The sequence below is a fragment of the Pseudomonas sp. zfem005 genome (assembly GCF_032621735.1).
Classification (GTDB): Bacteria; Pseudomonadota; Gammaproteobacteria; order Pseudomonadales; family Pseudomonadaceae; genus Metapseudomonas; species Metapseudomonas solani.
Window position 1 is genome coordinate 224,591 of the sequence record NZ_JAVYJE010000003.1, and the last position, 57,671, is coordinate 282,261.

46 protein-coding genes (2 of these 46 running past the window's edge) are annotated in these 57,671 nt (G+C 63.6%); 30 read left to right on the forward strand and 16 right to left on the reverse strand.

The window, feature by feature from the left end:
• The 6 genes from RTW82_RS07845 to RTW82_RS07870 form a co-directional block, all read left to right on the forward strand.
• Nucleotides 1-473, forward strand: partial view of an iron-containing alcohol dehydrogenase gene (locus RTW82_RS07845; protein ID WP_316924769.1) — the 3' portion only. 685 nt of this gene lie to the left of the window's left edge; the window shows 473 of its 1,158 coding nt (coding positions 686-1,158); the start codon falls outside the window, past its left edge; its stop codon occupies nucleotides 471-473.
• A 12-nt stretch (nucleotides 474-485) separates the two neighbouring features.
• On the forward strand, nucleotides 486-1,817 hold the full coding sequence (locus tag RTW82_RS07850) for an APC family permease (protein ID WP_316924770.1): 1,332 nt from the start codon (nucleotides 486-488) through the stop codon (nucleotides 1,815-1,817).
• Nucleotides 1,818-1,896: 79 nt separating this feature from the next.
• On the forward strand, nucleotides 1,897-3,321 hold the full coding sequence (locus RTW82_RS07855) for a gamma-aminobutyraldehyde dehydrogenase (protein WP_316924771.1): 1,425 nt from the start codon (nucleotides 1,897-1,899) through the stop codon (nucleotides 3,319-3,321).
• A 44-nt stretch (nucleotides 3,322-3,365) separates the two neighbouring features.
• Nucleotides 3,366-4,619, forward strand: a complete 1,254-nt coding sequence (locus RTW82_RS07860) for an aspartate aminotransferase family protein (protein ID WP_316924772.1) — start codon at nucleotides 3,366-3,368, stop codon at nucleotides 4,617-4,619.
• A 94-nt stretch (nucleotides 4,620-4,713) separates the two neighbouring features.
• Nucleotides 4,714-6,093 (forward strand): aspartate aminotransferase family protein, encoded by a 1,380-nt coding sequence (locus RTW82_RS07865; RefSeq protein WP_316924773.1) that lies wholly within the window; start codon nucleotides 4,714-4,716, stop codon nucleotides 6,091-6,093.
• 29 nt (nucleotides 6,094-6,122) lie between these two features.
• Nucleotides 6,123-7,034, forward strand: coding sequence for an NAD(P)-dependent oxidoreductase (locus tag RTW82_RS07870; protein WP_316924774.1), 912 nt, complete (start codon nucleotides 6,123-6,125; stop codon nucleotides 7,032-7,034).
• A gap of 346 nt (nucleotides 7,035-7,380) precedes the next feature.
• Here RTW82_RS07870 and RTW82_RS07875 read toward each other — a convergent pair whose 3' ends face one another.
• The 7 genes from RTW82_RS07875 to RTW82_RS07905 all read right to left on the reverse strand — a co-directional run bounded on the left by RTW82_RS07875 (nucleotide 7,381) and on the right by RTW82_RS07905 (nucleotide 14,860).
• Nucleotides 7,381-8,430, reverse strand: coding sequence for an AraC family transcriptional regulator (locus tag RTW82_RS07875; protein WP_316924775.1), 1,050 nt, complete (start codon nucleotides 8,428-8,430; stop codon nucleotides 7,381-7,383).
• A 5-nt stretch (nucleotides 8,431-8,435) separates the two neighbouring features.
• A complete protein-coding gene (locus RTW82_RS07880; protein ID WP_316924776.1) occupies nucleotides 8,436-9,491 on the reverse strand; it encodes an AraC family transcriptional regulator in 1,056 nt (351 codons plus the stop codon).
• Nucleotides 9,492-9,674: 183 nt separating this feature from the next.
• Nucleotides 9,675-11,324: an acyl-CoA synthetase gene (locus RTW82_RS07885; protein ID WP_410478781.1), complete on the reverse strand. Its 1,650-nt coding sequence runs from the start codon at nucleotides 11,322-11,324 to the stop codon at nucleotides 9,675-9,677.
• A 131-nt stretch (nucleotides 11,325-11,455) separates the two neighbouring features.
• Complete coding sequence (locus RTW82_RS07890; RefSeq protein WP_316924777.1) at nucleotides 11,456-12,223, reverse strand: SDR family NAD(P)-dependent oxidoreductase; 768 nt, start codon at nucleotides 12,221-12,223, stop codon at nucleotides 11,456-11,458.
• Nucleotides 12,223-13,395, reverse strand: coding sequence for an acyl-CoA dehydrogenase family protein (locus tag RTW82_RS07895; protein WP_316924778.1), 1,173 nt, complete (start codon nucleotides 13,393-13,395; stop codon nucleotides 12,223-12,225). The genes RTW82_RS07890 and RTW82_RS07895 overlap by 1 nt, the downstream gene beginning before the upstream one ends.
• Nucleotides 13,396-13,448: 53 nt before the next feature.
• Nucleotides 13,449-13,805: a DUF6285 domain-containing protein gene (locus RTW82_RS07900; protein WP_316924779.1), complete on the reverse strand. Its 357-nt coding sequence runs from the start codon at nucleotides 13,803-13,805 to the stop codon at nucleotides 13,449-13,451.
• Complete coding sequence (locus RTW82_RS07905; protein WP_316924780.1) at nucleotides 13,802-14,860, reverse strand: phosphotransferase family protein; 1,059 nt, start codon at nucleotides 14,858-14,860, stop codon at nucleotides 13,802-13,804. The genes RTW82_RS07900 and RTW82_RS07905 overlap by 4 nt, the downstream gene beginning before the upstream one ends.
• 199 nt (nucleotides 14,861-15,059) lie before the next feature.
• Between RTW82_RS07905 and prpR the strand changes: the two genes are divergently transcribed.
• Nucleotides 15,060-17,015 (forward strand): propionate catabolism operon regulatory protein PrpR, encoded by a 1,956-nt coding sequence (gene prpR / locus RTW82_RS07910; RefSeq protein WP_316924781.1) that lies wholly within the window; start codon nucleotides 15,060-15,062, stop codon nucleotides 17,013-17,015.
• A 198-nt stretch (nucleotides 17,016-17,213) separates the two neighbouring features.
• On the opposite strand, the gene RTW82_RS07915 is transcribed toward prpR, so the two are convergent.
• Together RTW82_RS07915 and RTW82_RS07920 are read right to left on the reverse strand one after the other, a co-directional pair.
• Nucleotides 17,214-21,272, reverse strand: a complete 4,059-nt coding sequence (locus RTW82_RS07915) for a P-loop NTPase fold protein (RefSeq protein ID WP_316924782.1) — start codon at nucleotides 21,270-21,272, stop codon at nucleotides 17,214-17,216.
• Between the two features lie 407 nt (nucleotides 21,273-21,679).
• Nucleotides 21,680-22,363 carry an alpha/beta fold hydrolase gene (locus RTW82_RS07920; protein ID WP_410478767.1) on the reverse strand — a complete coding sequence of 228 codons (684 nt, stop codon included), beginning with the start codon at nucleotides 22,361-22,363 and terminating at the stop codon, nucleotides 21,680-21,682.
• A gap of 45 nt (nucleotides 22,364-22,408) precedes the next feature.
• Here RTW82_RS07920 and ccoN (RTW82_RS07925) point away from each other — a divergent pair, with 45 nt between their 5' ends.
• From ccoN (RTW82_RS07925) to hemN, 14 genes are all read left to right on the forward strand, one after another.
• Nucleotides 22,409-23,833, forward strand: a complete 1,425-nt coding sequence (gene ccoN, locus RTW82_RS07925) for a cytochrome-c oxidase, cbb3-type subunit I (protein WP_021222188.1) — start codon at nucleotides 22,409-22,411, stop codon at nucleotides 23,831-23,833.
• An 11-nt stretch (nucleotides 23,834-23,844) separates the two neighbouring features.
• Nucleotides 23,845-24,456 (forward strand): cytochrome-c oxidase, cbb3-type subunit II, encoded by a 612-nt coding sequence (gene ccoO, locus RTW82_RS07930; protein ID WP_316924784.1) that lies wholly within the window; start codon nucleotides 23,845-23,847, stop codon nucleotides 24,454-24,456.
• Between the two features lie 6 nt (nucleotides 24,457-24,462).
• Nucleotides 24,463-24,648: a CcoQ/FixQ family Cbb3-type cytochrome c oxidase assembly chaperone gene (locus RTW82_RS07935; RefSeq protein WP_021222190.1), complete on the forward strand. Its 186-nt coding sequence runs from the start codon at nucleotides 24,463-24,465 to the stop codon at nucleotides 24,646-24,648.
• On the forward strand, nucleotides 24,645-25,583 hold the full coding sequence (gene ccoP, locus RTW82_RS07940) for a cytochrome-c oxidase, cbb3-type subunit III (protein ID WP_316924785.1): 939 nt from the start codon (nucleotides 24,645-24,647) through the stop codon (nucleotides 25,581-25,583). Before RTW82_RS07935 ends, ccoP (RTW82_RS07940) begins: the two co-directional genes overlap by 4 nt.
• Before the next feature lie 433 nt (nucleotides 25,584-26,016).
• Nucleotides 26,017-27,456: a cytochrome-c oxidase, cbb3-type subunit I gene (ccoN, locus tag RTW82_RS07945; RefSeq protein ID WP_031288829.1), complete on the forward strand. Its 1,440-nt coding sequence runs from the start codon at nucleotides 26,017-26,019 to the stop codon at nucleotides 27,454-27,456.
• Nucleotides 27,456-28,067, forward strand: coding sequence for a cytochrome-c oxidase, cbb3-type subunit II (ccoO, locus tag RTW82_RS07950; protein ID WP_043243475.1), 612 nt, complete (start codon nucleotides 27,456-27,458; stop codon nucleotides 28,065-28,067). The genes ccoN (RTW82_RS07945) and ccoO (RTW82_RS07950) overlap by 1 nt, the downstream gene beginning before the upstream one ends.
• A 5-nt stretch (nucleotides 28,068-28,072) precedes the next feature.
• Nucleotides 28,073-28,261: a CcoQ/FixQ family Cbb3-type cytochrome c oxidase assembly chaperone gene (locus RTW82_RS07955; RefSeq protein WP_031288830.1), complete on the forward strand. Its 189-nt coding sequence runs from the start codon at nucleotides 28,073-28,075 to the stop codon at nucleotides 28,259-28,261.
• On the forward strand, nucleotides 28,258-29,232 hold the full coding sequence (ccoP, locus tag RTW82_RS07960) for a cytochrome-c oxidase, cbb3-type subunit III (protein ID WP_021222195.1): 975 nt from the start codon (nucleotides 28,258-28,260) through the stop codon (nucleotides 29,230-29,232). The genes RTW82_RS07955 and ccoP (RTW82_RS07960) overlap by 4 nt, the downstream gene beginning before the upstream one ends.
• Before the next feature lie 134 nt (nucleotides 29,233-29,366).
• On the forward strand, nucleotides 29,367-30,782 hold the full coding sequence (gene ccoG, locus RTW82_RS07965; protein ID WP_021222196.1) for a cytochrome c oxidase accessory protein CcoG: 1,416 nt from the start codon (nucleotides 29,367-29,369) through the stop codon (nucleotides 30,780-30,782).
• A 14-nt stretch (nucleotides 30,783-30,796) separates the two neighbouring features.
• Nucleotides 30,797-31,297, forward strand: a complete 501-nt coding sequence (locus tag RTW82_RS07970; protein ID WP_184488846.1) for a FixH family protein — start codon at nucleotides 30,797-30,799, stop codon at nucleotides 31,295-31,297.
• 10 nt (nucleotides 31,298-31,307) lie between these two features.
• Complete coding sequence (locus RTW82_RS07975) at nucleotides 31,308-33,707, forward strand: heavy metal translocating P-type ATPase (RefSeq protein WP_316924786.1); 2,400 nt, start codon at nucleotides 31,308-31,310, stop codon at nucleotides 33,705-33,707.
• Nucleotides 33,708-33,769: 62 nt separating this feature from the next.
• Complete coding sequence (ccoS, locus tag RTW82_RS07980; protein WP_184488848.1) at nucleotides 33,770-34,006, forward strand: cbb3-type cytochrome oxidase assembly protein CcoS; 237 nt, start codon at nucleotides 33,770-33,772, stop codon at nucleotides 34,004-34,006.
• Nucleotides 33,999-34,682: a sulfite exporter TauE/SafE family protein gene (locus RTW82_RS07985; protein WP_021222200.1), complete on the forward strand. Its 684-nt coding sequence runs from the start codon at nucleotides 33,999-34,001 to the stop codon at nucleotides 34,680-34,682. Before ccoS ends, RTW82_RS07985 begins: the two co-directional genes overlap by 8 nt.
• Nucleotides 34,683-34,892: 210 nt before the next feature.
• Nucleotides 34,893-36,275, forward strand: a complete 1,383-nt coding sequence (hemN, locus tag RTW82_RS07990; RefSeq protein ID WP_316924787.1) for an oxygen-independent coproporphyrinogen III oxidase — start codon at nucleotides 34,893-34,895, stop codon at nucleotides 36,273-36,275.
• Between the two features lie 6 nt (nucleotides 36,276-36,281).
• On the opposite strand, the gene RTW82_RS07995 is transcribed toward hemN, so the two are convergent.
• Entirely contained in the window at nucleotides 36,282-36,761 is a 480-nt protein-coding gene (locus RTW82_RS07995) for a hypothetical protein (RefSeq protein ID WP_316924788.1), read from the reverse strand.
• A gap of 150 nt (nucleotides 36,762-36,911) precedes the next feature.
• On the opposite strand from RTW82_RS07995, the gene fnr reads away from it, so the two are divergent.
• The 4 genes from fnr (at nucleotide 36,912) to RTW82_RS08015 (ending at nucleotide 40,357) form a co-directional block, all read left to right on the forward strand.
• Nucleotides 36,912-37,646 carry a fumarate/nitrate reduction transcriptional regulator Fnr gene (fnr, locus tag RTW82_RS08000; protein ID WP_021222203.1) on the forward strand — a complete coding sequence of 245 codons (735 nt, stop codon included), beginning with the start codon at nucleotides 36,912-36,914 and terminating at the stop codon, nucleotides 37,644-37,646.
• Between the two features lie 53 nt (nucleotides 37,647-37,699).
• On the forward strand, nucleotides 37,700-38,248 hold the full coding sequence (locus RTW82_RS08005; RefSeq protein ID WP_021222204.1) for an adenine phosphoribosyltransferase: 549 nt from the start codon (nucleotides 37,700-37,702) through the stop codon (nucleotides 38,246-38,248).
• 162 nt (nucleotides 38,249-38,410) lie between these two features.
• Nucleotides 38,411-39,376 (forward strand): fatty acid desaturase family protein, encoded by a 966-nt coding sequence (locus RTW82_RS08010; protein WP_316924789.1) that lies wholly within the window; start codon nucleotides 38,411-38,413, stop codon nucleotides 39,374-39,376.
• A 144-nt stretch (nucleotides 39,377-39,520) separates the two neighbouring features.
• Nucleotides 39,521-40,357, forward strand: a complete 837-nt coding sequence (locus RTW82_RS08015) for a metal-dependent hydrolase (RefSeq protein WP_021222206.1) — start codon at nucleotides 39,521-39,523, stop codon at nucleotides 40,355-40,357.
• Between the two features lie 51 nt (nucleotides 40,358-40,408).
• Here RTW82_RS08015 and RTW82_RS08020 read toward each other — a convergent pair whose 3' ends face one another.
• The 3 genes from RTW82_RS08020 to RTW82_RS08030 all read right to left on the reverse strand — a co-directional run bounded on the left by RTW82_RS08020 (nucleotide 40,409) and on the right by RTW82_RS08030 (nucleotide 43,415).
• The gene (locus RTW82_RS08020) at nucleotides 40,409-41,179 is read right to left on the reverse strand and encodes a GntR family transcriptional regulator (protein ID WP_031288141.1); all 771 of its coding nucleotides are present in this window, start codon (nucleotides 41,177-41,179) and stop codon (nucleotides 40,409-40,411) included.
• 159 nt (nucleotides 41,180-41,338) lie between these two features.
• Nucleotides 41,339-42,037, reverse strand: coding sequence for a FadR/GntR family transcriptional regulator (locus tag RTW82_RS08025; RefSeq protein ID WP_021220507.1), 699 nt, complete (start codon nucleotides 42,035-42,037; stop codon nucleotides 41,339-41,341).
• Between the two features lie 73 nt (nucleotides 42,038-42,110).
• Entirely contained in the window at nucleotides 42,111-43,415 is a 1,305-nt protein-coding gene (locus tag RTW82_RS08030) for a C4-dicarboxylate transporter DctA (protein WP_021220508.1), read from the reverse strand.
• A gap of 322 nt (nucleotides 43,416-43,737) precedes the next feature.
• On the opposite strand from RTW82_RS08030, the gene RTW82_RS08035 reads away from it, so the two are divergent.
• The 5 genes from RTW82_RS08035 (at nucleotide 43,738) to dctM (ending at nucleotide 49,053) form a co-directional block, all read left to right on the forward strand.
• On the forward strand, nucleotides 43,738-45,087 hold the full coding sequence (locus RTW82_RS08035; RefSeq protein ID WP_043243483.1) for an NCS2 family permease: 1,350 nt from the start codon (nucleotides 43,738-43,740) through the stop codon (nucleotides 45,085-45,087).
• 71 nt (nucleotides 45,088-45,158) lie between these two features.
• A complete protein-coding gene (locus RTW82_RS08040) occupies nucleotides 45,159-45,785 on the forward strand; it encodes a LysE family translocator (protein WP_184488857.1) in 627 nt (208 codons plus the stop codon).
• A gap of 298 nt (nucleotides 45,786-46,083) precedes the next feature.
• Complete coding sequence (gene dctP / locus RTW82_RS08045) at nucleotides 46,084-47,079, forward strand: C4-dicarboxylate TRAP substrate-binding protein DctP (protein ID WP_021220511.1); 996 nt, start codon at nucleotides 46,084-46,086, stop codon at nucleotides 47,077-47,079.
• Between the two features lie 61 nt (nucleotides 47,080-47,140).
• Nucleotides 47,141-47,773, forward strand: a complete 633-nt coding sequence (locus tag RTW82_RS08050) for a TRAP transporter small permease (protein WP_021220512.1) — start codon at nucleotides 47,141-47,143, stop codon at nucleotides 47,771-47,773.
• Nucleotides 47,770-49,053 carry a C4-dicarboxylate TRAP transporter large permease protein DctM gene (dctM, locus tag RTW82_RS08055; RefSeq protein ID WP_184488859.1) on the forward strand — a complete coding sequence of 428 codons (1,284 nt, stop codon included), beginning with the start codon at nucleotides 47,770-47,772 and terminating at the stop codon, nucleotides 49,051-49,053. The genes RTW82_RS08050 and dctM overlap by 4 nt, the downstream gene beginning before the upstream one ends.
• Nucleotides 49,054-49,403: 350 nt before the next feature.
• Here the strand turns inward: dctM and RTW82_RS08060 are convergent, their stop codons facing one another.
• The 3 genes in view from RTW82_RS08060 to RTW82_RS08070 are tightly spaced (at most 27 nt apart) and all read right to left on the reverse strand, a layout consistent with a single transcriptional unit that may run on beyond the window.
• Nucleotides 49,404-49,799, reverse strand: coding sequence for a hypothetical protein (locus RTW82_RS08060; protein ID WP_316924790.1), 396 nt, complete (start codon nucleotides 49,797-49,799; stop codon nucleotides 49,404-49,406).
• 9 nt (nucleotides 49,800-49,808) lie between these two features.
• On the reverse strand, nucleotides 49,809-57,629 hold the full coding sequence (locus RTW82_RS08065; protein WP_316924791.1) for a DUF637 domain-containing protein: 7,821 nt from the start codon (nucleotides 57,627-57,629) through the stop codon (nucleotides 49,809-49,811).
• Nucleotides 57,630-57,656: 27 nt separating this feature from the next.
• Nucleotides 57,657-57,671: the end of a ShlB/FhaC/HecB family hemolysin secretion/activation protein gene (locus tag RTW82_RS08070; RefSeq protein ID WP_316924792.1), read on the reverse strand. It continues 1,689 nt past the right edge of the window; 15 of the gene's 1,704 nt are visible here — the last part of the coding sequence; its start codon lies beyond the right edge, outside the window; its stop codon occupies nucleotides 57,657-57,659.

Sequence of the window (57,671 nt, forward strand, 5' to 3'; positions counted from 1 at the left end):
CCGTGCAAGAGCCGGAGAACCGGGAAGCCCGGGAGCAGATGCTGGTGGCGAGCCTGATCGCCGGCATGGCATTCGGCAACGCCGACGTCGGCAGCGTGCACTGCATTTCCGAAGCGATCGGCGGCATGTACGACACGCCGCACGGCGTGGGCAACGCGATCTTCCTGCCCTTCGTATTCGGCCACAACCGTGACGCCGATATCGTCCGCCATGCCCAGGTGGCCTATGCGCTGGGGATCGACCCCAGGCTTTCGCCGGTAGACGCCGCCGAGGCCGCTGTCAGCCATCTGTTCCAGATGAGCAAGGACCTGGGGATCCCCCGCTTCGCCGACGTCAGAGGCGTGCGCGAAGAGGACTTCCCGACCCTGGCGGAAAACTCCAAGCAGAACTTCTCGGACGCCAGCAACGCCAAGTCGATGTCCGTGCAGGCCTACCACGACATCATCACCACCGCTTACAACTTCGTCGCGTGAGGGGGGCCGGTCATGAATCAGTCAAACCCCGGCGCCTCGTTGAGGCGCACCCTGGGCCCGTTCTCCGTGCTGCTGTTCGGCCTGGCATTCCTGGCGCCCCTGATCGTCTTCGGCACCTACGGCGTGATCTCGCAGGCAAGCGGGAACACCACGGCGATGGCCTATCTGGTCGCGGCAACCGGCGTGGTGTTCACGGCGTTCAGCTATGGCCGATTGGTGAAGGTGTTCCCGGTGGCCGGCTCGGCCTACACCTATACCCGCAAGATGCTGAATGCCAATCTCGGCTTCATGGTGGGTTGGGCGGCCCTGCTCGATTACTTCTTTATCCCGATGCTGATCTGGCTGCTCGGCGCCAGCTACCTCAACATGGCGTTTCCAGAAGTCCCTCAGTGGGTGTGGATCACCGGGTTCATCCTCTCCACCTCGCTGCTCAACGTCCTCGGCATCCAGGTCGCCAACCGTTTCAACCTGCTGCTGATGGCGGTGCAACTCGCCACCATCGCCGTGTTCATCGGCCTGTGCGTGCACTACATCGTGGCGGCCAACGGTCCTGGCGGGCTGCTGTCGGCCAGGCCGTTCTTCGACCCGAACGTGCCCTTCGCCACCACCATGGCCGGCGCCGCCATTGCCGCGTACTCGTTCCTGGGCTTTGACGCGCTGTCCACGCTGAGCGAGGAGACCCGCGACCCGGGCCGGACGCTGCCGCGCGCCATCGTGCTGGTCGCGTTGATCGGCGGCACGATCTACGTCGGCTCCTCGTACTTCATGTACCTGGCGCACCCCTCCCCCACCTTCGAGCAGGTGGATGGGGCAGCCTTCGAGATTGCCCGGATGATCGGCGGCGACCTGTTCTTCGCCGTGGTCCTGGCGGGGATCATCGTCGCCCACTTCGCGGCGGGGATGTCCTTCCAGGCCAGCGTGGGCCGGCTGCTCTACGCCCTCGGCCGGGACAACCAACTGCCCCGCAAGCTGTTCGGCGTCCTGCACCCCCGCTACAAGACTCCGGCCTTCAACATCCTGCTCTGCGGCGTCTTCGGCACCGCCGGTTTTGGCTTGACCATCGCCACCGCGACATCACTGGTCAACTTCGGCGCTTTCCTCGCCTTCACCGCCGTCAACCTGTGCGCGTTGCGACTCACCTTCGATGCACGCACCAGGGATGGAGCCGGCCTGCTGCTCGGTGTGCTCTTCCCCTTCATCGGCCTGATCACGGCCGGGTGGATGCTGGTCAGCCTGGACAAGGACGCGCTGATCATGGGCTGTGGCTGGCTCGCCCTGGGGGCGGTTTATCTCGCCTGCCGGACCCGCCTCTTCCGCCACCCCGTGCCTGACGCGCTGGTGTAGCGGGCGCTTTCCAATCGAACCCCCTGACGACAACCCCACGGCAAGCCCCTGGCCTTGCCGTTCAATGGCGAGAATCGACATGCAAACAAAACTCCTGATCAATGGCGCCCTCGTGGCCGGCGAAGGCGAGAGCCTGGCCGTGTACAACCCTTCCCTGGGCAGCGTCCTGGTGCAGACCACCGAGGCCAGCAGTGCCCAGGTCCAGGCCGCGGTGAAAAGCGCGGATGCGGCCTTCGACGCTTGGTCGCAAACGCCGCCCAAGGACCGTGCGGCACTGCTGCTCACCCTTGCCGACAGCATCGATGCCCAGGCAGCGGTGTTCGCCCGCCTGGAAGCGGACAACTGCGGCAAGCCCTACAGCGCCGTGCTGCAGGACGAACTGCCGGCCGTATCGGACGTGTTCCGCTTCTTTGCCGGTGCCGTCCGCTGCCTGCAGGGCTCGGCGGCGGGCGAGTACCTGCCGGGGCACACCTCGATGATCCGTCGCGACCCGGTGGGCGTCGTCGCGTCCATCGCGCCCTGGAACTACCCCTTGCTGATGGCGGCCTGGAAGCTCGGTCCGGCCCTGGCCGGTGGCAACACCGTGGTCCTGAAGCCCTCCGAGCACACCCCAATGAGCACCCTGAAGCTGGGGGAACTGCTCGCCGAGATCTTCCCTGCCGGCGTGGTCAACATCGTCCATGGCCGTGGCGCCACAGTGGGAGAACCGCTCACCAGCCACGCCCGGGTCCGCATGGTGTCGCTGACCGGCTCCGTGCGCACCGGCAGCCGGATCATCGAAGGCACCGCCGACAGCGTTAAACGCATGCACATGGAGCTGGGTGGCAAGGCGCCCGTGCTGATCTTCGACGATGCCGACATCGACGCCGCCGTCGAAGGCATCCGCGCCTTCGGTTTCTACAACGCCGGCCAGGACTGCACCGCCGCGTGCCGCCTCTATGTGCAGAAGTCGGTCTACCCGGAATTCGTGCGCAAGCTCGGCGAGGCGGTGTCCAGCATCCAGTGCGGGCTCCAGGACGACCCTTCCACCGAGATGGGCCCGCTGATCACCCAGGAGCACCTGGAGCGCGTCGAGGGCTTCGTCAACCGCGCCAGGGAGCTCCCGCATATAGAGGTCGTCACCGGTGGCAAACGGGCGGCGGGGAACGGGTTCTTCTTCGAACCCACCGTCCTGGCCGGCGCCACGCAGGAGGATGAAGTGGTGTGCCGTGAAATCTTCGGCCCGGTGGTCACGGTTACGTCGTTCGAGGACGAAGCCCAGGCCCTGGCGTATGCCAATGACTCCGACTACGGCCTGGCCTCGTCGGTGTGGACGGCCGATGTGGGGCGCGCCCATCGCCTCGCCGCCCGCCTGCAGTACGGCTGCACCTGGGTCAACACCCACTTCATGCTGGTGAGCGAGATGCCCCACGGCGGGGTGAAGCTGTCCGGGTACGGCAAGGACCTCTCCATGTATGCCCTCGAAGACTACACGGTGGTGCGCCACGTGATGTTCAAGCACTGACGCCCCCAAGACGACGCTTCCCCACTACTTCCAAGAGGTTATGCATGAACAATATCGAGACGTTCGAGAGGCTCGAGTCCAACGTGCGGATGTACTGCCGCGACCTGCCGCTGGTGTTCGATACCGCCCAGGGCAGCACGATCCGCGGCGAGGATGGCCGCGAATACCTGGACTTCTTCGCCGGCGCCGGTGCGCTGAACTACGGCCACAACGACCCGCGCATGCGCGATGCCCTGATCGCGTACCTGTCGTCCAACGGCGTGACCCACGCCCTCGACCTGCACACCACCACCAAGCGCCAGTTCCTGGAGTCGATCGAGCGTGAGCTGTTCAAGCCGCGCGGCTGGGACTACAAGGTCCAATTCACCGGCCCCACCGGTGCCGATGCCGTCGAGGCCGCGCTGAAGCTGGCGCGCAAAGCCACGGGGCGCACCAAGGTCGTCTCGTTCTATGGCGCCTACCACGGCATGACGGCCGGCGCGCTGGCCGTCACCGGCAACCGCACTCGCCGAGGCCCCGGGCTCTCCAGCGACGTGGTGTTCGTGCCGTACGAAGACAGCCCCTACGGCGCGTTCGACAGCATCGGCTTCCTCGAACGCCTGGCCAACGACCAAGGCAGCGGCTCGGAAATCCCCGCGGCCGTGATAGTGGAATCCGTGCAGATCCAGGCGGGCGTCTACCCGGCCTCCAACGCCTGGTTGCAGCGACTGCGCAAGTGGACCACCGATCACGGCGTGTTGCTCATCTGCGATGAGATCCAGGCGGGCTGCGGCCGCACCGGCGACTTCTTCGGCTTCGAGCGCTCCGGCGTCGTGCCGGACCTGATCACCTGTGCGAAATCGATCGGCGGCTTCGGGCTGCCGATGGCGATCCTGTTGATTCGCGCCGAACTGGATGTATGGCAACCCGGCGATCACATCGGCACCTTCCGTGGCAACCAGCTGGCGTTCCTCACCGCCCAGATCGCACTTGGCTATTGGCGCGACGAGCAGTTCCTGAAATTGCTCGCCGCCAACTGCACGGCCATGGAACGAGCAGTCGCCGACTACGCCGAGATCCCGGGCGTCGCCTCCGCGCGCTGCCGCGGCATGATCGCCGGCATCGACTTCGGCCGCGGCAACGTGGCCTTCGCCAAGGATGCCCAGCAGCGCGTGCTGCAGGCCGGCGTGCTGGTCGACCGCTGCGGCCCGAACGGCGAAATCATCAAGCTGATGCCGCCGGTGAACACCCCCACCGACCAGCTCGAACAGGGCCTCAAGGCGTTCGGCGAATCGGTCGCGGCAGCGCTTAGCCAGTAACGGCACACGCCTGTGTGCGGCCAGTCTCGATACAGGCCGCACACAGGCTCATCGCAGGCAGCAGACAATCCGTCCGTGGCAGGAAATCACGCCAATGAGCAACGTCAATTCGATCGTGCAGAACGATCTGTCTTCGCTGATCCACCCCTACACCAACCTGGCGCAACACCGTGAGACAGGCCCTTTCGTGATCACCGGCGGGGACGGCGTGCGGGTCTTCGATGACCAGGGCAACGCCTATATCGAAGCCATGTCGGGCTTGTGGAGCGTTGCCCTGGGGTTCAGTGAACAGCGGCTGGTCGACGCCGCCATCGAGCAGTTCAAACAGCTGCCCTACTATCACAGCTTCAGCCACAAGACCAACGCCCCGGCGGCGGCGCTCGCCGCCAAACTGGCCGAGCTGGCGCCCGGCGATCTGAACCATGTGTTCTTCACCAACTCGGGCTCCGAGGCCAACGACTCGATGGTGAAGATGGTCTGGTACGTGAACAACGCGCTGGGCAAACCGCACAAGAAGAAGTTCATCTCCCGTCAGCAGGCGTACCACGGCACTACAGTGGCCTCCGCCAGCCTGACCGGCATCCCGTCGATTCACCGCGACTTCGATCTGCCCGCCATCCCGGTTCATCACCTGACCTGCCCGAACGCCTACCGATTTGTCCGGCCCGGGGAAACGGAAGAGGCCTTTTCAGCACGCCTGGCGGATGAGCTGGAGCGCTACATCCTGGCCGAGGGAGCGGAAACCATCGCTGCTTTCATCGGCGAACCGCTGATCGCGGCGGGCGGCGTGATCCCTCCGCCACAGGGCTATTGGGCGGCGATCCAGGCGGTGTGCAAACGCTACGACATCCTCGTGGTGGTCGACGAAATCGTCACCGGCTTCGGCAGGCTCGGCACGATGTTCGGCTCCCAGCTGTACGGCATCCAGCCCGACATCCTGGTGCTCTCCAAACAGCTCACCTCCTCCTATCAACCCCTGGCGGCCCTGGTGGTTTCCGACGCCATTCACGACGTGCTGGTCAGCCAGAGCCAGCGCCTGGGTGCCTTCGCCCATGGGCTGACCTGTACGGGCCACCCCGTCGCCACCGCCGTGGCGCTGGAAAACATCCGCATCATCGAAGAGCGCGACCTGCTGGGCCATGTCCAGCGCCTGGCCCCTGAATTCCAGCGCCGCCTGCGCGCATTCGCCGACCATCCCCTGGTAGGCGATGTGCGGGCGGTCGGGCTGGTGGGCGCTATCGAGCTGGTGGCGAACAAGGCCACCGGCCAACCGTTCGCCCAGCCCGGCGTGTTGGGAGGCTACCTGTTCAAACAGGCACACAAGCACGGGCTGATCATCCGCGCCATCTACGACACGATCGCCTTCTGCCCGCCATTGATCACCACACAAGACGACCTCGACGCGATCTTCAGCGCATTCGATCGGGCGCTGGCTGACGCGACGGACTGGGCCCGGTCACAGAACCTTCTGTAAACAAAAACAAGAACCTGGAGTGTTGAATCATGCATAACCCCGTTGATACCGGTTCAGGCTTCGACGTATCCGTCGTGGGGCTTGGAGCCATGGGCACGATCATGGCGCACGTGCTGCTCAAGCAAGGCAAACGCGTAGCGGTCTGGAATCGCTCACCCGACAAGGCACAGGCACTCGTGGCTGCCGGCGCCCACCTCTGCGACAGTGCGCACGCCGCGCTGGCGGCGAGCCCGGTCACCCTCCTGGTGCTTCTGGACAACGCGGCGGTACTCGAGGTTCTGGAGTCTGCCGAGGTGAACCCTGCACTGGCCAACCGCACGATCGTCAATTACACCACCGAGTCCCAGGAAGAGAGCATGGCGCTCCAGGCGCTCGTCAACCGTGCGGGCGGTCACTACGTCAAGGGCATGATCGTGGCCTACCCGCGCAACATCGGCCACGCCGAAACCTACTGCATCCATACCGGCGAGCGGGAAGCCTTCGAGCAGCATCGTGCACTGCTGCAGGTGCTGGCGGGCCACACCCTGTTCCTGCCCTGGGAGGAAACGTACGCGTTCGCCGCCCTGCTGCATGCCCATTCGTTTGCCGCGATGGTGGCGTTCTACGAAGCAGTGGGCACGAGCCAGGCATTTGGCATGCCCGCTGCCAAGATGGCCCGGCTGATTCTCGACACGTCGCGCTTCTTCGTCGCCGATGCACTCGAGGAAGCCGTGCGGCGCCTGGAACAGCAGGATTTCGCGGGTGACCAGGCAAGGCTCGACGTGCATGCCAGTGCCTTCGCAGAGATTGGCCAGGCCATGCAGGCAGCCGGTGCCTGGACGCCGGTGTTCGACGCCGTGTGCCAGGTGGCTCAGCGTGCAACGTCGATGGGTTTCGGCGACCAGGACATCGTGGCCACCACCCAGGCGTTCGCGGCAGCGGCCCTTCCCTCGCAACCCTAGCGTTAGCCGGCGCTGACCCGCCCCGTCAGCACGGGGCTTTCCAGGTCCGCGCCAGTCTCACAAAGGCCCATTTAATGGCGCGCTTTATCAAGTCTCCGCAGGCGCCACGGACCAGACTCGACGGCAATTACAACAATAAGTCCGGAGGTTCCTATGCGTGCTTTTGCTTTTCTACTGGCGGGCCTGGCGCTCGCCCTGTTCCTGACGACCCACACCCCGAAGCCTTACGTAGAGAATCGCGCGGCCGTGCGCACAGGGCACCCGGTCGCGAGCATAGGCGATATCTTCCGCCACTATTGATGGGCGAGGCCCGGCGCTGATTGCTCCCGGCGCCGGCCAGTCCCACCTACCGGCGCGTGCGCCCTCGCCCCAGCAGACGCGGCTGGCGCTGGATGCCCTGGCTCTTCTGCCAGTTCAACGGGCTCATGTGGAACCAGCGGTGGAAGGCGCGGCAAAATCCGCTGGCGTCGGAGTAGCCGAGCATCGTGGCCAGCTCGCCGATGTTGACCGAAGGCCTGGAAAGATACGCCTGCGCCATGCACTGCCGGACCTCATCCAGCAACTGCTGGAAAGTCAGACCTTCGTGCTCCATGAGCTGACGCAACTCGTTCGGCGTCACCGCCATGACACTGGCCACCCTCTCCGCCGTAGCCCGCCCGGCGGGCAGCAGCTGATGCAGCAACTGCTTGATCTGGTCGGACAGGTTGTCGCTGGAGAGCGGCTCCAGGCGCTGCATTCGCCTGGCGACCACCTGGTGCAACGCCTCGTCGGAGGCCGCATTGGGCCGGTCCAGGATCGCCGGCTCGAACACCATGGCCAGAGCGTGCGCACCGAAGGTCGGCGCCATGCCCAGGGCCTGGGCATAAAGGGCCGTGTCGGTGCTGGCCGGGTGCCTCAGCAACAGGGCGCTGGGCAACCAGTGCTCCCCCACCAGCGCCCGCATCAATTGAATACCCACCGCACAGGCCAGCTCCTCGGCCTGGCGCACGCCGGGCACGTTCGGCTGACGGACGTGATAGCTGAGGGTGACCCACCCGCCTTGATGGTCCAGCCCCACCTCGGCGGCACCGTTGTAGAGCGCGTAGTGGTTGCGTAACTCCAGCAACGCCTCGCCGACCGTGCGCGTATTGCGCAGCAGGTAGAGCAGATCGCCAAAGACGCCCGGCGCCTGGAACAACCCGTATTGCAGGCCGAACAGCGCATTCCCCGAATGCAGGCTGCAGGCCTCCAGCAAGGCGCAATATTGCTGGTAGGGGAAAAGGCCGTCCTCGTGTTGCACGCTGTGGCTCGGCAAGCCGATGTGCCTGAGCATCTGCACGGGATCGAGTCCCTGCGCCGCAGCGAACGCATGGAACCCGGTAAGGCTGATCGCCCGAACGAAAGGAACGGTGGCCATGGGGGTCACACCTCGGCGGATGGCGGTGGCGACGCGGGGCACGTGGCGTTCGGATCGGGCTCCGGCGCCTGGTGCAGTTGGCGTTTCCATTGTTGCGGGCTGACGCCATGCCAGCGGCTGAACGCCCGGGAGAACGCACCGAGCTGGGTGTACCCCAGCAAGTCCGCCACCTGCGTCAGGCTGATCGAGGCGTCGCGGATCAGGCGTGTGGCCACCGCCTGGCGCGTTTTGTCCAGCAGCGCCTGGAAACTCGTGCCCTGTGTCAGCAGGTAGCGCTGCAGGCTGCGTGGGCTGACAGTCAGGTCCATGGCGATCTGCTCCACCGTGACGCGCCCGTGGGGCATCCGGTTGCGAATCAGCCGTTGAACGTGGAGGGGCAGCGACTGCAAGCTGATGTCCGCCAGTTCCTCCTGAAGCTGCCGCGCCAGTTGCATGAACCGTTCATCCTGCACGGCGAGCGGTGTATCCAGAAGAGAGGGGGCGAAGACCCAGGCGTTCTCCAGGCTGGAGAAGCGCGGCGTCACACCCAGCAGGTACCGGTAGGCAGCCGGCGCCACAGCCGCGCCATGCTGCAGGAGCAGGGCCTGGGGGCGCCACAGGTGCTTGAGCAGGCTCTGCATGAGTTGCGCGCTCATGCCCATGGCCCATTCCACGGTCTGCCGTACGCAGGGAATCTCGGCATCGGTGACCTGGTAGAGCAACCGTGCGCTGCCGGCATGCCGTTCGATACGGAACTGCACCGCAGTACCGAGCACATGGGAATGCCGGCTCAACGCGTGCACCACCTCGCCGACGCTGTGCGCGCCCTGAATGGCATGCAGCAGGCTCCCCATGCCGCGCATGCCATGCTCCAGGCCGAACTGCAGCGCGAACAGGCCATTGCCCGAACGCTGCGCGCACAACGCCAGCAGCTGATTGAACTGCCGGGTTTCGATCGCCGCGTCGAGGTCGCCCGGACCGAGCGAGACCGCTGCCATCTGCACACGTGGCTCAAGACCTTGCGCGATGGCGAAGTCGTCAAAACCCAGTAACGCGCTACCCAGGATGGAGGACGTCATCATTGAAGGTCCGGCTCACGACTTCTGGTCACTGACGGGTACATGGATTGCCTGAATTTTGGCGGATGATGTGAAGCCTTTCCTCGGGATGATCCAGCAGACTCGATCGGCCTGGCGGCTGGCCGGAAGGGTGACCACGCATCACCCTTCCGGTCGGTCGCCGCCTGCCGAGCGACGGCAGCTCGATCAGCCTGCGTGGTCTGCGGTTTCCGCTGCCTGTTGCCGGGCCCACTCGCGCAGGACGAACTTCTGGATCTTGCCGGTAGCGGTCTTGGGCAACTCTGCCAGCGTTACATGCCGTGGCGCCTTGAAATGCGCCAGGCGCTCGCGGCACCAGCGAATCAGATCATCACCCGTGGTCGTTGCCCGGGCATCGGCACGCAGGCTGACGAAGGCCTGGGGGGTCTCGCCCCAGCGCGCATCAGGGCGCGCCACCACAGCGGCCTCGATCACCCCGGGGTGCTGATAGAGCACCTCTTCGATTTCCAGCGAGCTGATGTTCTCGCCCCCGGAAATGATGATGTCCTTGCTCCGGTCCTTGATTTCCACATACCCGTCCGGATGCAGCACGGCCAGGTCACCCGTGTGCAGCCAACCGTCGGCCAGGGCGCTGCGGGTCGCCTCCGGGTTATGCAGGTAGCCTTTCATCACCGTGTTGCCGCGCACCACCAGCTCGCCCAGGGTGGTTCCGTCCGCGGGAACCGGCTGGCCGGTGTCGGCGTCCAGCACAGTGGCTTCCTCCAGCATCGGGTGGGCCACGCCCTGGCGGCTCATGAACCGGGCCCGGTCCTCCAGCGGCAGTTCGTCGACGCCCGGCTGCCACAGGCACAGGGTGCTGGGGCCGTAGCTTTCGGTCATGCCGTAGGCGTGGGTGATGCTGAAGCCAAGCGCCTCCATGGCGGCGATCACTGCGCTGGGTGGCGCGGCGCCGCCGGTGATGACCGACACCGGCCCGCCGGGCGCGCCGGCATGCTTGGCATGGATCAGCATCGACATCACCACCGGCGCGGCACTCAGGTGGGTCACGCCATGCACGGCGATCGCGGCGTGAATCGCTTCCGGCTGCACCTTGCGCAGGCAGACGTGGGTGCCACCCGACAGGGTCACGGCCCAGGTGTGGCTCCAGCCGTTGCAGTGGAACATTGGCAGGGTCCACAGATACACGCTGCGCGGCCCCAGCTGGAAGATCAGGGCGCCGGCGCAAGCATTGAGGTAGGCGCCGCGGTGGTGCAGAACCACGCCCTTGGGGTCGCCGGTGGTCCCGGAGGTGTAGTTGATGGCGATGGACTGCCATTCGTTGCGCGGTGCAGTCAGCGGTCGGTTGACGTCGCCCTGGGCCAGGAAGCCCTCGTAGTCCAGATCAGCTACCGGGTCGCCGCCCTCGGCCTGGGCATCGTCGATGCCCACCAGCAAAGGCGGCGTCTCCAGCATCGCCAGCGCCTGGCGGACCACCGCGCCGAACTCACGGTCGCAGATCAGCACCCTGGCTTCGCAGTGACGCAGGATGAACGCGATGCTGCGTGCCTCCAGGCGGATATTGATGCACACCAGGACCGCCCCGGCGCCGGGTACGCCGTAGTGCGCCTCCAGCATCTCGGGGATGTTCGGCGCCAGGATCGCCACCCGCTCGCCCGGCTGTACGCCGACCCGCTCGAGGGCGCTGGCCAGGGCGCAACTACGCTGGTGCAGCTGTTGGTAGCTGTAGCGGCGGTCGCCATAGACCACCGCGTCGCGCTGCGGGTAGACCTGCGCAGCGCGCTTGAGGAACGACAGCGGCGACAGCGGCACATGGTTGGCCGCGTTGGGGGCCAGGTCGTGTTCGAAGCTCCGCGTCATCATGCCAGGCACCTCGTCCATGGGCAGTCCAGGGGTTGCACGCACCTATCTCTCTCCTGTTTCTTGTTGTCTTGATCGAGCCTTGCAGCGACCGACGAACACCCGCGCTGCGCGACCCGCCAGCACGGCGCCTAGAGGCTGCCGCACAGATGGCCGCCATCGACCACGATCTCGCTACCGCTCATGCCCCGCCCGGCGTCGCTGGCGAGCAGCAGCAAGGCCCCGTCGAGGTCCGCCGGCTGGTTGAAACGCCGGCTGGGAATACGCGCACGCAACTTCTGCCCCGCTTCGCCGGCCAGGAAGGCCTCGTTCAGGTCGGTCATCACATAGCCCGGCGCCAGGGCGTTCACCCGTATGCCGTGGCGCGCCAGCTCCAGGGCCATGGCCCGGGTCAGGTGAGCCAGGCCGGCCTTGGCCGCGAGATAGGGGCCAACGGCGCCGGCCACACGGCTGGCGAGGATCGAGGTGACGTTGATCAGGCTGCCGCCCTTCCCCGCCGCGACCATGCGCCGGGCGCTTTCCTGGGCCACGGCCCAGGCGCCCTTGAGGTTGGTATCGAGCACGCGATCCCAGCTGTCATCGTCGCAGGCCAGCAAGGGTTGGCTGTCGCTCACCCCGGCGTTGTTGACCAGCACATCCAGCGGGCCCGCGGCATCGAGCACCCGGCAGATATCCTCGCGGCAGGTCACATCGAGGGCGAAGGCACGGGCGCGTCCCCCCGCCCCCTCGATGGCCTCCACCAGTTCCTGCAGCGGCGCCTGGCGCCGGGCCGTCACCACCACCTCGGCGCCCGCGGCGGCCAGGGTCATGGCGAAGTGTCGGCCCAGGCCACTGGAGGCACCGGTCACCAGGGCACGGCGACCGTCGAGGGAGAACAGTCGAACCAGGTCGGGCTGCATCAGTGGCTCCCCGGGCGCTGGCCGAGCAGCTTCTTCGCCAGGCTCATCCGGTGCACTTCGCTCGGGCCGTCGTAGATACGGAACGGACGGATGTCACGGAAGATGCGCTCCACCACCGTGTCCCCGGTCACCCCGCGCCCGCCCAGCACCTGCATGCAGCGATCCACCACCCGCCACAGCGCCTCGGAGCTGATCACCTTGGCCATGCTCGAATCGACATTGCCCCGCTGGCCCTGGTCGAGCACCCAGGCGCAGTGCCAGACCGCCAGGCGCACCACATGCAGGTCCATCTGGTTGTCGGCCAGCATGAAGCCCACGCCCTGGTGCTCGCCCAGCGGCTTGCCGAAGGCGTCGCGAGTGCGTGCATAGTCGCAGGCGATGTCGTGGGCACGGCGTGCGGCACCGAGCCAGCGCATGCAGTGGGTCAGGCGCGCGGGCGCAAGGCGCACCTGGGCGTAGCGGAAGCCCTTGCCGATCTCACCCAGTACATCGCTCGCCGGCACCCGCAAGTTGTCGAAACGCAGTTGGCCGTGACCGCCGGTGAAGCAGCGGTCCAATGAATCCAGCTGACGCTCGTGGACGATGCCCTCACGCTGCATGTCGGTGAGGAACATGGTCGCCGTGCCGTCTTCCATGCGCGCCATGACGATGGCGAAGTCGGCCCCCTCGGCGCCGGTGATCAGCCATTTGCGGCCATTGATCACGTAGTCGTCACCGTCGCGGGTGGCGGTCGTGCGCAGCATCGACGGATCGGAGCCCGAGCCCGGCGCCGGCTCGGTCATGGCGAAGCACGAGCGGGCACGCCCCTGGACCAGCGGCCGCAGCCAGCGGTCCTTCTGCGCCTCGGTGGCGACCACGTCCATCAAGTGGATGTTGCCTTCGTCCGGGGCGTGGATGTTCAACGCCACCGGGCCCAGGGGCGAGTAGCCGGCCTCTTCGAAAACGACGGCCTTGGCCACGTGGCTCAGCCCCAGGCCGCCCATCTCGTGGCTGGCATGGGGGGTCAGCAGGCCCACATCGCGTGCACGGTCCAGCAGGTCCAGGCGCAGGGCGTCACTGGGGCCGTGGGCGCCCTGGCGGGGGTCGTTTTCAAAGGGGATCACCTGTTCCGCAATGAAGTCTCGGGTCTTGGCCTGCAGCGCCAGGAGTTCGTCCGGGAGGGAGAAGTTCATGGTTGTCCTTGTGGGGCGAGTCGGTCGTGAGGAGTGGGAGTGGCCAGCCGTGCTCAGGGCACGGCCTTGGGATTGCTGATCGCCAGCTGGGCGAGCGTGATTGCGCGCAATGCGCCAACCAGGTTGCGGCGGGCGTGCGGGGCATCATGTGCACCGGCACGGATCGCGCCCGCCAACTGGCGGCGGGTCTCGGGCAAGGTGGCGGGCGCCCCATCGACCAGAGCCGCCAGGCGCGTCCGCTCCTGGTCATCGAGCACGGCCTTGGCGCGGCTTTCCCGGGCGGCGATGGCCATGGCATTGGCGATCATCAGCACCGGATAGCGCAGCTCGCCGGGCAACGTCGGCGCGACCTGCTCCAGCAGCGTCTGGCGGGCAATGTCGAGCAGTTCAGCGGCATTCGGCTGGGTCATGGCGCATCGGCTCCAGTCATGTTCAGGATGTCGAGTTCAAGCTCGGGCAACAGGCGTGCAGTCAATGCCAGCTCGAGGGAAGGCTCCTCACCGGAGAGGTGGCGCTGGCCCTGCTGCAGGGCGATCACCGCCCAGCGCAGGGTGGCCATGACCTGCCAGTAATGCAGTTGGCTGCGCTCGATGCGCAGAGCGGACAGCTCGTGGTAGCCCTGCAGGAAATCCTCCAGCACGCCGATACCACCCGCCTCGAGGTCGGGCCGGGTGAAGCGCCAGCAGGGGGCGGTAAACCAGCCCAGGTCTTCGCAGGGGTCGCCCCAGCCGGTGAACTCCCAATCCAGCACGGCCTCGAGGCCCTGCTCGCTGGCCAGGTAGTTGCCCGTGCGGTAGTCGCGGTGCAGCAGGCACAGATCGCTGCTGGGCGGAGCCTGCAGCTCGCACCAGCGCAACCCCCACTCCAGCACCGGATAGGCATCGGCGAGGGTGTCGAGATAGCGGCGATAGGCCTTGATGGTCACCAGCGCCGGCGAGCTGTCCGGCAGGGGCAGGAAATCCAGCGTGGCGCACGGCGGGCGGACCTGATGCAGACGCGCCAGGTTGGCACCGAGCTGCGCCGCCAGCCGCGATTGGCCCTGGGCTCCGGCGCCCGCGCTGAGCAACCGCCCGGCGGCGATACCCGGCACGTACTCCATCAGGAAGAACACCCGGCCATGGACGCGAACATCGCGACATAGCCAGAGCGGGCGCGGCACCTTCACGCCGGCCTGGTGCACCACCTGCAACACGGCGAACTCCTGTTCGCGATCGAGGCTGGCGGGAAGCGCGGAGAGGGCATCGCTGCGCAACACCCAACGCCGGGAACCGGCCCACGGGCCGCCCTCTATCTGCAGGTCCAGCAGCCAGTTTTCCTGGATGGCGCCACCGCTCAGGCGCTTGCGGGCCTGGATGACCACCCGCGTTGCCGAGGCCTGTTCGCGGATGAAGTCGACGAGGCGGTGATCATCGGACCGGGCCTCCGGCGTATCGCTGGCCGGAGAAATCGTTGGAGAACTGCTCATGGATCGGGGGGCTCTGCCTGGGTTTCGAATGGGCAGACACCCGGGAGCAAACCCTGGGCCAATTTCCCGAGAGTTCGCTGCAGGCCTCAGGCAGCCTGGGTTTGGGCATTCCCAGAGACCGCAGCGACAGGCCTGTCGTTGCAAATATGCAATCCATTCATTCAGTATCGAAACACTTCAACAATGAACAGACCCAGCCATGAACCCTCCCTCCTCCCAGGTCGTCGTGCTGATAAGCCACCTGCAACGCCCCGAGCAACGCAGCCGACTCGCCCATGTGGTCACCAGGCTGACGCCGGACTATCCCGACACCCATATCGAGGTCCTGGATACCTCGGTGACCGAGGCGTTGCAGACCGCCCGCGAACTGGAGCAGACGGGCAAGGTCGATGTGTTCGTCTGTGCCGGGGCCACGGCCGCCTACCTGCGCAAGCACCTGACGCGCCCGGTCCTGGCGATGCGAGTGGGCGGCGGCGACCTGCTCCGGGCATTGGGGCAAGCCAGTGAAATCTCCTCGCAGGTGGCCGTGATCAGTTACAGGCGCATCAACCAGGACCTGCAGGCCATGGCCACGCTCTTCACGGTGCAGATTCACCAGGCCGCCTACACCTCGCTCGAAGAGGCCCGCCAGGCCGTAGAGCAAGCCGCCCAGCTGGGCTGTCGCAGCATCATCGGCTCATCGACGGTGGTGGAGCTGGCGGAACAGGCAGGAATGCATGGCGTGCTTTCGCTGAGCGAAGACACCGCGCGAAAGGCCCTGGAGGAAGCCATGGGCATTCTCGACAGCCAACGCATCGAGATCGCCAAGCGACGGCATCTGGATGCCGTGCTGAAACACATCCCCGCCGGCGTCGCGGCGGTCGACAACCAGGGCGTGGTGCAGTCGCTCAATCCGGCCCTCGCCCAATTGCTGGAGCTGCCGATCAGTGCCGCGCTGGGGCGACCGCTGGAGCAATTGTGTCCGGAGCTGGACCTGCAGCAGGCGCTGCAAGGTGGCGCCAGCGAGGAAAACCGGGTGATCCGCCTCGGCTCGCACGCGGTGGTCAGCAATCTGCTGCCCATCCTGGAGAACGGCGAGCGCACCGGCCTGGTCCTGACTTGCCAGGACATCACGGCCGTGCAGCGCGCCGATCAACGCATCCGCTCCACCCGGCGTCCCGGCGCGTTCGCCGCTCGCTATCGGCTCGACCAGCTGGACGGCAACAGCAAGGCCAACCGCGAAATGCTGCAACTGGCCAAGCGTTTCGCCACCAGTCAATCGACCATCCTGATCACCGGCGAAAGCGGTACTGGCAAGGAGCTTCTGGCCCAGGGCATCCACAACGAAAGTCCACGCTGGAAGAGCCCCTTCGTCGCCATCAACTGCGCCGCGTTTCCCGAATCCCTGCTGGAAAGCGAGCTGTTCGGCTACGAGGAAGGCGCCTTCAGCGGCTCACGCAAGGGCGGCAAGCCAGGCCTGTTCGAAGCCGCGCATCGGGGCACGCTGTTTCTCGACGAGATCGGCGACATGCCCGTGTCGCTGCAGACCCGCCTGCTGCGCGTGCTGCAGGAGCGCGAGGTCCTGCGCCTGGGGGGCACCGAGCCGATTGCCATCGACGTGCGCATCATTGCCGCCACGCACAAGGACCTCGGCGCCGCCATGAACGAGCGCGAGTTCCGTACCGACCTGTACTACCGGCTCAACATCCTTCGCCTGCAGACCACCCCTCTGCGCGAACGCCCCGAGGACATCCCCCTGATCTGCCGGGGCATCAGCCAGCGCCTGCTGACCCAGGGCCAACCCACAGGCGCGGCCGCCATCACCGAGGCCTTGCAACCCTACCTCTTGCGCCACGCCTGGCCAGGGAACGTCAGGGAGCTGGAGAACGTCATCGAGCGAGCGATGCTCTCCGCCAATGAAATCCTCCACGAGCACGGCGTGGATGAGCAGTACCTGGCGCGCGTCCTGCCCGAGCTGCGGGAAGGCCTGACCCAACCAGCCCCCCAGAAGCAACGACCGCGCACAAAGGAGGACTTGCACACCATCGGCAAAACCGCGCAGCTGCAACACATACAGGAGACGCTGGAAAGCTGTCAGGGCAATCTGGACGAAGCGGCGCGTCGACTGGGGATCAGCCGGACCACGCTATGGCGACGGCTTCGCTTGGCAGATTAGGTGGGGCGTGGGTGGGCTCTTTCAGCTGTATCAGACACGACGTCAGAGGCAAGGAGAGGGCTCCTTGCTTGTAGTTTTTGCGACTCCATTCGCTGTTTGTGGTTGATCATAAAGGGCAGCTAACGGCCAGAAGCAGCCAATTAGAAATAGGCCCCACCGGTTGACTACTAGGCTGAACTTGCTCCCTCCCTCAAGTAGCTATCTACTTTCCCCGAAGCGCTTTTGGAGCTTGCTGAGCTCGCGACCTTTTCCGAATTTACCTTCAATAACCTCGAAATCTTGCTGACTCAAATTAGCAGCGTCGACATCCCGAAGTACCGCCTGGCTGCCTAGCTGAAATGCCAGCTGTGCGAGGCTCGCCTTTATCGCCATTGAGGGGCATTGGGGAAGACAGTTCAGTAAGGCTGTTGCCGAGCGGTAACGAATGTCCTGATCTGTTATCAGCGAGCACAGCTGCTTCAAATCCTCACTGACGGCGTCGGCCGCCTCCGGCGCAGAGGGCAATGCAAGGATATTGGTCGCCAGATCGATCAGCTCCTGGGGGGGCTGCACAGTTCTGAGCGACAATAGTTGCCGCCAAAGGCGGCGCCTCCCTTGATCAGCAACCTCTGTACTCAGTACCGACTGCTTGAACACCTCATAGGCTGCCGCACCTAGCGATAACGCCCACAATGTAAGACCTTGATCAGGAAGATCACTCGTACCTATTGGTCCCTTCGCAACGATTTGAAGTGTTGCTGCTAGCCGTTCTGGCGGACTCTGATTTTTCGCAGCGTTCGCCCAGACATTTTTCAACCACTCCACTTCGTGCGCCTCACTCCAATGGATAACATCGGGCAGCTTGGCGAGCTGATCTGCTGACAGTGCTACGGTGGTGCGTGTGAGGAAACTCTCTGCTTCGACCGGGTGGTTGTGCCAAATGATGCATGCCACCTCACTCAATATTGCGCCATTCTCGGCACCTACGAGGCCAGCGCTAAGAATTGACTCGAGCGAGTGCAGCAGTCCGTGCTTGGCCTCCGCAGGGTATTGTCTTGCTAGCTGAGTTGCAGCGTCGAAGATGACTTGCGGGTTGTAGCCTGACTGAACCTCCTCGCTGGTTGGCCAGGTTCCTGCAAAGTACTGGTGCAGCACGTTGCATTGGGCGGGATAGCTACTGGCATTGGAGAACGTGTTATGCAGGCTAGCCCCCACCGTGGCCGGGTCTGCATAGTGGTAAACCTTCGAAAGTCCTGGCAGTAGAGATTCCAAGGTAGTCACGGCACTGCTGACTTTTGTATGAAGACCAGCCAAAGCCTGGTTCAAATGCGTTTTGAGCTCGCCAGAGCTCCAGCAATTCGCCGGAATTTCTTGAACTGCCATCGAATACAGCGCATCAAAATTTTCCGGAGGGGTGGAGGAGGTAAATCCGCTATCGAAGTATGCTGAAATTTTTGCTTTCACCGCCCCGGGCAACCTAGCAAAGGAGCGGTAAAGAGCTGCGCTGCAATTCGCGGTGAGGGTATCTCCGAACGTTGAAACCCACTGTGAGCCTACGTCTGATACCAATCCGTCGTCTCGGAGAATGACTCCTTCGTACAAGGCCACAGCGTCGTCTTCGTAACTGGGCCCAGTCGCCAAATTGCTTGCTAAGGCGCCAAGTTTAGATTTTGCCTCCGCAGTCAGATCACCAAACCGTGAGGACGCGATATTCAACAGCAGCCGGAAGCCACGTTTGTAATCCACTGTTGGTTCTGGATGAGTGATTAGGATATCGGAGATGCCAATCAAGCAATTAGATAAAGGCTTCGTGTCGGCGAATTGCTGTGACTGCTCCAGTAAGGTCAGTGCGCACCCTTGCAGTTCAACTGTTGGTAACGCCAGATACTGCTTCACTAGAGGCCAAAGTGCTGCGCGACTCTGCTCGCCAGCCTGTGCGAGGCCAGCAAACAATCTATCAATGCGCTGCGCGGCTGCGATCAGGTCGATGTCAGCACCACGCCCTGCCTCAACCTCGGTAGCAAGGAGCAATGCGTAGTCATTACCCAACATGCTCAGGAGCATGTCTTCATAGTTTTTTATCCACTCTTCGAGCTGGCCAAAGCCGAAGTTATAAGGGGTAGTGCCTGTATTGAGATCACGAACCTTGAGCCATTCGATTAGTGCTCGATCTTGCTTGGCCGGCAAGCCACTTTTTTGTCGAACCTTCAAAACAATTGCAGATGCCTGAAGCACAAGATCTTTGGCCTCGTTGAGGTTCGGGCTCTGCATCGTTTCGCGCATGAACTCAATCTTACGATTGGTGGTGAGCAGGTCATCGATCAGCTCCGCCGCTATCTGGCGCTGCTCCTGAGTGTTGGCACTTTCCAATACACGATCGATCTTGGGCAGCCCTACCATAGATCTCAGATCGATGGATGCTGCCAACTCAGTGCACAGCGGCCCTAGAATTAAGCGCCGCGTGCGCTCAGGTAGATACTCCAGGAGATTCGCTATGACCCGCAAAGCGTTGTGCCTACGGCTCAGTGTCTCAAGATGCAGGTCGCTAATCATCTGGTGAAGTAGGTGCGCTTGATCCTCACTGAGCACCACTTTATCTGCCCGCGGCGATAGAAACTCAATGACGCCTTTTGTATCTCCGGACATCAACAGACCATGCAGAGCACTGGCGCCTGCACCAAATTTCCGACTGATTGGGTCCTCGGAAAGCAGTAGTAAGCTCTGTAGTGAGTCAGGCCACCGAACACCCACGAGGCTCGCAAGAAACTGCCGCAACTCCCTGCAGCCGTCCCGTACTTTTGTCAGACCGTTGTCGTATGTGACATAGCGTTTGAGAAGCAGCGGCTGAGCCTCAATCGGCTGCTCCATCACCGAGTCACCATTAACAAGAATGGCAGTCAGTCTGTTGAGTAGCTGTGGGTCATCCTGAAGATCACGATAGAAGTCAGGGAAGCTCACGCGCGCGGCACTTAGTGCACCTAATGAAATCGGGTGCCCTGTCACAGCATGCTCGTGCAATCCGCCTGGCAGATCTCCAGCGCTTCCTTCCACTTCGCGACGCTTAGCCAGCCACCACGACTGCGCAAATGCATTTACGATCTGAAGAGCGTTCCGAGGGTCAATAACACCCACATGGATCATTCGATCGATTACTTGTTCAGAACTTGAGCCACGTTCCTTTAAGTCGGCAACGATTTTGTCGAATGATGAAAGATGGGAGAGCGCGAACTTCCGCATATCGCTGCGAGGAGGTGGTGGAATCTCCAAGCGGAACTGAAAGATTCGATCTAGATAGCGGCGCGCATCAGTATGCGTAAACACAGTACCAGGTTGCTCAGGATTTCCTCGCCCGTGTGCTAGAGCGTATGCAACCTTGGCTTCATCACACGAAATCACGAAAACAAGCCCAAGACCTAGAGGAAGCTTGTCCGGTGGGATCTCCATAAATGCCCTTACGGCATCCAGGCCTAACACCATTTCCTCTGCAGAGAGCCGATCCAGGTCGTCTACGAAGATAACGAGGCGCTCGCAGGCCTCTGCCCGCTTCAGCAAACCCGCTCGTTGTTTGAAGGTCTTCAACTGCTCAAGCAGCATCTCCTCGTACTGCTCAGTGCTCGCGCTAGGCAGCGACACCTTCGTTATCGACCTGTAACTGTCGACCTTTGAAGGCTTAAGGTGCTTGAGTAGATAGCTATAGGCCCCGGAGATAGCGAGAACGAAAGTAGACTGTACGTAGGGAGTATCCCAAGGCAGGATTTTTAGCCCGATTACGATCAAGCCAATCAGAAACAGCATCGCAACTAAAAAGGCCGGAAGAGGCATTGCCCAAGCGCGCCATAATTGGCTTGTGTATTCCTTCACACCTTTCCACTGTTCCTCCGAACGGGTCACATTTCGGAATAACCTGTCATGTAGCGCCTGCTCGTCTCCACCCAGCTCCAGAAATACATGCCGAAGAAGTGCACGCTTAATGTCCTGGTCTTTACCCCCGAAGCGCCAAGCATTAAAAGTGATGCTCTTGAAGCGATGCATCCTAGGCTCACCGCCCGCCGATTTCGATGCATCGTCTTCTAAGCCGCGAATGTATAGCTCTTTGATAGAGCTTTTGCCTGTCCCCCACCCGCCCAGCAGTCCGATACTGAATGGAGGCGTATGGTGCTCAGACTCGACCAAGCTTCGCAGGGCTTGAGCAAAGTGCCTATGGCCAAAAGCATCTTGTTTTTCAGTGGAAATCTGCCGATCAAGCACAGCCGGCATCGAATCATGTGCGCCCTGCATACACCACGCTCCCTTCATCTGCGATTAATGGCTGGGGGCCACCATTGCTATGAGCCTACTTGATGTAGAGGGTGGATTTCTAGGCGGCTTGAGGTGGCCCAACGCGCCTACAGAACCAAATTGCTTCAAGCTAAAAGTCGAGCCACTTACTGGCTACAACGATGGTCCTCGACCGGCTGCTAATGGCCGAACAGCTCACTGGCTTCACAACTTTTCATCAGGTCCGCCTTCTAAGATTGCGATCTCCTCACGGCTCTCCGTCGGATCCATCACATAGCGGATCTCTTCGACGAAGCCATCACGAGCGAGCCGTTCGCTGTCGAACGGGTTGAGCAGGACGAAGGTCCGCGCGTAGCCGGCGATGATGCTGACCAGCCCACATGCCTCGAGCAGGCTGGCCTGGTCGATCAGCCCCTCAGGAAATTCGCAATCTCCCCTGCAGCGCTGTCCAGGTGCTGCTCATGGGTGAAGCCGGAGGCCTTGAGCGGCTTGAGGTCGTGATCGCCCGAGGTCAGCCAGTGCAGCCGGATCGACGGTGACAGGTCATAGCCGCTGACGGCGGTGCGGTCGCCGAGGGCGTCACGCTCGCCCTGGATGATCAGGGTCGGGGTGTTCAGTTCGGCCAGGTGCGCGACCCGGGGTTTCTCCGGTTTGCCGGCGGCATAGAAGGGATACCCCAGGCAGACCAGCGCATCCGCGCCCAGCTCGTCGGCCAGCAGGCTGGCCATGCGACCGCCCATGGATTTGCCACCAATGGCCAATTGCCCCGTGACTTGCTGTCGCACCTCGGCATGCACGGCACGCCAGTGATCGAGCAATTGCCCCTGGGGATTCGGCGGGCGCTTGCGCCCGTCCTCACGCCGCGCAGCCATGTAGGGAAACTCGAAACGAACCACCGCAATGCCGCGCGCGGCAAGCTTTTGCGCCATGTCGTCCATGAAGGCGCTGTCCATCGGCGCCCCCGCACCATGGGCCAGCACCAATGTGCTCTCGATAGGGCCCGAAGGCCGGTTCCACAACAACATAGGGAAATCTCCGGTGGACGGCGTCCGTTGATCCAAATCAATAGGACTTGAAGGGGCTTTCACCATGCTTCGCACGCAATTCCAAGAAACCGTGTACGGAAGCCCACAAACATGAACACAGCAGTCAGTACCGCCTACAACTACAAGGTGGTCCGCCAGTTCGCCATTATGACGGTGGTCTGGGGAATCGTCGGGATGGGGCTCGGCGTTCTCATAGCTGCCCAGCTAGCCTGGCCGGAGCTCAACTTCAACCTGCCCTGGACCAGCTTTGGGCGCTTGCGACCCTTGCACACCAACGCGGTGATCTTCGCGTTCGGTGGTTGCGCATTGTTCGCCACCTCCTACTACGCCGTCCAACGCACCTGCCAGACCCGCCTGGTCTCGGACAAACTCGCTGCCTTCACCTTCTGGGGTTGGCAACTGGTGATCGTCCTGGCCGCCGTAAGCCTGCCGCTGGGTTTCACCAGCTCCAAGGAATACGCCGAGCTGGAATGGCCGATCGACCTCCTCATCACCATCGTCTGGGTCAGCTATGCCGCCGTGTTCTTCGGCACGGTGATGAAGCGCAAGACCAAGCACATCTACGTCGGTAACTGGTTCTTCGGTGGCTTCATCCTCACCGTGGCCATTCTCCACGTGGTGAACAACCTGGAGATCCCGGTCACCCTGACCAAGTCCTACTCGCTCTATGCGGGTGCGACCGATGCGATGATCCAGTGGTGGTACGGCCACAACGCCGTGGGCTTCTTCCTGACCGCCGGCTTCCTGGGGATGATGTACTACTTCGTTCCGAAGCAAGCCGGTCGCCCGGTCTACTCCTACCGCCTGTCCATCGTCCACTTCTGGGCGCTGATCGCGGTCTACATCTGGGCCGGCCCGCACCACCTGCACTACACCGCGCTGCCGGACTGGGCGCAGAGCCTGGGCATGGTGATGTCGCTGATTCTGCTGGCTCCGAGCTGGGGCGGCATGATCAACGGCATGATGACCCTGTCGGGCGCCTGGCATAAGCTGCGCGACGATCCGATCCTGCGCTTCCTGGTGGTCTCCCTGGCCTTCTACGGCATGTCCACCTTCGAAGGCCCGATGATGGCCATCAAGACCGTCAACGCCCTCTCCCACTACACCGACTGGACCATCGGCCACGTACACGCCGGTGCCCTCGGCTGGGTCGCCATGGTGTCCATCGGCTCGCTGTATCACCTGATCCCGAAGGTCTTCGGTCGCGAGCAGATGCACAGCGTCGGCCTGATCAACGCCCACTTCTGGCTGGCCACCATCGGCACCGTTCTCTACATCGCCTCGATGTGGGTCAACGGCATCGCCCAGGGCCTGATGTGGCGCGCAGTGAACGAGGACGGCACCCTGACCTACTCCTTCGTCGAAGCGCTTGAAGCCAGCCACCCCGGCTTCGTGGTGCGCATGATCGGCGGCGCGATCTTCCTCAGCGGCATGCTCCTCATGGCTTACAACACCTGGCGCACCGTGAAGGCTGCCAAGCCGGCCGAATACGACGCCATCGCCCAGATCGCCTGAGGAATCGATAGATGAAAAAGCATGAAGTCATCGAGAAAAACGTCGGCCTGATGGCGTTGTTCATGATCCTGGCAGTCAGCATCGGCGGTCTGGTACAGATCGTCCCGCTGTTTTTCCAGGACGTCACCAACACCCCGGTCGAAGGCATGAAGCCCTACACCGCGCTGCAACTGGAAGGTCGCGACATCTACATCCGTGAAGGCTGCGTTGGCTGCCACTCGCAGATGATCCGTCCGTTCCGTGCCGAGACCGAGCGTTACGGCCACTACTCCGTCGCCGGCGAAAGCGTCTGGGACCACCCCTTCCTGTGGGGTTCCAAGCGTACCGGCCCGGACCTGGCCCGTGTTGGCGCCCGCTACTCGGACGACTGGCACCGCGCGCACCTCTACAACCCGCGCAACGTGGTACCGGAGTCGAAGATGCCGGCCTACCCGTGGCTGGTGGAGAACAGACTCGACGGCAAGGACACCGCCGCCAAGCTCAGCGCCATGAAGACCCTGGGCGTGCCCTACACCGACGAGGACATCGCCGGTGCCTCCGAGGCGGTCAAGGACAAGACCGAGATGGACGCCCTGGTCGCCTACCTGCAGGTGCTCGGCACCAGCCTGAAGACCAAGAGGTAAGGCGCCATGGACGTTGGAATACTGCGCGGCCTCGGCACCTTGCTGGTGCTGGTCGCGATGATCGGGGTGTTCTGCTGGGCCTACAGCGGCCGGCGCAAGGCTGACTTCGAGCAAGCCGCGCTGCTGCCTTTCGGTGATGACGCCGAGCCCAGCCTGCAAGACCGGAATGTTTCTAGGAGCACACACGAATGACCACTTTCTGGAGCTGGTACATAACCCTGCTCACCCTCTTCACCCTGGTGGCGCTGCTCTGGCTGGTGTTCGCCACCCGCAAGGGCGAGGCCAAGGGCACGGTCGACAAGACCATGGGCCATGCCTTCGACGGTATCGAGGAGTACGACAACCCGCTGCCCAAATGGTGGTTCATGCTGTTCGTGGGCACCATCGTCTTCGCCATCGGCTACATGGTGCTCTACCCCGGCCTGGGCAACTGGACCGGCCTGTTCCCCGGCTACGAAGGTGGCTGGACCCAGGAGAAGCAGTGGCAGCGTGAAGTGGACAAGGCCAACGCACAGTACGGCCCGATCTTCGCCAAGTACTCGGCCATGTCGCTGGAAGCCGTCGCCCAGGACCCGCAAGCCATGAAAATGGGCGGCCGCCTGTTCGCCACCTACTGCTCCATCTGCCACGGCTCGGACGCCAAGGGCGCAGTGGGCTTCCCCAACCTGGCTGACAGCAGCTGGCGCTGGGGCGGCGACGCCGAAACCATCAAGACCACCATCCTCCACGGTCGCATGGCTGCCATGCCGGCCTGGGGTGAAGTGCTGGGTGATGAAGGCGTGAAGAACGTCGCAGCCTATGTTCGCCAGGACCTGGCCGGCCTGAAGCTGCCGGACGATGTGAAAGCCGACGTGGAAGCCGGTAAAGCCATGTTCGCCACCACCTGCACCGCCTGCCACGGCCAAGAAGGCCACGGCACTGCAGCCATGGGTGCGCCGGACCTGACCCAACCGGCCGCCTGGATTTACGGTTCCAGCCTGGCCCAACTGCAACAGACCATCCGCTACGGCCGCAACGGCCAGATGCCTGCCCAGGAGCAATACCTCGGTCAGGACAAGGTGCACATCCTTGCCGCCTACGTGTACAGCCTGTCCCGCAAGGACGGCGAGAAAGTAGCCAGCGAGTGATCCGAACCGGCGACGCAAGGAGGCGTCGCCACACCGGCCGGACCGAAAGGCACCGGACGGAGCCGCGCAAAGGCAGCCCAACGCAAGACGGGCAACACGGACACAAGGATGTGTCCACCCCTCCCCAGCCCCTCCTTATATATAGTGCGACCCAATGTCGCACCCCTCCCGACCAGCTGCCTTCCCCCTCAAAGCTCATCGTCTACGCTGCTGAATAATCCTCATCGGTCATGAGGACAAGGCGGTTCCCCCTCCTCGCCCCCGGTTCGAAGTGCTCCACCAGACCCCGGGCGACCCGGCTGGAATCCTTGCCCCGAGGGCTCTGAAAGGGTGATTGTGTCGGCATGTGTCGTTGCAATGACTACCCTCTTTCTCCATACTGCCGCCGCTTTTTTGTCCCCCGAAAAACTCCATTAACCGTGGAACCCCTAGCATGAGCACAGCAATCAGTCAGACTGCTTATAACTATAAGGTGGTCCGCCAGTTCGCCGTTATGACGGTGATCTGGGGGGTCATTGGGATGGGTCTAGGCGTGTTCATCGCCGCACAACTCGTGTGGCCGGAACTCAACCTGAACCTTCCGTGGACCAGCTTCGGCCGTCTGCGCCCCTTGCATACCAACGCGGTGATCTTCGCCTTCGGTGGTTGCGCCCTGTTCGCCACGTCCTACTACGTGGTGCAACGTACCTGCCAGGCCCGGCTGATTTCCGATGGATTGGCAGCCTTCACGTTCTGGGGCTGGCAAGCCGTGATCGTGCTGGCAGTGATCACACTGCCCCTGGGTTACACCTCCTCCAAGGAATACGCTGAGCTCGAGTGGCCGATCGACATCCTCCTGGGGATCGTCTGGGTCACTTACGCAATCGTGTTCTTCGGCACCATCGTCAAGCGCAAGACCAAGCACATCTATGTGGGCAACTGGTTCTTCGGCGCCTTCATCCTGGTGACTGCACTGCTGCACATCGTCAACAGCGCGGAAATCCCGGTCTACGCCTTCAAGTCGTACTCCGTGTACGCCGGCGCGACCGACGCGATGATCCAGTGGTGGTACGGCCACAACGCCGTGGGCTTCTTCCTGACCACCGGCTTCCTGGGGATGATGTACTACTTCGTTCCGAAACAGGCCGAGCGTCCGATCTACTCCTATCGCCTATCCATCGTGCACTTCTGGGCGCTGATCACCCTGTACATCTGGGCCGGTCCGCACCACCTGCACTACACCGCTCTGCCGGATTGGGCCCAGTCCCTGGGCATGGCGATGTCCCTGATTCTGCTGGCTCCGAGCTGGGGCGGCATGATCAACGGCATGATGAGCCTGTCGGGCGCCTGGCATAAGCTGCGCAGCGACCCCATCCTGCGCTTCCTGGTGGTTTCCCTGGCCTTCTACGGCATGTCCACCTTCGAAGGCCCGATGATGGCGATCAAGACCGTCAACGCCCTTTCCCACTACACCGACTGGACCATCGGCCACGTACACGCCGGCGCCCTCGGTTGGGTAGCGATGATCTCCATCGGTTCGCTGTACCACCTGATTCCGAAGGTCTTCGGTCGCGAGCAGATGCACAGCGTCGGTCTGATCAACGCCCACTTCTGGCTGGCCACCATCGGTACCGTTCTCTACATCGCCTCGATGTGGGTCAACGGCATCACCCAAGGCCTGATGTGGCGTGCGGTCAACGAAGACGGCACCCTCACCTACTCCTTCGTCGAAGCGCTGGAAGCCAGCCATGCCGGTTACCTGGTACGCATGATCGGCGGCGCGTTCTTCGTCACCGGCATGCTGCTGATGGCCTATAACACCTGGCGCACCGTGCGTGCCGCCAAGCCGTCCGAATACGAAGCCGCTGCCCAGATTCCGCAAGGAGCTCACTAATGAAGCAACACGAATTAGTCGAGAAGAACGTAGGTCTGCTGGCGCTGTTCATGGTCATCGCCGTGAGCATCGGTGGTCTGGTGCAGATCGTTCCGCTGTTCTTCCAGGACGTCACCAACACCCCGGTCGAAGGCATGAAGCCGCGCACCGCGCTGGAACTCGAAGGCCGTGACATCTACATCCGCGAAGGCTGCGTTGGCTGCCACTCGCAGATGGTCCGTCCGTTCCGTGCCGAGACCGAGCGTTATGGTCACTACTCCGTTGCCGGCGAAAGCGTCTGGGACCACCCCTTCCTGTGGGGCTCCAAGCGTACCGGTCCGGACCTGGCCCGCGTAGGCGGCCGCTACTCCGACGACTGGCACCGCGCGCACCTGTACAACCCGCGCAACGTGGTACCGGAATCGAAGATGCCGTCCTACCCGTGGCTGGTGGAGAACAAACTCGACGGCAAGCACACTGCCGCCAAGATGGAAGCTCTCCGTACCGTAGGCGTGCCCTACACCGACGATGACATCGCCGGCGCCAAAGACGCAGTCAAGGGCAAGACCGAGATGGACGCGCTGGTCGCGTTCCTTCAAGGCCTTGGCACCTCGATCAAGAACAAACGGTAAGCATGATGGATATCCAGACTCTCCGCGGGCTGGGAACCATCCTGGTGTTCGTCGCCTTCATCGGCGTCGTGCTCTGGGCGTACAACAGCAAGCGCAAGGACAGCTTCGACGAAGCTGCCAACCTGCCCTTCGCAGACGACAAGCCAGCGAACACCAAGAGCGACGAAGAAGCTTCTAGGAGTAAGAGCGAATGACCACGTTCTGGAGTTGGTACGTAACCCTGCTCACCAGCGCCACACTGGTGGCGCTGACCGTGCTGATCTTTGCCACCCGCAAAGGCCAGCGCCAGGAAAGCACCGAAGAAACCGTCGGCCACGCCTTCGACGGTATCGAGGAATATGACAACCCGCTGCCCAAGTGGTGGTTCATGCTGTTCGTCGGCACCCTGATTTTCGCCGTCGGCTACCTGGTCCTGTACCCGGGCATGGGCAACTGGAAAGGCATCTTCCCCGGCTACAGCACAGTCACCGAAGGCAAGCCCTTCGCTGACGGCCAGCCCGGCTGGACCGGTGTCCACCAGTGGGAAAAGGAAATGGACAAGGCCGACAAGCAATACGGCCCGCTGTTCCAGAAGTACGCTGCCATGCCGATCGAGGAAGTGGCCAAGGACGAGAAAGCCCTGAAAATGGGTGGTCGCCTGTTCGCTTCCAACTGCTCGGTCTGCCACGGTTCCGACGCCAAGGGCTCCTATGGTTTCCCCAACCTGACCGACGCCGACTGGCGCTGGGGCGGTGAGGCCGAAACCATCAAGGCCACCATCCTTGGCGGCCGCCACGGCATCATGCCGGCCTGGGGCGAAGTCATCGGCGAACAAGGCGTACGTGATGTCGCCGCCTTCGTCCGCGTGACCCTGGATGGCCGCGACCTGCCGAAGGACGCCAACGCCAATCCGGAAGCCGGCAAGGCGATCTTCGCTGCCAACTGCGTGGCGTGCCACGGTCCGGAAGGCAAGGGCACCCCGGCAATGGGCGCACCGAACCTGACCCACCCGGGCGCGTTCATCTACGGCAGCAGCTTCGCTCAGCTGCAGCAGACCATTCGTTACGGCCGCCAGGGCACCATGCCGGCTCAGGAAGAACACCTGGGCAACGACAAGGTTCACCTGCTTGCCGCCTACGTCTACAGTCTGTCGCACAAGAACGCCGCAGAGACCGAAAGCAAGTAACGCCGAGCCTGCCATGCGCGACGCACTGTCGCACATGGCAGGCTGCTATGAGGCGTACCATATGCGGCAGGCAAAAAAGATCCCGTTCGGCACGCACTGATCGGGGCAAGCCCCAACCGTCGTGGTACGAGTAGATGAGCGAACAGATCCCCGTCCAGAACATTACCCCTCCCCCGGCCAAGAGCGGTGCCAACACCGACCTCTACGCCAGCCGTGAAAAGATCTACACCCGCGCCTTCACCGGCATCTTCCGCAACCTGCGCATGGCAGGCGGCGCCCTCCTCTTCCTGCTCTACTTCGGTACCGTCTGGCTGAGCTGGAACGACCGGCAAGCCGTCTGGTGGAACCTCCCCGAGCGCAAGTTCTACATCTTCGGCGCCACCTTCTGGCCCCAGGACTTCGTCCTGCTGTCGTGGCTCCTGATCATCTGCGCCTTCGGCCTGTTCTTCATCACCGTCTTCGCCGGTCGCGTCTGGTGCGGCTATACCTGCCCGCAGAGCGTCTGGACCTGGATCTTCATGTGGTGCGAGAAGGTCACCGAAGGCGACCGCAACCAGCGAATGAAGCTGGACAAGACGCCCATGAGCGGCGCCAAGCTCATGCGCAAATCCGCCAAGCACAGCCTCTGGCTGCTGATCGGCTTCGTCACCGGCGTCACCTTCGTCGGCTACTTCACCCCCATCCGCGAACTGGTGATCGACCTCTTCACCGGCAACGCCGATGGCTGGGCCTATTTCTGGGTCGGCTTCTTCACCCTGGCCACCTACGGCAACGCGGGCTGGCTGCGCGAGCAGGTGTGCATCTACATGTGCCCCTATGCGCGCTTCCAGAGCGTGATGTTCGACAAGGACACCCTGATCGTCTCCTACGATCCACGCCGCGGCGAATCCCGTGGCCCGCGCAAGAAGAACGTCGACTACAAGGCCCAGGGCCTTGGTGATTGCATCGACTGCACCATGTGCGTCCAGGTCTGCCCCACCGGCATCGACATCCGCGACGGCCTGCAGATCGAGTGCATCGGCTGCGCCGCCTGCATCGACGCCTGCGACAGCATCATGGAGAAGATGAACTATCCCAAGGGGCTGATCAGCTACACGACTGAACACAACCTGAACGGGCAGCAAACCAAGCTCATGCGCCCAAGGCTGATCGGGTACGCTGCCGCGCTCGTTGCGATGATCGGCCTGTTCGGTTACGCCGTCGCCGCCCGCTCGCTGGTGGAACTGGACGTGATCAAGGACCGCGTCCTGTACCGCGAGAACGAGCAGGGTCGCATCGAGAACGTCTACACCCTGAAGATCATGAACAAGGCCCAGAAGGACCAGGTCTTCACCATCGAAGCCGAAGGCCTCGACGGCCTCGTCTACGAAGGCAAGACCCAGGTCAGGACGGAAGCGGGCGAAGTGCTCTCGGTGCCGGTGGAACTGTCCATCGACCCGGAGAAACTCCCCTCCAGCACCAACAACATTCTCTTCCGGGTCCGCTCGGTCGATGACGCCAGCATAACCACCGACGCCGACAGCCGCTTCATCGGCCCCAGCGTCCGCTGAACAACGAGATCCCCATGCAGTCCGAATCTCCCGCAAGCCCCTGGTACAAGCAACCCTGGCCCTGGTTCATCCTCGGCATCCTCGGCACCTCGGTGGTGCTGGGCACCTCGATGCTGGTGATCGCCATCCAAAACCCGCCGAGCCTGGTGGTCGACAACTACTACGACGTCGGCAAGGGCATCAACACCTCGCTGGAGCGCGAGGAGCTGGCCAAGCGCCTCGGCATGAAGGCCCAGGTGCGCCTGGATGACCAGAGCGGCGTGGTGCAGGTCAACCTGACCGGCAACAGCCACCCGCAACAGCTGGTGCTCAGCCTGCTCTCCCCCACCCAGCAGGAGAAGGACCGCCGCATCGTGCTGCAACCGCAATCCGGTGACCTGTACAGCGGCCACCTGGAAGATTCGGTCAGCGGCCGCCGCTTCGTCGAGCTGATCGGCCAGGAAGATGGCCAGGACTGGCGCCTGTTCGAGGAAGAAACCCTCGAGAACGGCAGCGTGACCCTGCTGGGCGAATAAGCCAGGCCCCATGCCCGCGCCCCTATCCTGCTACCACTGTGGCCTGCCGGTGCCCTCCGGCAGCCCCTACGAGGCCCGCGTACTCGGTGAGACGCGGGCCATGTGCTGTCCGGGTTGCCAGGCCGTGGCCGAGGCCATAGTCGCCGGCGGCCTGGAAGGCTACTACCGCCACCGCAGCGAAACCGCCGCCAACCCCGAAGCCCTGCCCAACGCACTCCCCGACGAACTGGCCCTGTTCGACCGTGAGGACGTGCAGCGCCCCTTCGTCCAGCACCAGGGCGAACTCAGCGAAACCAGCCTGCTGATCGAAGGCATCAGCTGTGCCGCCTGCGGCTGGCTGATCGAACGGCACCTGCGCACCCTGCCCGGGGTGGACGAGGCACGCCTCAACCTGTCCAACCACCGCCTGCAGGTTCGCTGGGCCGACAGCCAGCTGCCCCTCAGCGAGCTGCTCAAGGAACTGCGCCGCATCGGCTACGCCGGCCACCCCTACAAGGCCGATGACGCCGCCGAGCGCCTGGCCGCCGAGAACAAGCGCGCCATGCGCCAGCTCGGCGTCGCCGGCCTGCTGTGGATGCAGGTGATGATGGCGGCCATGGCCACCTGGCCCGAGTTCAACATCGACCTGAGCCCGGAGCTGGACAAGATCCTGCGCTGGGTCAGCCTGTTCCTCACCACGCCCATCGTCTTCTACTGCTGCGGCCAGTTCTTCCGTGGCGCCCTGCGCGACCTGCGCACCCGCCACCTGAGCATGGACGTCTCGGTGTCCCTGGCCATCGGCGGTGCCTATGCCGCCGGCATCTGGTCCACCATCACCGGCATCGGCGAGCTGTACTTCGACGCCGTCGGCATGTTCGCCCTGTTCCTCCTTGCCGGCCGCTACCTGGAACGGCGCGCCCGTGAGCGCACCGCCGCCGCCACCGCGCAACTGGTCAACCTGCTGCCCGCCTCCTGCCTGCGCCTGGACGCCAGCGGCCAGAGCCAGCGCATCCTCCTCGGCGAGCTGGCCGTGGGCGATCGCGTCCTGGTGCCACCGGGCGCACTGATGCCGGCGGACGGCCTGATCCTCGAAGGCCAGTCCAGCGTCGACGAATCCCTGCTCACCGGTGAATACCTGCCCCTGCCTCGCGGGCGCGGCGACGCCGTCACCGCCGGCACGCTCAACGTCGAAGGCCCGCTCACCCTAGAAGTGCAGGCACTCGGCGACCAGACCCGCCTCTCCGCCATCGTGCGCCTGCTGGAACGCGCCCAGGCGGACAAACCGCGCCTCGCCGAACTGGCCGACAAGGTCGCGCAATGGTTCCTGATCATCGTGCTGCTGGCCGCCGCCGCCGTCGGCCTGGCCTGGTGGCAGATCGACCCGTCGCGGGCCTTCTGGATCGTCCTCTCGCTGCTGGTCGCCACCTGCCCCTGCGCCCTCGCACTGGCCACGCCCACCGCACTCACCACCGCCACCGGCAGCCTGCACAAACTCGGCCTGCTGCTGACCCGTGGCCACGTGCTGGAGGGGCTGAACCAGATCGACACGGTGATCTTCGACAAGACCGGCACCCTCACCGAAGGCCGCCTCACCCTCAGCGCCATCCACCCCCTGGGCCCGCTCGACAACGACGCCTGCCTGGCCCTGGCCGCCGCGCTGGAGAACCGTTCGGAGCACCCCATCGCCCGCGCCTTCGGCCGCGCGCCACGCCCCGCCGAACAGGTGGAGAACGTCCCCGGCAAGGGCCTCGAAGGCCTTGTCGACGGCCAGCGCCTGCGCATCGGCCAGGCTGCGTTCGTGGCCGAGCTGGGCGGCTGGGCCGAGCCGGAGATTCCCGGCAGCAACGGCCAGTGGCTGCTGCTCGGCAATGAACAGGGCCCGCTGGCCTGGCTGGTGCTGGATGACCGCCTGCGCGAAGACGCCCCGCTGCTGCTCGATGCCTGCCGCGCCCGTGGCTGGCAGGTGATGCTGCTCTCCGGCGACAGCTCGCCGATGGTCGACGAGATTGCCCGCCGCCTCGGCATCGACGACGCCCGTGGCGGCCTCAGCCCCGACGCCAAGCTCGACGTGCTGCGCGACCTGCACCAGCAGGGCCGCCGCGTGCTGATGCTGGGCGACGGCGTCAACGACGTACCGGTCCTGGCCGGCGCCGACATCAGCGTCGCCATGGGCAGCGCCACCGACCTGGCCAAGACCAGCGCCGACGCCGTACTCCTCTCCAACCGCCTGGAAAGCCTCGTGCAGGCCCTCTCGGTGGCCGGTCGCACGCGCCGCATCATCATCCAGAACCTGGCCTGGGCGACCCTGTACAATGGCCTGGTTCTGCCCTTCGCGGCGCTGGGCTGGGTCACTCCGGTCTGGGCCGCATTCGGCATGTCGGTCAGCTCGCTGCTGGTGGTGATCAACGCCCTGCGGCTGGCCAGAAGCTAGAGGCCGGCCGGGGCGCCCTCCCCTTCCGACCCACCGCCCAGGTTCCATAACGAGATTCCCCGATGCCTGCGTTATACATCCTGATCCCCGTCGCCATCGGCCTGGTCGGCTTCGCCATCTGGCTGTTCTTCTGGGCCGTGGACAGCGGCCAGTACGACGACCTCGACGGCCCCGCCCACAGCATCCTCTTCGACGACGAAGACCCGGGCCACAAGGCCGGTATCGTCGAAGCCGACGAAAGCGAGGGCGAGCGCAAGAACGAGGAAAGCCCCGACGACGAGGACAAGCGCGGTGCTTGAACTGGCCCCCCTGCTGGTTTCGGCGCTGATCCTCGGCCTGCTGGGGGGCGGCCACTGCATCGGCATGTGCGGCGGCCTGATGGGCGCCCTGACCCTGGCCATCCCGCCGGAGCAACGTGCTCGACGCTTCCGCCTGCTGATCGCCTACAACCTCGGCCGCATCCTCAGCTACACCACCGCCGGCCTGCTCATCGGCCTGGCCGGCTGGGCCGTGGCCAGCAGCCCGGCAGCCATGGTGCTGCGGGTGATCGCGGCACTGCTGCTGATCACCATGGGGCTCTACCTGGCCGGCTGGTGGAGCGGCCTGACCCGCATCGAAGCGCTGGGGCGCGGCCTCTGGCGTCATATCCAGCCGGTGGCGAGCAAGCTGCTGCCGGTTTCTACACTGCCCCGCGCGCTGCTGCTCGGCGCCCTCTGGGGCTGGCTGCCCTGCGGCCTGGTCTATAGCACCCTGCTGTGGGCGGCCAGCCAGGGCTCGGCCAGTGAAAGCGCCCTGCTGATGCTGGCCTTCGGCCTCGGCACTTGGCCGGTGCTGCTGGCCACCGGCCTCGCCGCCGAACGCATCACCGCCCTGCTGCGCAAACGCGGCATTCGCATCGCCGGCGGCCTGCTGGTGATCCTCTTCGGCATCTGGACCCTGCCCGGCCCGCACCAGCATTGGTTGATGGGGCACTGACAGCGAAGCTGGAAGCTGGAAGCTGGAAGCTGGAAGCTGGAAGCTGGAAGCTGGAAAGTCTGGCGCGGCGAGTTGTGGGGTCGAGCATCGATTCGAGCGCATGAGCAGCCGCCGGGCCCCGGCGCTGCGACAGCATGACCCAGGTCAAGAAGCGCCGGTCAGGCGGCACCTAGACTGCCGAGCACTGACTGCTGAACCTGGAATGCCCGCATGCTCGACGATATTCGCTGGGACTCCGGCCTGATCCGCCGTTACGACGCCGCAGGCCCTCGTTACACCTCCTACCCGACCGCCGTGCAATTCAACGAGCGCATCGGCTCCTTCGACCTGCTTCACGCGCTGCGCGACAGCCGCAAGGCCCTGCGCCCGGTCTCGCTTTATGTGCATGTGCCGTTCTGCGCGAACATCTGCTACTACTGCGCCTGCAACAAGGTCATCACCAAGGATCGCGGCCGCGCCCTGCCCTACCTGGAAAAGCTCGAGCGCGAGATCGAACTGATCGCCTGCCACCTCGACCCGCAACAGAAGGTCGAGCAACTGCACTTCGGCGGTGGCACGCCGACCTTCCTCAGCCACGACGAACTGCGCCGCCTCATGGGGCACCTGCGCCAGCACTTCAGCCTGCTCGATGACGATTCGGGGGATTACGGCATCGAGATCGACCCGCGTGAAGCGGACTGGTCGACCATGGGGCTGCTGCGCGAGCTGGGCTTCAACCGCGTCAGCCTGGGCGTGCAGGACCTCGACCCGGTGGTGCAGCGCGCCGTCAATCGGCTGCAGAGCCTGGAGGAGACCCGCGCCATCGTCGAAGCGTCGCGCACGCTGCAGTTCCGTTCGGTGAACATCGACCTGATCTACGGCCTGCCCCGGCAGACACCGGAAAGCTTCGCGCGCACCGTGGCCGAAGTCATCGCCCTGCAGCCGGACCGGCTCTCGGTGTTCAACTATGCGCACCTGCCGGAACGCTTCATGCCCCAGCGGCGCATCAAGACCGAGGAGCTGCCGAGCCCCGCGCAGAAGCTGGAGATGCTCCAGCGCAGCATCGAACAGCTGACCAGCGCCGGGTACCGCTACATCGGCATGGACCACTTCGCCCTGCCCGACGACGAACTGGCCATCGCCCAGGAAGACGGCCGCCTGCAACGCAACTTCCAGGGCTACACCACCCATGGGCACTGCGACCTGATCGGCCTCGGCGTCTCCGCCATCAGCCAGATCGGCGACCTCTACTGCCAGAACGACGCCAACATCGCCACTTACCAGGAAAAGCTGCAAAACGGCCTGCTCGCCACCCGACGCGGCCTCGCCTGCATCGAGGACGACCGCATCCGCCGGGCGGTGATCCAGCAGTTGATCTGCGAATTCGAGCTGGATTTCCAGTCGATCGAAGCGCTCTTCAACATCGAATTCAGGGGGTATTTCGCGGATATCTGGCCGCAGCTGGAGCAGATGTCCGCCGATGGCCTGATCACCCTCAGCGAGCGCGGCATCGACATCCTGCCGCCCGGGCGCCTGCTGGTGCGCTCGGTGTGCATGCTCTTCGACCACTACCTGACGCCAGAGACCACCCAACGTTTCTCCCGGGTGATCTGAGGGGCATCACTTCATCAGCAGCTGGGCGGCCTCGAGCATCTGCTCGCCGCTCAGGCCTGCGTCGCGCATGGCCTTCATCAGGCTGGCGGTGGCCTGGGAAATGGCACCGTTGAGGCTGGAAATCTCGCTTTGCAGGCCTTCCATGCTGCGTAGGCGAGTTTCCTCGTCCAGGCTCTGGTCGGTGGCGATCGACTGGAGCTCGGCCATCTTCTCGCGCAGGTCTTCCTTCAGCTTGCGAATCATCTTGAGGATCTGCTTGATGGTGTCCGGCAGGCTGCTGTCGTCGATATCCTGGTTCTTCTTCGCCTCATCGGAGCGCGCCTTGCCCGCTTCGGACAGGCTCACGCGGATGCCCACGTGGCCGATACGGTCGTCGAGGCCGCCGTCGGCACTCTCTTCACCCTGCCCGGCATCCCTGGCTTCATCACCACGCGCAGCCGCGAAACGCTGGCCGATCTGCGGCCAGCCGGAAACGTCTACTCTCATGATCGCTCGCTCCATTGGGATCAATACCGAGATATCGACTGCGCAACGAAGAACTTGAATACGTTTCCTTCGGCCTTTTCCTAGCCCTGAGCGCGCCCCATGCGTTACCCTTACGCCCATTGTGTGTTTGCTTTTGCAAGGGATCCGTGGATGTCCGAGATCATCAAGGTACGCAACCTGCCTCAGGCACATTGCAAGGACTGCAGCCTCGCCGCCCTTTGCCTGCCCCTGTCGCTGAACATGGAAGACATGGACTCGCTGGACGAAATCGTCAAGCGCGGTCGTCCGCTGAAGAAAGGGGACTACCTGTTCCGCCAGGGCGACACCTTCGAGTCCGTTTTCGCCGTACGTTCCGGTGCGCTGAAAACCTTCGGTGTCACCGATGCCGGCGAAGAACAGATCACCGGCTTCCACCTGCCCAGCGAGCTGGTCGGCCTCTCCGGCATGGACACCGAGCTCTACCCGGTATCCGCCCAGGCACTGGAAACCACCTCGGTCTGCGAAATCCCCTTCGAGCGCCTCGACGAGCTCTCCGTGCAACTGCCGCAGCTGCGCCGCCAGCTGATGCGCGTCATGAGCCGCGAAATCCGTGACGACCAGCAGATGATGCTGCTGCTCTCCAAGAAAACCGCCGACGAGCGCATCGCCACCTTCCTGGTGAACCTCTCCGCACGTTTCCGCGCCCGTGGCTTCTCGGCCAACCAGTTCCGCCTGGCCATGTCGCGCAACGAGATCGGCAACTACCTGGGCCTCGCGGTCGAGACCGTCTCCCGCGTGTTCACCCGCTTCCAGCAGAGCAACCTGATCGCCGCCGAAGGCAAGGAAGTGCACATCCTCGATCCCATCGAGCTCTGCGCCCTCGCTGGCGGCAGCATCGAAGACTGATCCCCGCGCCGGCCGCTCGGCCGGCGCCCTCCCCTCTCTCCAGGTTCCGCACCATGATTTTCGACGAATTCGATATCAAGACCCTGATCCGCCCGGTGGTGGACTTCCCCAAGCCCGGCGTGGTCTTCCGCGATATCACCCCGCTGTTCCAGTCCCCCCGCGCCCTGCGCCTGGTGGTGGACAGCTTCATCCAGCGCTACGTCGAAGCCGAGTTCAGCCACATCGCCGCCATGGACGCCCGCGGCTTCCTGATCGGCTCCATCGTCGCCTATGAGCTGAACAAGCCGCTGGTGCTGTTCCGCAAGCAGGGCAAGCTGCCCGCCGACGTACTCGCCCAGGGCTACCAGACCGAGTACGGCGAAGCCTTCCTCGAAGTGCACAGCGACAGCCTCTGCGACGGCGACAAGGTCCTGATCTTCGATGACCTGATCGCCACCGGCGGCACCCTGCTGGCCGCCACCGCCCTGGTCCGCCGCATGGGCGCCAGCGTGTTCGAGGCCGCCGCCATCATCGACCTGCCGGAACTCGGCGGTTCCCAGCGCCTGCAGGACATCGGCATCCCCACCTTCTCGCTCACCGCCTTCGCCCTCGACGAGAAGTGATCTTCCGGGGCCTGCACGCCAGGCCCCAATCCCCTCCCAAAGTCTGAACCCATGGCATTTGCGCCAGGCTTGCGGCCGCCCGCGCGAAACCGGGGCGAGCCCCTGGCCGCTCGGGCCATGGCGGGCAATGATGGCGACCCCTGCGTACAACAAGAGGTCGCCATGAACCCTCGCAGCAAGCTCTCCGACTGCTTCAGCCGTGAAGAAATCCAGCGCCTGAGCCAGCGCTCCGACGCTGCCGGCTGGTGGGCCGTCGGCTCCACCTGGGCGATCATCGCCGCCACCTTCGCCGTACTCGCCCTCTGGCCCAACCCGGTGACCTTCGTCCTCGCCCTGGTCATCCTCGGCGGCCGCCAGCTGGCCCTGGCCATCCTCATGCACGAAGCCGCCCACGGCACGCTGTTCCGCACCCGCTGGCTGAATGACCGCCTCACCGACTGGCTCTGCGCGCGGGTCATCTGGGTCGACGTCGCCCGCTACCGCAAGCACCACATCCGCCACCACGCCCACACCGGTACCGATGACGACCCGGACTGGAGCCTGTCGCGCCCATTCCCCACCCGCCGCGCCTCGCTGCTGCGCAAGTTCGCCCGTGACCTGTCCGGCATCAGCGGCCTGCGCCGGCTGCTGGGCCAGCTGCTGATGGACCTGGGCGTGCTGGAGTACACCGTTGCCGCCGAGGTCACCCGGCGCCCCCGGGGCGATCGCCGCTGGCACCACTACCTTGCCGAAGGCGCCCGCAACATGGGCCCCATGCTCCTGGCCAACGCCGTGCTGGCCGGGGTCCTGGCCGCCTGCGGCGAGTTCTGGCTGTTCGGCGTCTGGTGGCTGGCCAACCTCACCACCTACAGCCTGTTCATGCGCATCCGGTCCCTGGCCGAGCACGCCTGCACCGAGCGCGGCCGCGACATGCTGCGCAACACCCGCACCACCCGCGCCGGCTGGCTGGCGCGGGCCACCGTCGCGCCGCTGCGGGTGAACTACCACATCGAGCACCACCTGATGGCCGCCCTGCCCTGGTTCCGCCTGGCCGAAGCCCATCGGCTGCTGCGCCAGCGCGGCCTGGTGCCGGTCCCTCCCGGCTATCTGGAGGTGCTGCGCCGAGTGAGCGAGACGGCCACAAAATAGCCATAACCCGCCGAAAGTTGGTCGGTGGGAGCGTGCGAAAACTGCGTTAATCCTCAACAGTTACATCGTTCGATGGCACGGTCAGCCGTGTCAGCAAGAGCCAGACAACAACAAGGGACGGCTCCCAACCACGAGGATTGCCCAATGACCGCCAGCGCCGCCGCCAACCTGCCCAAGGCCAATTTTCCCGTCCGTCGCATGGACTTCAGCTTCGACTCCACCCAGAAATACTGGTGGAGCGGCGATCCCTTCATGAGCCACTTCATGAACAACCTGTCGTCGCTCTTCCCCTATGGCGAGAAGTTCTTCGTCGACAGCGTGCGCGGCGTACGCGACCAGATCAGCGACCCGCAGCTGCAGAAGGACATCAGCGCCTTCATCGGCCAGGAAGCCATGCACTCCAAGGAACACGCCACCTACAACGACTACGCCGCCGCCCACGGCATCGACCTGGAGCGCCTGGAACTGCGCATCAAGGTGCTGTTGGAGTGGGTCACCCGCTTCACCACCAAGAAGCAGCGCCTGGCCGCCACCTGTGCCCTGGAACACTTCACCGCGACCATGGCCGAGCAACTGCTGCGCCGCGAAGACCTCAGCACGCAGATGGACGACCAGAAGATGTACCAGCTGTGGATGTGGCACGCGATCGAAGAGAACGAGCACAAGGCCGTGTGCTACGACGCCTACATGGCGGTCGGCGGCGGCTACTTCGAGCGCACCATCACCATGGCCCTGACCACCGTGATGTTCATCGGCGTGATCGGCGCCTTCCAGCTGCACCTGCTGCGCAAGGACGGCCAGCTGTTCAACCTGCGCAGCTGGGGCCGCGGCCTGAAGACCCTGTTCAGCCTGCGCACCGGCTACTTCCCGCGCATGATCAAGCCCTACCTGGACTACTACCGCCCCGGCTTCCACCCCTTCGACCATGAAACCAAGGCGCTGGAACAACGCTGGAAGGAGCGCCTCGGCTTCAACGGCTGAGTGATTCAGGCCCAACGAAAAGCCCGGCAATCGCCGGGCTTTTTATTTGGCTCAGGCGCTGCGCGAGGTGGCGCGGGTGCTTTTCTTCTTGCTCTGCAGCAGGTGCGAGAACACCGCGTGCAGGTCGTCGGAGGCGGTCTCGCCTTCGAGGTTGAGCTTGGCGTCGACGCTGTCCATGTGGCGCATCATCAGGTCGACCGCGACCTCGACGTTGTGCGATTCGATGGCGTCGATGACCTTGTCATGCTCCTCGTCCGAGCAGTGGGTGCGGCTGTTGCTCTCGTAGAGGGCGATGATCAGCGAGGTCTGCGAGATCAGGCTGCGCAGGAAGCCCAGCAGGGTGAAGTTGCCGGCGGCCTCGGCCAGTTTCAGATGGAACTCGCCGGACAGGCGGATGCCCATGCCGCGGTCACCACGGGCGAAGCACTCGCGCTCCTCGATGACCATCTGGCGCAGGCCGGCGATCTGTTCGGGAGTGGCGTTGACGCAAGCCAGTTCGGTGATGGCGCGCTCGATCATGCGACGTGCGTAGAAGATCTGCCGCGCTTCCTCGGCCCCCGGGCTGGCCACGACGGCACCTCGGTTGGGACGCAGCAGCACCACGCCCTCGTGGGCAAGGCGCGACAGGGCGCGGCGGATGATGGTGCGGCTGACACCGAAGATCTCGCCCAGGGCCTCTTCGCTCAACTTGGTGGCCGGAGCCAGGCGCTGTTCGAGGATGGCTTCGAAGATATGTGCGTAGACGACTTCATCCTGGGTGCCATTGCGCGTGCCTTTGGCGGCACGCGGCGGCTTCTTCAAACTGTGTTCAACGTCGTTCATGGGGGCCCACGTAGAAGGTTTCGAAAGCGGCAATAGGGCTGACACTACGCCGAGTCGGCATCGTATTGCCAGCCTCCGGCGGGGAAAGCCTCGGAAAAATGTGCGCATTGTACACAATCTGACCGAACAAAAGCAGTGCCGCCCCGCTCAACCTCACATCTACAGGGCCCTGGAGCCCTCCGGCAGCTCCAGGCGCAACCCCATGCGCCGCCCCTCACTCACCAGATGGTCACGCATCAGCGAGGACGCCAGCAGGCTGTCCCGTCGGCGAATCGCTTGCACCAGCGCTTCGTGCTCGCGCACCCGCTCCTGCAGCTCATCGCCACGCTGGCGCAGCAAGGCATCGCTGCGGGCCAGGGCGTCACCTGCCTGGGTCACCAGGGACTGGAAGATGGGGTTGGTGGTCAGCGAACCGAGCAATTGATGGAAGCCTATATAGGCCTCGACGAAGGCATCCATGTCGTCATCCTCGGCGGCATCGCGCAGGTCCATCAGGCGCAGGCGCAGGCGGTCGAGGTCGCTTGATGCGATGGATTGCGCCACCAGGCCGACGATGAAGGGTTCCAGCGCATAGCGCAGCTGGATCACGTCCTCGATGCTGTGGTCCCGGGGCGCCGTGATGGCGTGCTCTGTCGCCTCCCGCCCCAGCACCTGCACGCCCTTGCCGGGCAGCGAGCGGACCATGCCGAGGGTTTCCAGCACCGTTACCGCCTCGCGCAGGCAGGGCCGGCTTATGCCCAGTTGCTCGGCCAGCTCTCGCTGGCCCGGGAGCATCTCGCCGACGGGCCAGCGCCCCTGCTCGATGGACTCGCGCAGGGACTGGACGATGGAACCCACCAGGGTCGATGAGCTGTTCACTGTGATTTCCTCCTTGTGAAACCAGGCCGAGCCGGATCGGGCCGCAGCATCATGCAGCCCGCCAGCATCGTTCTCAATCCGCCGTTGTGCTCACACCACTGCGATCCTTGAAGGCGAAACCCTGTTCGCCGGCCAGCACGCTGCGGGCGCGGCCCAGGTCGATGTCCTTCTCCCAGCGGGCGATGGCCACGGTGGCGATGCAGTTGCCGATCAGGTTGGTCAGCGCCCGGCCGATGCCCATGAACCAGTCCACCGACAACACCAGCACCAGGCCTACGACGGGTATGGCCGGTACGGCCGCGAGCGTGGCGGCAAGGATCACCAGGGCCGAACCCGGAATGCCGTGGGCGCCCTTGGAGGTCACCAGGGACACCAGCAGGATGGTGATCAGGTCATTCATCGCCAGCGGCGTTCCGGTGGCATGGGCGATGAAGACGATGGCCAGGGTCAGGTAGATGGAGAAGCCGTCCAGGTTGAAGGAATAGCCGGTGGGGATCACCAGGCCCACCGTGGAGCTGCGGATGCCCAGGTGCTCCAGCTTGCGCATGATCTGCGGCAGCACCGCATCCGAGGAGGCGGTGCCGAGGACGATCAGCAATTCCTCGCGCAGGTAGCCGAGGAACGGCCACAGGCGCAGCCCGGAAACCCGCAGCACGGTGCCCAGCACCAGCAGCACGAACACCGCGCAGGTGGCGTAGAACACCACCACCAGCCCGCCCAGGTGGCGCAGCGAATCCACGCCGTACTTGCTGGTGGTGAAGGCGATGGCGCCGAACACGCCGATGGGCGCCAGGCGCACGATCATGCCCATGATGCGGAAGATCACATGGCTCATCTCGTTGATCAGCCGGGCCACGCCCGAGGCGGCCTCGCCCACCTGGTTCAGCGCACAGCCGAACAGCACCGAGAACAGCAGCACCTGGAGAATGTCGTTGCTGGCGAAGGCGCCGACGACGGAGGCCGGGATCAGCCCCATGACGAAGTCCACCGGCCCGTGCAGGTCGCCGGTGCGCGAGGTGTAGAGCGCAGCGTCTCCGGCCGGCAACTGGCCGAGGTCGATATTGGCGCCCACGCCCAGCCCGCCGCCATAGGCCACCAGCAGGCCGATCAGCAGCGCCACCGTGGTCAGCACCTCGAAATACACCACCGCCTTGAAGCCGATGCGGCCGACCTTCTTCAGGTCACCCGCCCCGGAAATGCCGCTCACCACCACGCAGAACACGATCAGCGCGATGAGCATCTTGATCAGCTTGATGAAGCCATCGCCCAAGGGCTTGAGCTGCGCGGAGAACTCGGGGAAGCCGATACCGCAGAGGATACCGATGACCAGGCCGATGACGACCTGCAGGAATATCGAGCGCGAGCACCACTTGAGCATGGGGGAATCTCCGTTGCGGTGCCCCCGGAGCGCTGGCGTGGCTACGCCCTTGTGCGAGATCCGGAGGCTTTGTTGTTGTGGTCTTACCGGTCAGTCCAGCACGCGCAGTCTATGCCCCCAAAAAGCTGCACACAAGCCGACAAACATTAATTGACTTTTTTGTACACAAACACATAATCCGACTGCGTACTTTTTTGACCCAAAAGTCAGAAATATCGCACTGCCCCGTGAGGCACCAAACCTCAGGCTTTTCGCTGCGCAAGGGACCCAGGTAACCAGCCGGCCGAAACAGCTAAAAACAACTAAATGAGAGGTACCTGCTGTGGAAAGCACCAAACAACAAGAACAAGGAACGTATGCTGCGAGCCCTCCCGCCAAAGGCCTGCTTGAACGCCTCTTCAAGCTGACCGAACACCGCACCACCGTGAGAACCGAGCTGGCCGCCGGCCTCACCACCTTCATCACCATGGCCTACATCATCTTCGTAAACCCCAACATCATGGCGGACGCCGGCATCGATCACGGTGCGGCATTCGTGGCCACCTGCCTGGCCGCGGCATTCGGCTGCTTCCTGATGGGCCTCTATGCCAACTGGCCGGTCGGCCTGGCACCGGGCATGGGCCTCAACGCCTTCTTCACCTACACCGTGGTCAACACCATGGGCTACAGCTGGCAGATCGCCCTCGGCGCGGTGTTCCTGTCCGGCGTGCTGTTCATGATCCTGACCTTCTCGCGCATCCGCGAATGGCTGCTCAACAGCATCCCCAGCAGCCTGCGCTTCGCCATGGGCGCGGGGGTCGGATTGTTCCTCGGGCTCATCGGCCTGAAGACCGCCGGCATCGTGGTACCGAACTCCAGCACCCTGGTGCACATCGGTGACCTGACCTCCCCCGCTCCCCTGCTGGCCGCCATCTGCTTCCTGATGATCGCGGTCCTGGAATATCGCCGCGTGTTCGGCGGCATCCTGATCAGCATCCTCACCGTCACCCTGATCGGCGTCGGCCTGGGCATCGTCAAGTTCGGCGGCGTCTTCTCCATGCCGCCGAGCCTGGCGCCCACCTTCATGGCGATGGACATCACCGGCGCGTTCGACGTGACCATGATCAGCGTGATCCTGGCCTTCCTCTTCGTGCACATGTTCGACACCGCCGGCACCCTGATGGGCGTGGCCCAGCGCGCGAACCTGGTGAAGGAAGACGGCCGCATCGAGAACCTGTCGAAAGCCATGAAGGCCGATAGCGCCTCCAGCGTGTTCGGCGGCGTGCTCGGCGTACCGCCGGTCACCAGCTACGTGGAAAGCGCCGCGGGCGTCGCCGCAGGCGGCCGCACCGGTCTGACCGCCGTCACCGTCGGCATCCTCTTCGTCGCCGCCATGTTCTTCGCCCCGCTGGCCGGCATGATCCCCGCGTACGCCACCTCCGGCGCGCTGATCTACGTCGCCATGCTGATGATGGGCGGCATGGCTCACATCGACTGGGACGAGCACACCGAAACCATCCCCGCGATCGTCACCGTCATCATGATGCCGCTGACCTTCTCGGTCGCCGACGGTATCGCCCTGGGCTTCGTGACCTATGTGGTGATGAAGGCCTGCACTGGCAAATACCGCGAGGTATCGCCCAGCCTGTATGCACTTTGCGCCATCTTCGTCGCCAAGTTCATTTTCCTGTAAGCTCGCCCCGCAACACCCCAAGGCCCTGGCGCTGAAGCGCCAGGGCCTTTTCATTTCCCGGAGACGAGCGAATGAGCCTGGAAACCTGGCTGCTGTTCAGCAGCGCCGCGCTGGTGGTGATCCTGATCCCCGGCCCCTTGTCCCTGCTGATGGTCAGCAACAGCCTCAACTACGGCATCCGCCGCTCTCTGCCCGCCTTCCTCGGTGGCGTCAGCGCCGCCACCGGGCTGCTCGCCGCCTCCGCGCTCGGCCTCGGCGCCCTGCTGCTGGCCTCCGAGCAACTGTTCAGCGCACTCAAGCTGGTGGGCGCGCTCTACCTCTTCTACCTCGCCTGGCAAAGCTGGAAGCAATCGCGCAACGCCGCCAAACCGGTGGCGACCGAGGAGCAACCGGTCAACCCGGGCTTCCGCGCCCTCTACTGGAAAGCCTTCGGCCTCGCCGCCAGCAACCCCAAGGACATCCTCTTCTTCGCCGCCTTCCTGCCCCAGTTCATCAGCGCCGACCGCCCGCTGCTGGGCCAGCTCTCGGTGATGATCGCCACCTGGGCCGTGCTGGACCTCGCCTGCAAACTCTTCTACGGCCTCAGCGCCCACGCCGCCGCCCGCTACCTGCGTTCCGGCCAGGGCCAGGCCTGGTTCAACCGCGTCAGCGCCGGGCTGTTCGGCGCAGCGGGGACGGCGGCGCTGATCTCGCGCTGACGCCTTCCGCCGGCTCGATAAGGGCGGATTTCCGCCAGAAACACCCAGAAACGTGGCGGTTTCCCGCCATGAATTCCCCGCAGCGCTCGCAAGCGCTGCTCCGCAGGACCCAGAATCCGTGCCTCAACGCGCCTGGTACGGGTCTTGCCATTGCATCGCCAACGAGCCGACAAGAACAAGACTGGCCGTGATTCAGGTACTGACCGCTTTCCCCCTGGTCAGCGCCTAGACTTGCTCTTGTCAGCCGTAGTAGCGCTACCCGCGCATGGATCTGCTTACAACTACAAGAGGAAGTCCCATGTTCAAACCCACGCTAAAAGCTCTCGCCTGTGCACTCGCCCTGGGTGCCGCCAGCCTGGCGCATGCTGCCGATCCCATCGTCATCAAGTTCTCCCACGTCGTCGCCGAACACACGCCCAAGGGCCAGGGCGCGCTGCTATTCAAGAAACTCGCGGAAGAACGCCTGCCCGGCAAGGTCAAGGTCGAGGTCTACCCGAACTCCTCGCTCTTCGGCGACGGCAAGGAAATGGAAGCGCTGCTGCTGGGCGACGTGCAGATGATCGCGCCCTCCCTGGCCAAGTTCGAGCAGTACACCAAGCAGGTGCAGCTGTTCGACCTGCCCTTCCTGTTCAACGATATCCAGGCCGTCGACCGCTTCCAGCTCAGCCCCGAGGGCCAGGGCCTGCTGAAGTCCATGGAGAGCAAGAACATCACCGGGCTGGGTTACTGGCACAACGGCATGAAGCAGCTCTCGGCCAACAAGCCCCTGCGCGAACCCAAGGACGCCCGCGGCCTGAAGTTCCGCGTGCAGGCTTCCGCCGTGCTCGAGGAGCAGTTCAAGGCCGTACGCGCCAACCCGCGCAAGATGAGCTTCGCCGAGGTCTACCAGGGCCTGCAGACCGGCGTGGTCAACGGCGCCGAGAACCCCTGGTCGAACATCTACTCGCAGAAGATGCATGAAGTGCAGAAGTACATCACCGAATCCAACCACGGTGTGCTCGACTACATGCTGATCACCAACACCAAGTTCTGGAACGGCCTGCCGCCGGATGTACGCAGCGAGCTGGAGAAGATCACCCAGGAAGTCACCGCCGAGGTGAACAAGCAGGCCGAAGCCCTCAACCAGGGTGACAAGCAGCGCATCATCGAAGCCAAGACCAGCGAGATCATCGAACTCACCCCCGAGCAGCGCAACGAATGGCGCGACGCCATGAAGCCGGTGTGGAAGAAGTTCGAAGGCGAGATCGGCGCCGACCTGATCAAGGCCGCCGAAGCGGCCAACCAGGCTCAGTAACCGCCGGCCGGCGCGGGACCACCGCGCCGGCACCGCCTCCAGCCATCAGGAGACACCATCCATGAACGCCCTAAGGCGCGTCTGGGACCACTTCGAGGAAGGCTTCATCGCCTTCCTCCTGGCGGCCATGACGCTGGTCACCTTCGTCTACGTGATCCTCAACAACCTCTACACCCTCTTCTACAACCTCGCCGACCGCTGGGAAGGTGCCAGCGAAAGCCTCTTCGCCATCGGCGACAGCATCATGGGCATGGCCCAGGCCATGACCTGGAGCACCTCGCTGACCAAGGCCCTGTTCGCCTGGCTAATCTTCTTCGGCCTTTCCTACGGCGTACGTACCGCCGGCCACATCGGCGTCGACGCCCTGGTCAAGCTCGCCTCGCGCAAGGTGCAACGCATCATCGGCGTCATCGCCTGCCTCTGCTGCCTGGCCTACGCCGGCCTGCTGGGCGTGGCCAGCTTCGAGTGGGTGCAGACCCTGTTCACCGCCGCCATCGGCGCAGAAGACCTCGGCCACTACGGCGTCATGCAATGGCAGATCGGCCTGATCGTGCCCCTCGGCTTCGCCATGGTCTTCATCCGCTACGGCGAAATCCTCGTGCGCCTGCTGCAGAACCGGCAGACCGGTCTCGGCCTGGCCGATGAAGCCGCCGACGCCCTGAAACTCACCGAGCTCGAGGAAGGCAAGCAATGACCATCCTGTTCCTCTTCCTCCTGCTGTTCCTGCTGATGTTCATCGGCGTGCCCATCGCCATCTCCCTGGGCCTCGCCGGCTCGCTGACCATCATGCTGTTCAGCCCCGACTCGGTGCGCTCGCTGGCCATCAAGCTGTTCGAGACCTCCGAGCACTACACCCTGCTGGCCATTCCCTTCTTCCTGCTGGCCGGCGCCTTCATGACCACCGGCGGCGTGGCCAAGCGCCTGATCGACTTCGCCAACGCCTGCGTCGGCCACATCCGCGGCGGCCTCGCCATCGCCGCAGTACTGGCCTGCATGCTGTTCGCCGCCCTCTCCGGCTCCAGCCCCGCCACCGTGGCCGCTGTGGGTTCCATCGCCATCGCCGGCATGGTGCGCTCCGGCTACCCGCAGGCGTTCGGCGCCGGCATCGTGTGCAACGCCGGCACCCTGGGCATCCTCATCCCGCCGTCCATCGTCATGGTGGTCTACGCCGCCGCCACCGAAACCTCGGTGGGCAAGCTGTTCATGGCGGGCGTCGTCCCCGGTCTTCTACTTGGCCTGGTGCTGATGGTGGCGATCTACATCATCGCGGTGAAGAAGAACCTGCCCGCCATGCCCCGCGCCACCTTCCGCGAATGGCTCAGCGCCGCGCGCAAGGCGATCTGGGGGCTGCTGCTGATGGTGATCATCCTCGGCGGCATCTACTCCGGCATGTTCACCCCCACCGAAGCCGCCGCCGTCGCCGCCGTCTACTCGGCCTTCATCGCCCTGTTCGTCTACAAGGACATGAAGCTCAGCGAAGCACCCAAGGTGCTGCTGGAGTCGGGCAAGCTGTCGATCATGCTGATGTTCATCATCGCCAACGCCATGCTCTTCGCCCACGTGCTGACCACCGAGCAACTGCCCCAGCAGATCACCGCCTGGGTCATCGAAGCGGGGCTCACCCCCTTCATGTTCCTGCTCATGGTCAACATCGTGCTGCTGGTGGCCGGTGCCTTCATGGAGCCCTCGGCGATCATCCTGATCCTCGCGCCCATCCTCTTCCCCATCGCCATGAAGCTGGGCATCGACCCGATCCACCTCGGCATCATCATGGTCGTCAACATGGAAATCGGCCTGATCACCCCACCCGTGGGGCTCAACCTCTTCGTCACTTCCGCGGTGACCGGCATGCCGCTGACCTCCACCATCCGCGCCGCCATGCCCTGGCTGATGATCCTGCTCGCCTTCCTGATCCTCATCACCTACGTGCCCTGGATCTCCCTGGCACTGCCCAACTGGCTGGGTATGAGCTGACTGTTCGCAGATGCAAAAAAGCCCGGCTTAGTGCCGGGCTTTTTTATGGGGGCGTAAAGACTTAGCTGCTAGCACTAATTAGACGCTACTCGGCTGTCTCCTGCAGTCCCAAATAGGACCGCATACTATCGAGCGACAGAACAGAGAAATCGAAAGGACAGTCTTCCATGCGATCACCACTATCGCCTACTAAATAACTAACGCAAGATCTAAGCTGAGTTATGACCGAGAGCATTTGCCATGACCAACATCACCGCTTTCAGCTCAAAAGCGCTTCTGTAGGCCACTAATTTCTCGCAATAGTTAACATACCCGCAACACCCCACCATTAAATCAAAAAGGCATGCCCACTATTGATTAACAAGCCGCCTAAACTCATCCAATACACCACAGATCAAATCAATTCGATAATCGTTCTCTAATCGAATCTTTGCCTTAGCCAAAATCAAATTCAATTTATCTTTCGGATAAATATCCGAAATCATATTCAAATCTTGCATTGTCGTATCAATCAGATTTTTCAGCTCTTGCAAAATTTCAGCCTTTACCAAACCTGCATCCAAATGCAAATCTATGCAACCTGGACCGTCAAACATAATAGAGTCGCTCCAGACATCAAAAAGACCAATCAAAAGCGCCGAACCAGTAGACCTACCTTTCTCCATTAGCAAAAAACAAACTACGGAAAGATCCAAGTCATGAACACGAATATTTTTACCTTGAAACTCAATAATTGAATATGCCATACAGCACCCTTACTCAATATATATAATAGGCTTATTTGTTCTCAAGCCGCCTTGAACCTGAGCTTTTAGCACAGAAATCTGCTCTTTTGATAGACCCAAGGTATCAACAACAACAGCCTTAGAAGCTGTAGAGTTATTCGCCTCTTTAATAATAGATCGCCCAAGCCCTTCGATTCTTCTGGGAGTAATGTCAATAGATGACCCATCATTAGCCCTAAGTGGGCCTTTCAAATCAAAAGCTCCCAGCTTAGAGTCGATAAAATCTGTTGCTCCATCCGTGCTTCTTAGAACGGTGCGTCCAGTAGCTTGCTCGAAACGGGCAGCACCTATCCCCTCTCTAACAAGCATTTGATTACGGTCAGGATCCAAGGCCAGTTCAAGTGAACGCTTTCTAATTTCCAGAGAGTCAATTAGCTTTGCTACCTCTTCGGACTTACTGCCTGGAGCAATCTTCGGCGCCTCTACCGTAGCATGCACCACACACCCACCAGCCCCACACTGCAAGCAATTACCGGTGTTGTGCACCCACGTTTTCAGGTTCCCTACATAGAAGGTGTGGCCAATATCCACCGTTAGGTTGTAGGTCACCCCTTGAGGCTGAACCATCTCAATGGATTCGACCAGGATGGAAGCACCATTGCTGCTGCCATCGCCTAGCGACTGCAGTTCATCACCCGGTTTGAGGCTGATCGCAGGCACGAAGTCATTGCGTACTGGTACATAGAAGGGGTGACCCGGTGTAACCAAGAGCGTGTCGGCCAGATCCTTGTCAGTAGACTTCAGCTTCAGCCGGTAGATCGCCTGGTCGGTGCGGATATGCGTAGCCGTGACTGCAGCGGCAAAGGGTTTACCTCCCTTCTCCGGCTTGCTCCAAACAATGTCTCCAGCCTTGATCGTCTCAATGGCCTTATCGCCATCTGGAGTTGAAACCATAGTTCCGGCGGCAAAGCAGCAAGGTTTGACCAGTTTCCCAGTAGCAGTCTGGTCGTAATATTTGGCCAGTTCTTTTTGAGAGGGGGCAACGGTACCGGACTCGAGCCCCTTCAGCTTCGCACTGAGCCGCTCGATAGCAACGACACTCTCTGCAACCTTGGTACTTAGCTTGCCCCCGCCCGCAGCTTTCAGGACAGTGGCCAGCTTCTCGAGCTTGGCGAGCTTGGCTGCAGGTCCTAACAAATCCCAGACACCGGGTTCAATTATCTCGCTGACAACTTGTCCTAACTCTGCAACAGCCTTGAAATTGCCAGCGATATCCTGATGGATCTTCTGAATCTCACGGACCTCGACAGGTAGCTCATTAAGCTGCTTATCAATGTCAGCAAGAAGAGTGGACAACTCTTTTTGAGTATCTTTTATAACGAGTTCACGGGACTCTGAGTCCAGTATTCTCTGCAGCTCATCGGAACTCTTCGAATCTACATCGGCTCTTGCCTTGGCAGCATCCTTGTCGCTCGCGGCATTCAGCTTGTCGGTGCCGATAGCGATAATTTCCTTTTGAACATTCTGCCTATCAACTAGCTGCTGCGAAGAAAACTCCTTCTCCAGAACCTGGCTCGCGAACCTGTCTTCCACCATGCGCATGGCGTCCTGACCAGCCAGGATCTCCTGCTCTATCTGCTCACAGTTGCCGTTGGCGCGGCAATTCTTCAGGCGCTCGGTATTCTCTGCACTGATCTTCTTGAAGTCTGCAACGACCTTGTCGCAAGCAGCTTGGGTAGTGCACTGGTTCAGCTGTTTGACAAATGCTTCGACATCCTGATGCCGGAGGTAGTTATTGGCCGTAGCGTTAGCCGCAACCGTCGCTGCTACCTGCGCATCCCCCCCTGACAACCCCGCTGCCAAAACCCCCACCAACTGGGAAAGCATCAACAGCTTCTGTCTCCCCTCCTGATAGGCCGCGCTTGTTCTTTCCAGATCGGCAGGAGCGATATGGTCCCCAATCCAGCCCAACATGACTTCGTTGGCACCAGCCGCGATAGCACCGGTGCGGAAATCGCCGCCCATAGCCTCGGAAAGCATCCCTCCCAAGGTGGCGTGCAACGCAATTTTCTCGAAGCTGCCGGACTCAAGCGGCAGTTTCCCAATGGCATCCGCGCCCATGGCACCGGCAATACCTACAGCATTGCCCAGCGCAGCATCTCGAAGGTTGTCCTTGATGCTGCCGCCGTAAATAGCGGTTTTAACGCCCGCTTGCACGACAGTTACCTTGGCCACCTCTCCAACACTCTGCCAGTTGAATCTCATCGCCCCGGGATCGTACCCACCAACCAGCCCAGCGGTTACACCGCTGGCCACGTAACCCTTCACGGAGTCCTTCGAGGTCATGTCCTTGGTGATGGCCCCCAGGTTGCCGCGATTGTTGATAGTGCTGATAACACCCTTGGTCGCCACGCTGGTAACGACGGCACCGCCAACTGTGCCAAGCGCACCTGCAGCAGGCCCGACAACAGCCGCCATCACGATCGCGATGATCAGTTGCGCGCCAGCCCCCAACCCTGAATTGCTGTACTTGAAGGAGTCGTGGATCTCTTTCACACGACGCCAATCCACATCACCTCGCTGCTCTGCGTCTTTCAGCCAAGCAAGCTGCGGATCGGCGGCCACCATGGAGTCGATAGTCTGACGGACGCTCTGCTGGTCGATGTGCTTGATATCGATCTTCAGGCCGTCGGCAGCCTTGATAGCGATTTCGCCCTGAGCGACTAGCTGACTCTGCAATACCGTTTCATCGGTCTTGCCTTTGCCCTCCATCGAATTCCAGAGAAAGCTGTTATTGCTCTTCTCATGGCTCTCCTGGTGCATGTCCTTCACCGCCTCGAAGGTGATGGCACCACCGCTTTCGAGGGTCAGGCTACCGCCGCTTTCCAGGTGAGCGCGCTGGTAAAGCTGGTCACCTTCGCTGGCGAGGGTGAGGTCGCCGCCGGTGATGATGCTGGTGCCGACATTGCGGACATCGGTGACTTCGTCGCGCTGGGTCTTCTTGGCGCCGAAGGCCCCCTTCTTCTTCATGTCGTAAAGGTGGTAGTCGCTGTCCTGCCCTGCGGTCAGGGCCAGCTGCTCGCCGGCGTACAGGTAGGCTTCGTCGCCGGCCTTGAGCTTGCTGGCGCTGAGCAGCAGGTTGCCGCCCGCCTCGATATCGAGATCGCCGCCCGCTTCGATCACCGCCGCCTGCTGGCGGATGGTGCTGTCTTCCTTGTTGATCTTCTTGCCGCTGCGCTTGTAGCGGTATTCGCTGCTGCTCTCGTCGGCTGCCGCAGCGATGGTGATGTCGCGCTCGGCCTCCAGGCTGATGTCGCCCCCCGCCTTGACGGTGCTGGCGATCACGGCGAGATCCTGCCCGGCGCTGGCCTGCAGGTTGCCGCCGATCTGCACATCACTCCCATGCTGGGTAGTGCTGGTATTGCTCCAGAAGTGGCGCTTGTCCTGGCGCATGCTGCCGTTTTCTTCGGCAGCAGATGCGATGACCAGGTCATTGCCGGCGCTCAGGGTGGCGTTGCCGCCGGCCTTGAGGCTGCCTCCGATGTTCTGGATGTCGCGCCCGGCGGAGAGGTTCAGGCTGTTGCTCGCCTCGATCCCGGCGGCCTTGTCCACCACGCTGGTGAGCTGGCTGAAGTTCTTGCCGCTGCGGGCGTCCTGGCTGATGGTGCGCTCGTTGATGATGTCGCCGGTGAGGGCGATGGCGCTGACGTCCTTGCCGTTGATGATGCCGCCACGGGCGTTGCGGATGCTGTCGGTGGCCAGCAGGGACAGGCGATCTCCTGCCTGCATCAGGCCACGGTTGTCGATGTTCAGGGCGGACGCCTGCAGCTGGTTGCTGGCACGCAGGGTGCCGCTGTTACTGAGGGTGCTGCCGCTGATGAGGGCGACGTCCTGGCCCTGGATCAGTGCGCCGCTTGGCGCCAGGCGGTCCTTGGCCTGAGCCAGGTAGAGCACCGGCACCAGCACCTTCTCGCCATTCACGTCCTGCTCCTGCATCCACACGATGTCGTGGGTCAGGGCAGCCACTTGCTCGGCGCTCAGGGCCACGCCCGGGGCGAGGTTGAGGGCTTCCTTGCTGGCGATGGCGTTGTCCATCAGGTACTTGAACTGAGCCTCATCCGAAGCGAGCCCGTCGATGAAGCGCTTGCCGGTGCGGGCGACCACCGCTTCGCGGATCAGGCGCTGCTCGTAGAGGCCATCACCCAGGCGTTTCTGCGCCTGGTCGGCGTCGAAGCCGAGGCGGTTCAGCATGTAGTCGGAGCTGAGGAAGCTCTTCAGGTTGGCGAACTCGGCGCGCGTCTCGACCAGGTAGCGATGGCCGGCCCCTTGATTGACATGGAACAGGCCGTTCTGGCCCTGGGGCAGGCCGAAGCCCGGCAGCGTCACCGGGTTGACCGCCTGCTGGTTGGCGTCCGGCGCCAGTTGTGCATTGAGCTGCACCACCAGCGGTTGGCTGGTGAGGCCTACCTGGCTGTCCAGGTTCTGGGCGGTGCCGCCCTGGGGGGCCTGGTTGGCCAGGACCGAGTCGTTGGTGATGGGCTGGGTGGCCTGAATGCTGACGTTGCCGCCGGCCTGGATGATGGCCGGCGAACCGGTTCCGGTAGGCGTGCGGGTCTCGACGTCGCTGGTCAACGCCCAGCTGTAGAGTGCACTGGGCACTTCCTTCGGCATCGGCTGGGCGTTGTAGGGATTGATGTAGTTGTCGCGGAAGCGCTCATCGGTGCCGTCGGTGACGCGGCCGGTATTGAAACGACGGACGCGCTCGATGATGCCGGTGGCGGCACCGGTGTTCTCCAGGCTGGTGCCCTGGATACCGATGTTGCCGGTGGCGCTCAGGCTGCTGTAACGGTTGGCGATGACGCCGCCCTGGATATCGAGGTTGCCGCCGCTGTGGATGCGCGAGGCGGCGGAGTCTTCCAGGACCGAGCTTTCGAAGCGCTCGGTGGCGACGTAGTCGACGTTGTGGTGATCACCGCTGCAGTCGTAGCAGACCACGCTGATGGAGCCGGAGACCAACGTCTTGCCGGGGGTGAACAGCTCCTTGCGGTTGGTCAGGGTGGCGGCACGCAGGGTCATGTCGCCCGTGGACTCGATGCCGCCGGAACGGTTCTCCAGCAACGCCATCTGCCCATTCGCATCGTCCTTCGCCGCGCTCAACGCGCCCAGGCTGTAGAGGTCGCCCTTGAGGTTGGTGAGGCTGTCGGCGCGCAGGGCCATGTCGGCGCCGCTGAAGACCAGGCCCTGGTTGAGCAGGGTCGGGGCTTCGATGCGCAGCTTCTGCGCGGCGCCGAGGGTGCCGCGGTTGTCGAGGCTGGCGACGATCAACAGGGCATCGCCCACGGTGCTGATAGTGCCGGCGTTGACCAGGCTGCTGCCGAGGCGGAACTCGCCCTTGCCGCCGCTGCGCAGTTGCGCGCCCTGGCCGAGTTCGGCATTGGCGGCGCTGAGGGTCAGGTCGCCCAGGCTCTTCAGGCTGCCGTTGCCCTGGTAGCGGCCGGTGAGGACCAGTTGCAGCTTGCCTTCGGTTTCGATGGCGCCGTCGTTGGTCCAGTCGCCGCCACTGGCGGTGATGTCGTCGATGGATACCAGCTTGCCGCTGGCGGTCTGGGTGAAGGTGCCGACCTTGAGGTCCAGGCGCTGGGCCAGCAGCAGGCTGCTGTTGGTCCAGTCGGCGACGTCGAGGCTGAGCACGCCGTTGGTGATGAAGCTGCCGCCGGCCTGCCCGGCATCGGCCAGGCTGAGGGCGAAGCCCTGGGTACCGACGTGACGCAGGGTGCCCTGCTGGTTGCTGAGGCTGGCGCTGGTGAGGCTGAAGCCGGCGTTGCCGATTTCCACCAGGCCGCCGTCGTTGTCGAAGCGGCCGCCGATGGCGAAAGCGCTGGTGCCGGTGCTGCCGAGTGCGCGCAGCTTGCCGCCGGCGTTGCTGGCGGAGCCGACGTCGAGGGCGAGGGTCTTGCTGGCTTCGATCAGGCCGCCGTCGTTGGCCAGCTTGCCGCTCAGGGTGAGACTGGCGCTGTCGCCACCCACAGTGCCGCCCTGGTTGCGCAGGCTGTCGACATCGACCGTCACCGCCTTTTTCGCCAGGAGTTGGCCGCCGTCGTTGATGACCTCGCCGCGCTTGATATCCAGGTCGCCCTGGGTGGCGACGATCTGGCCCTGGCCGTTGTCCAGGCGGGTGGTGCTGGTGAGCTCGACGCTGTCGCCCTGGATACGGCCCTGGCCGTTACCGAGGCTGTCGACGGTGGCGGTGAGGGCGCCGCCCTGGGCATTGAGGCGGCCTTGCTGGTTGAGCAGGTCGCCGGCCGCGAGGGTCAGCTTGCCGTCGCCGGCGAGGACCTTGCCGCTGCGGTTGTCCAGGCGGGTGCTGGCGGTGGCCTTGAGCTCACCGCTGTCGGCCTGGAGGGTACCGCCCTGGTTGTCCAGCACGGCGGTGGTGAGGGTCAGGCCGTCGGCCTTGGAGAGGATCAGGCCATCGCCGAGGTTCTTCACCTCATCGGTGACGGTAATGGTCAGTGCCTTGTTGGCGGCCAGGGTGCCACCGCTGTTGTCCAGCTGCTTGCCGTCGACCTTCAGGTCCTGCCGGCCGATGAGTTGGCCACCCTGGTTTTCCAGGGTCTGGGCCTTCACCTGGGCGGAGCCGGCGGCGACCAGCTGCGCGCCCTGGTTGTCGAGCTTCGCCAGGTCGGTGGTGAGGGTGCCCTGGGCCAGCACCTTGCCGCGGTTGGTCAGGGTGCCGCCCTGGAGGTCGAGCACGCTGGCGGTGTTGGCGCTGCCGTCGGCGTGCACGCCGGCTTCCAGGTTCCCCTGGTTGTCGATGCGCGCGGCGTTCAGGCTCAGGTCACCGGCGGCCGCCACGCTTTCCTTCACCTCGACCGTGCCGCCGCCGGTGACGCTGGCCTTGCCGCCGGCGTAGGCGCTGCGGGTCAGGTCGACATCGTTGGCTTTGAGAGTGATGTCGCCGCTGGCGGCAGTACGCGCCAGGGTCAGCTTGCCGTTGGCATCGATCTGGATGTCGCCGCCGCTGGCGGCCATGTCGCCGGCCAGCTTCACGCCCACGCCCTGCTCGGTGCCCACCAGGCGGATAGCGCCGGCGTACATGCCGCCGAGGGCGGAGCTGTCGATGGCCAGTTGCGGCTTGGCGCTGCCGTCGTCGGCCTTGGTAGTGACGGCCAGGGTGGCGGCGTCTACCTCGTTGCGGCCAGTGACCATGGCCAGCTGCTTGGCGTGCAGCTCGGCGTTGATATGCGCACTGCGGGTGATCAGCTCGAACTGGTCGACATTGCCGACGTTGAGGCCGGCACCCTCGATGGCGATGTCGCCGCCGTCCACGTCGTAGCGGTCGAGACGGCCATTCTCCACCACCGGCTTGCCGGTGCTCAGGGTGGCCTTGGGCGTATTGATGAAGCCGCAGCCGTCACAGGTGATGCCGTGGGGGTTGGCGACGATGACGTGGGCGCCCTGCCCGGCCACCTCGGTGTAGCCCTTGAGCTGGCTGGGGCTGCCGCCGTTGACCTCGTTGAGGATGAGGCCCGCGGCGCGGCCGTTGAGGTTGGTGTTGCCGATGATGTAGCCGCCGAGCTGGGTGTTCTGCAGCTTGTCGGTGGCGTTGTTGAGGATCAGCCCCTGCTGGCCGACGTTGTAGTCGGTGAAGCGGTTGTGGGACAGGCCGTTGGCGTTGGGCGTGGCGATGTTGACCACGGGCACGCCATTGCCGGCACTGCCGATGCTAGTGTTGCCGCCAGCGGCCGCGTCCACCGCCAGGTCGGCGGCGGTGGAGACGATGGGGTTGAGGAACATCACGCCGACGAGGATGGTGGCGATGTTCTGGAACAGGGGGCTGCGAACGTCCATGTACTGGAACTCCGGGCGAAGCTGAAATCAGAAGAAGAGGTC

What these genes read in the sequence shown, in the direction of transcription:
- RTW82_RS07935 (WP_021222190.1), top strand. Translation starts at nt 24,463, where the DNA reads ATGGACGTTGGAATACTGCGCGGCCTCGGCACCTTGCTGGTGCTGGTC.
- RTW82_RS07850 (WP_316924770.1), top strand. Translation starts at nt 486, where the DNA reads ATGAATCAGTCAAACCCCGGCGCCTCGTTGAGGCGCACCCTGGGCCCG.
- RTW82_RS07885 (WP_410478781.1), bottom strand. Translation starts at nt 11,324, where the DNA reads ATGACGCGGAGCTTCGAACACGACCTGGCCCCCAACGCGGCCAACCAT.
- RTW82_RS08060 (WP_316924790.1), bottom strand. Translation starts at nt 49,799, where the DNA reads ATGGCATATTCAATTATTGAGTTTCAAGGTAAAAATATTCGTGTTCAT.
- ccoS (WP_184488848.1), top strand. Translation starts at nt 33,770, where the DNA reads ATGCCTGCGTTATACATCCTGATCCCCGTCGCCATCGGCCTGGTCGGC.
- RTW82_RS08030 (WP_021220508.1), bottom strand. Translation starts at nt 43,415, where the DNA reads ATGCTCAAGTGGTGCTCGCGCTCGATATTCCTGCAGGTCGTCATCGGC.
- RTW82_RS07970 (WP_184488846.1), top strand. Translation starts at nt 30,797, where the DNA reads ATGCAGTCCGAATCTCCCGCAAGCCCCTGGTACAAGCAACCCTGGCCC.
- RTW82_RS07995 (WP_316924788.1), bottom strand. Translation starts at nt 36,761, where the DNA reads ATGAGAGTAGACGTTTCCGGCTGGCCGCAGATCGGCCAGCGTTTCGCG.
- dctP (WP_021220511.1), top strand. Translation starts at nt 46,084, where the DNA reads ATGTTCAAACCCACGCTAAAAGCTCTCGCCTGTGCACTCGCCCTGGGT.
- ccoN (WP_021222188.1), top strand. Translation starts at nt 22,409, where the DNA reads ATGAACACAGCAGTCAGTACCGCCTACAACTACAAGGTGGTCCGCCAG.
- ccoG (WP_021222196.1), top strand. Translation starts at nt 29,367, where the DNA reads ATGAGCGAACAGATCCCCGTCCAGAACATTACCCCTCCCCCGGCCAAG.
- RTW82_RS08015 (WP_021222206.1), top strand. Translation starts at nt 39,521, where the DNA reads ATGACCGCCAGCGCCGCCGCCAACCTGCCCAAGGCCAATTTTCCCGTC.
- RTW82_RS07900 (WP_316924779.1), bottom strand. Translation starts at nt 13,805, where the DNA reads ATGACCCAGCCGAATGCCGCTGAACTGCTCGACATTGCCCGCCAGACG.
- ccoP (WP_316924785.1), top strand. Translation starts at nt 24,645, where the DNA reads ATGACCACTTTCTGGAGCTGGTACATAACCCTGCTCACCCTCTTCACC.
- RTW82_RS07855 (WP_316924771.1), top strand. Translation starts at nt 1,897, where the DNA reads ATGCAAACAAAACTCCTGATCAATGGCGCCCTCGTGGCCGGCGAAGGC.
- RTW82_RS07895 (WP_316924778.1), bottom strand. Translation starts at nt 13,395, where the DNA reads ATGAACTTCTCCCTCCCGGACGAACTCCTGGCGCTGCAGGCCAAGACC.
- fnr (WP_021222203.1), top strand. Translation starts at nt 36,912, where the DNA reads ATGTCCGAGATCATCAAGGTACGCAACCTGCCTCAGGCACATTGCAAG.
- RTW82_RS08050 (WP_021220512.1), top strand. Translation starts at nt 47,141, where the DNA reads ATGAACGCCCTAAGGCGCGTCTGGGACCACTTCGAGGAAGGCTTCATC.
- RTW82_RS07890 (WP_316924777.1), bottom strand. Translation starts at nt 12,223, where the DNA reads ATGCAGCCCGACCTGGTTCGACTGTTCTCCCTCGACGGTCGCCGTGCC.
- ccoN (WP_031288829.1), top strand. Translation starts at nt 26,017, where the DNA reads ATGAGCACAGCAATCAGTCAGACTGCTTATAACTATAAGGTGGTCCGC.
- RTW82_RS08040 (WP_184488857.1), top strand. Translation starts at nt 45,159, where the DNA reads ATGAGCCTGGAAACCTGGCTGCTGTTCAGCAGCGCCGCGCTGGTGGTG.
- prpR (WP_316924781.1), top strand. Translation starts at nt 15,060, where the DNA reads ATGAACCCTCCCTCCTCCCAGGTCGTCGTGCTGATAAGCCACCTGCAA.
- ccoO (WP_316924784.1), top strand. Translation starts at nt 23,845, where the DNA reads ATGAAAAAGCATGAAGTCATCGAGAAAAACGTCGGCCTGATGGCGTTG.
- dctM (WP_184488859.1), top strand. Translation starts at nt 47,770, where the DNA reads ATGACCATCCTGTTCCTCTTCCTCCTGCTGTTCCTGCTGATGTTCATC.
- RTW82_RS07865 (WP_316924773.1), top strand. Translation starts at nt 4,714, where the DNA reads ATGAGCAACGTCAATTCGATCGTGCAGAACGATCTGTCTTCGCTGATC.
- hemN (WP_316924787.1), top strand. Translation starts at nt 34,893, where the DNA reads ATGCTCGACGATATTCGCTGGGACTCCGGCCTGATCCGCCGTTACGAC.
- ccoO (WP_043243475.1), top strand. Translation starts at nt 27,456, where the DNA reads ATGAAGCAACACGAATTAGTCGAGAAGAACGTAGGTCTGCTGGCGCTG.
- RTW82_RS07880 (WP_316924776.1), bottom strand. Translation starts at nt 9,491, where the DNA reads ATGATGACGTCCTCCATCCTGGGTAGCGCGTTACTGGGTTTTGACGAC.
- RTW82_RS07920 (WP_410478767.1), bottom strand. Translation starts at nt 22,363, where the DNA reads ATGGTGAAAGCCCCTTCAAGTCCTATTGATTTGGATCAACGGACGCCG.
- RTW82_RS07975 (WP_316924786.1), top strand. Translation starts at nt 31,308, where the DNA reads ATGCCCGCGCCCCTATCCTGCTACCACTGTGGCCTGCCGGTGCCCTCC.
- RTW82_RS08010 (WP_316924789.1), top strand. Translation starts at nt 38,411, where the DNA reads ATGAACCCTCGCAGCAAGCTCTCCGACTGCTTCAGCCGTGAAGAAATC.
- ccoP (WP_021222195.1), top strand. Translation starts at nt 28,258, where the DNA reads ATGACCACGTTCTGGAGTTGGTACGTAACCCTGCTCACCAGCGCCACA.
- RTW82_RS08005 (WP_021222204.1), top strand. Translation starts at nt 37,700, where the DNA reads ATGATTTTCGACGAATTCGATATCAAGACCCTGATCCGCCCGGTGGTG.
- RTW82_RS08020 (WP_031288141.1), bottom strand. Translation starts at nt 41,179, where the DNA reads ATGAACGACGTTGAACACAGTTTGAAGAAGCCGCCGCGTGCCGCCAAA.
- RTW82_RS08065 (WP_316924791.1), bottom strand. Translation starts at nt 57,629, where the DNA reads ATGGACGTTCGCAGCCCCCTGTTCCAGAACATCGCCACCATCCTCGTC.
- RTW82_RS07955 (WP_031288830.1), top strand. Translation starts at nt 28,073, where the DNA reads ATGGATATCCAGACTCTCCGCGGGCTGGGAACCATCCTGGTGTTCGTC.
- RTW82_RS07860 (WP_316924772.1), top strand. Translation starts at nt 3,366, where the DNA reads ATGAACAATATCGAGACGTTCGAGAGGCTCGAGTCCAACGTGCGGATG.
- RTW82_RS07915 (WP_316924782.1), bottom strand. Translation starts at nt 21,272, where the DNA reads ATGCAGGGCGCACATGATTCGATGCCGGCTGTGCTTGATCGGCAGATT.
- RTW82_RS07875 (WP_316924775.1), bottom strand. Translation starts at nt 8,430, where the DNA reads ATGGCCACCGTTCCTTTCGTTCGGGCGATCAGCCTTACCGGGTTCCAT.
- RTW82_RS07870 (WP_316924774.1), top strand. Translation starts at nt 6,123, where the DNA reads ATGCATAACCCCGTTGATACCGGTTCAGGCTTCGACGTATCCGTCGTG.
- RTW82_RS07905 (WP_316924780.1), bottom strand. Translation starts at nt 14,860, where the DNA reads ATGAGCAGTTCTCCAACGATTTCTCCGGCCAGCGATACGCCGGAGGCC.